The sequence below is a fragment of the Paenibacillus intestini genome (assembly GCF_030803945.1).
Classification (GTDB): domain Bacteria; phylum Bacillota; class Bacilli; order Paenibacillales; family Paenibacillaceae; genus Paenibacillus; species Paenibacillus polysaccharolyticus.
Window position 1 is genome coordinate 288146 of the sequence record NZ_JAURUN010000001.1, and the last position, 57671, is coordinate 345816.

Sequence of the window (57671 nt, forward strand, 5' to 3'; positions counted from 1 at the left end):
GTGATTTGAATCCAATGCTCGATGAAATCGCTCGGCGGCCTAAACCACTCGCTTTGTATTTATTTACTGAAAATGAAGCTTTACAGGAGCAGGTATTAAATCAGGTTTCTTTTGGTGGAGGCTGTATTAATGAGACTCTATCTCACATGACCTCGCATTATTTGCCATTTGGGGGTGTGGGAGAGAGCGGTATGGGTTCTTACCATGGACAACAGAGTTTTGAAGTATTCTCGCATCACAAAAGCATTCTTAAACGCACTAAATAATCTCTTGTTCAGCGCATGCACTTATTAGAGTAGTTGGTTAGTAAATGATATGCCCCAATTATTAGAGTAAAAGAAAGAGGTTGTCCTGTTGATCAGGGCAACCTCTTTCGTATTCTATCGGGTAGAACGTATTAGCAATTTAATAAACCAATATGCATTAATGAATATCGCGGAAAAGACCAATGACCTTGCCTAGAATACTAACGTGTTTCAACCGCAACGGTTCTAATGTAGCATTTTCCGGTTGAAGGCGAATGTGATCCTTTTCCTTATAAAAAGTCTTCACTGTTGCTTCATCGTCCTCAGTCATGGCAACGACAATGTCACCATTATCAGCGGTTTGTTGCTGACGAACGATTACATAGTCTCCATTAACAATACCGGCTTCAATCATACTGTCCCCAACAACGGAAAGCATAAATACTTTCTGTTCTCCTACATAATGTGTAGGAAGTGGGAAGTAGTCTTCAATATTTTCTGTTGCCGTAATCGGCACACCAGCTGTTACTTTACCCACGACCGGAATTCGTGCAACGCTGTGGGCGAACTGATGAGAATGCTCAGACTCTTCCTGGCTTAACAATTCAATCGCTCTTGGTTTGGTTGGGTCACGTCTGATTAACCCTTTCTTCTCCAAACGATCCAAATGTCCATGCACTGTGGAACTGGAAGCCAGTCCAACGGCTTCGCCAATTTCTCTTACGGAAGGAGGATACCCCTTCAAACGGACTTCATTTCGTATAAACTCCAGGATAGCCTGTTGCCTGCTGGATATCTTCGACATACCGTATCAACCCCATTTTAGTAACGTTTGGGAAAATTATAACATAGAACCTCCGTTCGTACAAACATAAGTTCTAAAGAAATCATATTATTTCTACTTTTTTCGATTCAGACTCATTAGTTTTTTTGAAAAGAGAGTTTAATTGTTCACTACGCAAGAATTTCCAATACGAAAGAAGATGTTTTAATGTCGAAAAAAGAGCGAACAATTGTTCTAAAAAAGTCTTGAACAAAACAAATGTTCGTGTTATATTGATTCCAAGAGATAGGAACAAACGTTTGGAGGCGGGGACAAATGAGATATTCTACGTATCAGAGCATTTATAAACCAGTAAATTCAGAAGCTTTAAAGTCTAATATAGGGCAATTCAGAACGTTCATGACACGTCTTAAGTTCTCTAAGGGATTGATTAAGCTGGCAATTGCTTCATTAATTATATTTATTGGATGTAGTACAGTGCTAACTGTCTTTGCTGGTAACGAGAATGATCTACTACCTGGTGGTAAGATTGCTGTATCACAGGGAGAAACATTGTGGAGTATTTCTTTGGAACATAAACCAACGTCGATGGATACGCGTGTATATATAGAAGCAATCAAAAAAGTGAATCAACTTGAATCAGCAACAATCCAGACAGGACAAGTTCTAATTTTACCTCAGTTTGTTAAATAGAGTGCGCATCTATGCAGGTTGGCGCGTACTAACTTGACAAGCCGCCTTTCTCATGTCAAAGTTAATATGACTTTGTATTTTTGGAGGGGACAAGCTTGGATATAGATAGTCTGGTAGCACGTATTAACGAATTGGCTCGCAAGCAGAAATCCACTGGACTATCAGAGGAAGAACTTGCTGAACGTGCCAAATTGAGAGAAATTTACCTAGGTAACATTCGTAGCAACTTCAGACAGCAACTCGATTCAATTGAGATTGTTGACGACGACAAGGGCCAAGGCCACCAAGGCAAACTCAAACATTAATTTACGAAACCTAAACATATCGTTATGATATTTAGGTTTCTTCATGTTAGCTGGGGATGCTTACTATAAGGGGGAACATCGGTTTGCAGTATAATTATGTAAGCCGATACAAGACACATAAGGGGGATTCACATGTCACGGCGTTCGTTCGAGAGAACGGTTCGGAAAAATTCGAAGCAATTGAATCAGCAACGTAAAAAAAGCGGTCAACCAATTACAGGTAATCCAGGTGAGGATGTTTACAAAGGCAGAAGCCTTTTGTTCCCTATCTTTTTAATTGGTTTAGCGTTCTTGTATCTGTTCATGAGTACTTTTTTAGTGAAAGCACCGATGACAACCTGGGATTGGGTCACAATGCTGCTCTATGTATTTTTGGCTGTCATTTTTATGTTGCGCCGTCCTTACGTTAAAATTAGCAGTAATCGGATCATTACAACGAAGGGGAATCGTGAACGATCGATCGGGGTTGACGATATTATCAAATTCCGTTTTGAGCCAGGTACTGTTGTTATTGAACACAACAGTCGTGGAAAAAGATGGGTTTTCACCAAGTTGTTAAATCGTTACGATACAGAAGCGATTACCGAGCGGTTGTTGAAATTTGCAAAAGCACACCAGATTACCGTAGAAACGATTGATAAGTAATTAACGTGTAAAGGGGCAGATGATCGGAATGGCGTTAAAAGCGATTATGTTTGACCTGGATGATACTTTATTATGGGATGAACGGAGTGTACGAGAAGCCTTTCATGAAACTTGTCTAATTGCTGCAGCAGAAACAGGTGTTAATGCTGAGGCACTCGAAGAGGCTGTTCGTAATGAAGCACGTGAACTATATGAATCTTATGAAACGTTCCCTTTTACCAAAATGATTGGAATTAACCCTTTTGAAGGACTTTGGGCGAACTTTACGGGAGGAGAACAGCCGGAATTTCGTCAGCTTGAACAATTGGCTCCAATTTATCGCAAGGAGTCTTGGCGCCGTGGTTTACTAAAGCTGGGTGTCGATCATGATGAGCTTGCAGAGCGCCTGGCCTCTCAGTTTGGTGCAGAACGTAGATCGAGACCTCATGTATATGAAGAAACGATGGAAACGTTGCGCCATTTGCAAGGTAAGTACAGATTGTTGCTTTTGACTAATGGATGTCCTGCTTTACAGCAAGAGAAACTTGATGGTGTTCCAGAGTTATCTCCTTTCTTTGATGAGATTATTATCTCAGGTAGCTTTGGTAAAGGTAAGCCAGATCCATCCATTTTTGAGCATGCGCTAAGTAGACTGGGTGTTCAACCAGAAGAAAGTATGATGGTAGGCGATAAGTTAACAACAGATATTCGTGGTGCGTTGTCTTCAGGTATTCGTGCAGTATGGATTAACCGCGAAAACAAAACAAATAATGAAAGTTATTCACCGAACCACGAGATTAAACATTTGTCTGAATTAGAGGGGCTTATCGCAAATTTTTAAAATCATAGATGACATAAAATCTTCGCCCAAATAGCTATTCATTTAACATTGGTTATGACATGAATGATCGTTTGTTCATGTATCGTAACCAATGTTTTTTTGTTTTAATACATTCCATATAAGAGTGTTTTTAATGCATTGTTAGGGGCGATTATTTAAATTTTTAATGAAAAGTTATTGAAATTAAAAAAAAGCTGCTTTAGAATACAACTAACATACTAGTATGACTAGTTTTTATTTCTACAATATTTCGAGAGCATTCACTGATCAACTACAAGTACATTTTCAGATGCATGAAAAAAGAAAAGGCGAATGATTTAATGGCCATTTTGTAAGCGCTTTATACAATGACTGATTCAATTTAACGACATTCAAGCAATGCATGCTCAGTCAGGTTCACACGTTTGCATATGCTTGAGTGTACATATATCCCAAATTGATACCGTTTACATTTTTGATTTTGTAGTGGAGGTGAATCGAATAGACAGGTATCCTTTGCAACACGAGGGAGAGAAAGACTTGTCAAACAGCGATTAAAGCATTTTTAATCAAGCATGGATCGGAGTGAATGACACATGAAGTCAGAAACATCTAAGGCAACGATACCGATGATATCTTCACGTAAAGAAAGCAAGTTGCGAACAGCTACCATATTGATTCGTAAAGATTGGCAGTTGTACTCGCTACTAGTTCTTCCCATCATTTATCTGATTATTTTCAAATATGGCCCGATGTTAGGCAACATAATCGCCTTTAGGCGATTTGTACCGGGTGGCAGTATTTTTGGAGAAACCTGGGTTGGATTACGATACTTCAAAATGTTCATTGAGGACCCAACGTTCTGGCGAGTTTTTAGTAACACACTTATGCTCGGCGGGCTTGCGTTGTTATTTACGTTTCCCGTGCCGATTATTTTCGCACTGATGCTTAACGAGGTGAAGAGCAAACGATTTAAAAAATTTGTGCAAACAGCGTCGTATCTGCCTCACTTTCTATCGATTGTTATCGTAGCAGGTATGATTCTGCAATTAACGGCAGTGAATGGTTCGATCAACGGTCTGGTTGCATTTTTTACTGGCGATAACATTCCATTCATGCAACGTGCAGAGTGGTTCAGAACCATCTATATCTCTTCTGAAATCTGGCAGGGTATGGGTTGGGGAGCTATTTTATATCTGGCAGCACTAACTACGATTGATGAATCTTTGTATGAAGCAGCACGAATCGATGGAGCGAATCGCTGGAAGCAAACGATACATGTAACCATTCCAGGCATTTTGCCAACGATTGTTACGTTGCTGATTTTAAACATGGGGAACTTCCTGGCTGTAGGCTTTGAAAAAATCTTGCTTTTGTATAATCCGCTTATTTATGAGACTTCCGATGTAATTTCGACTTATTTGTATCGTGTAGGTCTTGAATCGAGCAACTTCAGTTATGCAACGGCCATTGGTTTGTTCGAATCGGTCATTGGACTAACTCTAGTATTCACTGTAAACGCTATCTCACGCAAACTGACACAACGAAGTTTATGGTAAAGGAGGAACACCATGCAGGAATCACGATCATACAAGGTATTTAAGGTATTTAATGTAACATTCTTGTTATTTATTGTTTTTATTACACTATATCCATTCCTGAATGTTGTTGCGCAATCCTTCAGTAGTGAAGCGTACATTAACTCAGGTAAGGTAAGCTTGTTCCCGAGAGGGTTCAATGTGGAAACGTATAAAACCATTTCGAAGGACAACATGTTCTGGTTGAACTATAAAAATACGATCATTTACACTGTGGTGGGGACTTTAATCTCAATGTTTATGACGACGATTTTTGCTTATGCATTGTCCAAAAAAAGATTGATGGGACGTAAATTTCTGACCATGTTTGCCGTGTTTACGATGTTTTTCAGCGGGGGTCTGATTCCTAACTACGTACTCATTAATTCCCTTGGTTTTAATAACACCATGTGGGCACTGGTTGTCCCAGGTGCAATCAGCATATATAACATGCTCATCATGAAATCCTTTTTTGAGAACATGCCAGAAGAGTTAGAGGAAGCAGCCGCCATTGACGGGTTAAACACATACGGTATTTTGCTTCGTATCATTTTGCCTCTCAGTAAAGCGGTCATGGCCACGATGGTGCTGTTCTACGCTGTTGGACATTGGAACTCCTGGTTTCCTGCCTTCTTGTATTTGGACAAAAAAGAGCTGTTTCCGGTCACGATCTATTTGCGTAATATGATTGCCGGGGCAACGAGTGGTGCCACTGCGGGAGCAACCTCTGCGGACAATCTCACTCAGATTGCTGCCAACATCAAATCGGTAACGATGGTGTTAACGATCCTGCCTATTTTAACTATCTATCCATTTGTACAGCGATATTTTGTAACCGGTATCATGTTGGGTTCTGTTAAGCAGTAACCTTTGCACACATAGGTTTGGAAACTAAACAAAAGGGGATGAATGGATTGAAAAGAAAGCCTCGTAAACGGATTGGTAAGATGATTCTGGCAATGACAATGTCGGCTGTACTTGCTGCTTGTAGCAGTGGTGCCGGGACTGGCCCAGATGTTACTGAAGTGGGCACGAAATCAGCCATGGAGAGTTATAAAGTGGGCGAAACATTCAAAGCGACGGAACCATTTAATCTTTCTATTTTGTATAGTGATCATCCAACGTATCCTTATAAAAAAGACTGGCTGTTATTCAAAAAAATATCGGAGATGACAGGAGTTACGTTGGAGCCAACCATCGTGCCGATGAGTGACTATCCACAGAAGCGATCGCTGTTAATCAGTTCTGGCGATGCTCCGCTCGTTATTCCAAAGACTTATCCGGGTGAAGAATCTGCTTTTGTATCTTCTGGAGCGATTCTGCCGATCAGTGATTACATTGATTTGATGCCAAATTTCAAGGACAAAATTGAAAAGTGGAAACTTGAACCTGAACTTGAAGGACTGCGTCAGGAGGACGGCAAATATTATGTTTTACCGGGATTACATGAGGAAGTATGGCCTGATTATACTCTGATCATAAGAACAGATATTTTTAAAGAAAATAATATTGCCATTCCAACAACTTGGGATGAACTCTATACCGCAGCCAAAAAATTAAAAGAAATCTATCCGGACTCCATTCCATTTTCAGACCGTTTCAAATTCAACAGTACACTTGGCATTGCAGCTACGGGTTTTGGGACTAAGGCTGGATGGGGATATGGAAATGGCTTGACCTACAAAGCCGACCAGGATGAATTTGTTGCCACGGCAACGACGCCAGAGTACAAAGAATTACTGACGTTTTTTAACAAAATGGTTGCAGAAGGACTTCTTGATAAGGAAAGCTTCACGCAAGACGATGATCAAGCTACTCAAAAGTTCGTTTCGGGTAAATCATTTATTATTAACGGTAACTCACAGACACTTGTACTGCATCGAAATGATATGAATAAAACGTTGGGTGAAGGGAATTTCTCGATTGCTAAGATCACAGTTCCGGGAGGGCCGAAAGGGCAGCTGATGTCGGGTTCCAGACTCGAAAACGGTGTGATGATTTCCGGGAAGATTAAAGATAGTGACAATTTCAAAGCGATTTTACAATTTATCGACTGGTTGTATTACAGTGATGAAGGACAGGAATTTGCGAAGTGGGGTGTAGAGAACGAGACATACACTAAAGAAGGTGGCAAACGCAAGTTAGTAAATGATATTAATTACAATGGTTTGAACCCTAAGGGTACGAAAGACCTTCGCGTTGACTTCGGATTCTCTGGTGGTGTATTTGCTTACGGTGGAACAACAGACCTGCTTCAATCCATGTTTAGCGAAGAAGAACTTGAGTTCCAGAAAAATATGAAAGAGACAAAGGAAGTGATTCCGGCTGAACCACCTATCCCTTATTCTTCCGAAGATCGTGAACGTGTAACACTGATGAGCACGCCGCTCAAAGACTACACAGACCAGAATACGTTGAAGTTTATTATAGGTGAACGGAAGTTATCCGAGTATGATACATTCCTAAAAGAGCTGGAGAGTCAGGGTTTGTCCAATTATGTGAAGATGGCGAACGACACTTATAAGACGTATAAGGAAAACAAAAAGTAATTTGTAAGATCTGAAGCCGAGCTACCGTTTCGCTAAAGTTATTTAAGTGAATCGGTAGTTTGTGCTAATATGAAAGGAATATGGCTGAGAGAAAGAGGTCAAGGCATGGCATTTAATCAGAAAACAAGAGGCTCTACCAGGGCGTATTCTTATAATTTGCTCAAAGAACGAATTCTTCATCTGGAGCTTGAACCAGGTACCAAAATTTCCGAAAAAGAGATCGCAGATGAATTACAGGTGAGCCGCACACCGGTACGAGAAGCTTTTATGAAGCTTGCCGAAGAAGAACTACTGGATATCATTCCACAGAGTGGCACGATTGTTTCGCATATTAACCTGGAGCATGTGGAAGAAGGCAGGTTTATGCGCGAGAAGATGGAGAAGGAAATTGTCATGTTAGCCTGTACTTCGTTTCCTGAAGAGTACATGTTCAAATTAGAAACCAACATTGCCATGCAGGAAGTGTGTATTGGGAAAAAGAACTTCTATCGACTGTTCGAATTGGATGAGGAATTCCACCAGATTTTGTTTCAGGGCACTGGAAAGCTGCGGACGTGGAAAATGTTGCAACAGTTGAACATGCCGTTTAATCGATTACGATTACTCCGTTTAGCAGAAGACTCGAATCTAGAAGTGATTATCTCTCAACATAAAGAGATTTTGAGGCTGGTTACAGAGCGTCAGACGGAGGAAGCAGCACAGGTCATGGAAGCACATCTTAGGCTTGTAGTATACGAGCAGGAGATTTTAAAGGACAAGTATCCTCACTATTTCATCTAGGTTATCACACTAACCCCCGACTCTTATGAGCAGGGGGTTAGTTAAGCACGTTAACTTTTTAATCAAAGTTAGGCGTTTTTGATAAACGTTGGATCAGGATACGGATCGGCGATCCAGCCATCTTTTTCGATGAACAGGCGCACCGCAATAATTTGTTTGTTCTCCATTAAAGTGAAGAAGTGCGGTGTGTTTTCAGGAACGGAAATAACGTCACCCGGAGACAGTTCTACATTGAAGTAACCTGTTTCATCAGTTGCTTTAATGACAAAGATACCTTTACCCGCAACAATTGCACGGATTTCATCTTCCGCATGCGTATGGATCTCTTCGAACTTGGCCAGTTTCTCTTCGATGTCTGGTGTTTGCTCGGAAAGGGTGATGACATCCCAGATTTGATAACCGCGGCGTGCCGCCAAGTCTTTGATCTCATAATCGAAGGTGTCTAATACTTCTTGCTTCTGATCATCCGTCAAGCCGAAGTTGTTTTGCAGTTCCGTGTTTAATTTGGAAGCGTCCCACTTCTCGTATAATACGTCATATTTGTTCAAGAAATTTCGAACGTTCTCGTCTCCAGTGATTCGTTCGTTCGTATTTCGGATAACAATTTCAGCCATGCGCTTTCCCTCTTTTCCACTTGGATTAATTGATATTATATCGGATTGCTCAAAATTTGTCGATTCACAATTCTGCTTCATTCCTGCAAATCCGCGACCTTTCGGGAGCAAAACCGATCTTTCACATTAAGTGAGTTTCTGTTAAACTAAGATTTAACGTTTTGCGGGGGTGAAGATATTGGATAAGCTTAGTCTACACGATGCAATAAAACAACGAATATTAATCCTCGACGGCGCAATGGGGACAATGATTCAACAAGTGGATCTGACCAGCGAAGATTTCGGCGGTGAAGATCTGGATGGATGTAATGAAATGTTGGTGCTAACCCGTCCAGACTTGATCCAACGTATACATGAGGATTATCTGGAAGCCGGTGCCGATTTAATCGAGACCAATACATTTGGTGCAACTTCAGTGGTTCTCGCTGAATACGATATTCAAGATCGTGCACGTGAAATAAATCTCGAAGCGGCCAGAATTGCAAAAGCAGCTGTTGACCGCTTCTCCACACCGGAGTCGCCACGATATGTGGTTGGAGCGATGGGACCAACAACCAAAACGCTGTCTGTGACTGGCGGGGTGACATTCCAAGAGCTGGTGGACAGTTATTTCGAGCAGGCCCTCGCTTTAATAGAGGGAGGCGTTGATGCGCTACTGCTTGAAACTTCACAGGATACTCTTAATGTCAAAGCAGGTAGCATTGGTATTCAGCAAGCATTTGATCAAAGCGGTATCAAGCTGCCTCTCATGATCTCAGGAACCATAGAACCGATGGGTACGACCTTGGCCGGTCAGAACATCGAATCTTTTTATATATCCTTAGAACACCTTAACCCAATCTCGGTAGGACTAAACTGTGCGACGGGTCCGGAATTCATGCGTGACCATATTCGATCTCTGTCTGGCATGGCATCTGTAGCTGTGAGTTGTTATCCCAATGCAGGTTTGCCTGACGAGAATGGTAACTATCACGAATCACCGGATTCACTTGCGCAGAAGATCGGTGCTTTTGCAGAACAGGGTTGGTTGAACATTGCAGGAGGATGTTGCGGAACAACGCCAGCACATATCCGGGCCATGCGTGATACACTCGCCAAATACCCCCCAAGAGAATTGAACGGAACACACCCGCCTGCATTGTCGGGAATTGAACCGGTATATGTCGAACAGGACAATCGTCCATATATGGTTGGTGAGCGCACCAACGTGCTTGGTTCACGGAAATTCAAACGACTAATTGTCGAGGGCAAGTACGAAGAAGCTTCCGAAATTGCCCGGGCTCAAGTGAAAAACGGTGCACACATCGTTGACGTCTGCGTACAGGACCCTGACCGTGAGGAAACGGAAGATATGATCAAGTTCCTTGAACTTGTGGTCAAAAAAGTAAAGGTTCCGCTGATGATCGACACAACAGATGCCTCAGTTATTGATACAGCGCTTCAATATTCTCAAGGGAAGGCGATTATTAACTCCATTAACCTTGAGGATGGCGAAGAGAAATTTGAGTTGGTAACACCTTTGTTGCATAAATATGGCGGAGCGGTAGTTGTCGGAACGATTGACGAGCGTGGTCAGGCGATCAGCCGCGAGGACAAGCTTGAAGTAGCCAAACGTTCGTATGATTTGCTGGTGAACAAATACGGGTTGAAGCCAGAAGACCTGATTTTTGATACACTGGTCTTTCCGGTAGGAACGGGTGATGAGCAGTACATCGGATCTGCAAAAGAAACGATTGAAGGTATCCGTATCATTAAAGAAGCGTTACCAGAGTGTCATACGATTCTGGGTATTAGTAACATCTCCTTTGGTTTGCCTGAGGCTGGTCGTGAGGTGCTAAACTCCGTGTTCCTGTACGAATGTACTAAAGCAGGGCTGGATTATGCCATCGTGAATACCGAGAAGCTGGAGCGCTACGCGTCCATACCGGAAGAAGAACGCAGACTCTCGGAAGAGCTTTTATATAATACAAACGATGATACTCTGGCTGCCTTCGTAGCGGCATTCCGTAACAAAAAGGTAGAGAAGAAAGAAAAAATCTCGAACCTTTCATTAGAAGAACGTCTCGCATCTTATGTGGTTGAAGGAAGCAAAGAGGGGTTGTTGCCCGATCTGGAGCAAGCTCTAGCCAAATATACAGCGCTTGAAGTCATCAACGGTCCTTTGATGCGCGGCATGGAAGAAGTCGGGCGTCTCTTTAACAACAATGAGTTAATTGTAGCGGAGGTTCTTCAGAGTGCAGAAGTGATGAAGGCTTCCGTCGCATATTTGGAGCAGTTCATGGAGAAGAACGAAACTTCTGTCAAAGGAAAGATCATTCTTGCCACCGTTAAAGGGGATGTACATGATATCGGTAAGAACTTGGTGGAGATCATCTTGTCCAACAACGGTTACCGGATCATTAATTTGGGTATAAAAGTACCACCAGAGCGTATTATTGAGGCGTATAGGGAAGAAAAAGTGGACGCTATTGGCCTCTCGGGTTTGCTCGTTAAGTCTGCTCAGCAGATGATTCTTACCGCTCAGGATCTGCGCACGGCTGGTATTGATGTGCCAATCATGGTAGGTGGAGCGGCATTGACTCGTAAGTTTACCAAAAACCGGATTCGCCCTGAATATAACGGTATGGTAGTCTATGCGAAGGATGCAATGGATGGTCTGGATCTGGCCAATAAGCTGATGAATCCTGTGACACGGGAAGCCATGCAAGCAGAGATGGATGCGGAAAAAGAAGCCGATGCTTCAAATGCGGGAGAGGTTCAAGCACTACCTGAGTTAACCCGGGTAGAACGCTCGGCCATTTCAGCTGATCATCCTGTGCTTGTACCACCTGATTTAGATCGTCATACATTGCGGAATTACCCGTTATCACATATCCTGCCTTACGTGAACATGCAGATGTTACTTGGGCATCATTTGGGACTTCGTGGTTCAGTAGAGCAATTGCTCGCTGCGGGTGATCAGAAGGCAACCGATTTGAAAGCGGTCGTAGATGGCATTATGCAGGAAGCGGTTCGTGACGGAATCATTCAGGCTCATGCGATGTATCGTTTCTTCCCGGCGCAGTCGAGCGGCAATAGCGTCATCATTTATGATCCGCAAGATACGAGCAACATCCTGCATACCTTTACGTTCCCACGCCAGAAGGTGGAGCCGTTCCTGTGTCTGTCCGACTTCCTGAAGCCAGTTGAATCCGGTGAAATGGATTATGTGGGCTTCCTCGTTGTCACTGCGGGACATGGTGTGCGCGAGCTTTCGACGGCATGGAAGGATCAAGGGGATTATCTACGTTCGCATGCGTTGCAGTCTGTAGCACTGGAAGTGGCGGAAGGACTGGCAGAACGTGTGCATCATATGATGAGGGATATCTGGGGCTTCCCAGACCCGGCTGATATGACGATGAAACAACGTCATGGCGCACGTTATCAGGGGATTAGAGTATCTTTTGGATATCCGGCTTGTCCGGATCTGGAGGATCAGGGTCCGTTATTCAAGCTGATGCAGCCTGAAGATATCGGAGTAGAATTGACGGAAGGTTTCATGATGGAACCTGAAGCATCGGTGTCCGCGATGGTATTTAGCCATCCGCAGGCCAAATATTTTAACGTCGAAAAAGCATAAATTGATAAGTTGTTCAGGCAAGCCCTCCGCATGGTCGGAGGTTTTTTGCTGGCAACAGAAAGAGGTGCGATCCAGAATGGAACTATATTTCCTGGGAACTAATGCTGGTGTACCTACACTGCAACGGAATGTAACGTCCATTGGACTACGCATGTTGGATGAGCGCAGAGCGCTGTGGTTGTTTGACTGCGGGGAAGGGACACAGCATCAGATTTTAAGTTCTCCGCTTAAACTAAGCAAATTGGAGAAAATATTTATTACCCATCTGCATGGTGACCATGTGTTTGGATTACCTGGTTTGCTGTCCAGTAGGGCATATCAGGGGGGAACTACTCCGCTCACGGTGTATGGACCACCAGGGACGGAGCGCATGATTGCAACAACGATGGAGATTAGCCAATCTCGTTTGAATTATGATTTGAATATTGTGGAGCATACTGGCGGTGTACTGTTTGAAGATGACAGCTTTATCGTCGAATCGGCCCTGCTCGAACACCGTATTGACAGCTATGGGTATCGGGTTACGGAGAAAGATCGCCCAGGTAGTCTTGATTCGGCTAAATTAGCGGCTTACGGTCTGAAACCAGGCCCGTTGTTCGGACGGTTAAAGCGGGGAGAGACGATTACATTAGACAGTGGTGATACGGTACGTCCTGAGGATGTTTTAGGAGCACCGAAACGTGGAATGGTGATTACGATTCTGGGTGATACCCGTCCTTGCGAAAACGTGAAACCTCTGGCCCAGGATGCAGACGTTCTTGTTCATGAAGCGACGTTTATGCATGATCTGGCTGACACTGCTCATGAGTACTATCATAGTACGTCCAGACAAGCGGCGGAAGCGGCCCTAGCGGCGAATGTGGGTCAACTCATTATGACTCACTTCAGTTCCCGTTATAAAGATGAGGAACAGCTTCAGCCACTACTCGATGAAGCGAAGAGTATCTTTCCGAACACAAGGCTTGCGAACGAGCACCAACTGATTCCTGTGGTTCATGGGAAGCATGATTCTTCGCAATAAAGCAGAGGCCTTGATTCATGACGCAGGCCATATCAACAACCGGCGAGTGAGACGGGACTGAGGGAGAAATATTCCCGAGGTCCCTTTTGCAATCTGTTCAGAAAGCGTGTAGGATGGGCAATATGAGCAGGGAAATTTTCTGAATTATTTTCCGGGAAAGCGCAGGAAATGACAAGCTTGTACAGAAGACGCGCGAGTTAAACCGTCTGTGTTCGATCCGGTTCGACTTGTTATGTGACTCTTTCTATGAGGCTGAATCCTCCTACATGCTTGAATACATAGTATAAAGGTTAGTTTGCATCGCCTGATATTGTTAAGGGGATGAAATGTTAACAGAATGAAGGAATGAAGAGAGGAAGTGCAATGTATGATTAAGGCCTATCTGATCGATCTGGATGGTACATTGTATCATGGCAGGCATCGTATTGATGGAGCCGATGAGCTCATTCGCACGTTGCGAAAGCAGGGAGTACCTTATTTGTTCGTGACCAATAATTCTTCCCGTACACCCCAAGGTGTGGCTGATCATTTGAATGGCATGGGGATAGAAGCGGATGCTTCCGAGGTATGTACCTCTGCGGTTGCCGCGGCTGAATACGTTGCTGCAGATTTTCCGGGGGCGAAGGTAGCATGCATCGGGGAAGGTGGGCTGTTACAGGCCATTGAAGAAGCGGGTTTAATTCTGACGGATGATGAGCCAGATGTTGTGATCCAAGGCATCGACCGTGAATTTACCTATCAAAAATTAACGAAGGCACTCCGCTGGATTAATGGGGGAGCTAAGTTTATTATGACTAACCCTGATCTTCAGCTTCCGGCTGATGATGGATTAACGCCCGGCGCGGGCACCATTGGTGCCGCGATTGAGGCGGCGACCGGCGTTCAGCCAACGGTGATCGGTAAACCCTCAAGCATTATTATGAGATCAGCCATCCGCCGGTTGAACTTGAAGGCGGAAGAAGTGGCTGTTATCGGAGATAATATGCGTACGGATATTGCTGCAGGCGTGGCAGCAGGTTGTGAAACGATACTTGTTCTGACAGGTATTACTACACATGAAAATATGGATGGACATATTCAGGCCGTGAAAGCACGTCCAGATCATGTTTTTGAAGATTTGAATACACTGACTGCATGGTTAGCCCAAAAGGCAGGCCAGGCTTCCAAGAAGGAGTAGATAAAGAATGCCAGAGTTACCGGAAATGGAAAATTACAGGATGTTATTGTCCAAGCATATACTTGATTTACCGATAACAGGGGTAGTTGTGAACCGTGAAAAGACGATCAATACGACTGCTGATGTGTTCATAGATGAGTTAACAGGCAATCGGATTATATTTGTGGAACGGCGCGCTAAACATCTGATCTTTCACCTTGCAAACGGCAAACGTCTTGTGTTGCATCTTATGCTGGGTGGCATGTTGTTCTGGGGGACAGAGAACGATCGTCCTGACCGCACCACACAGGTAGAGATTCAATTCGGAGAACATATTCTGTTCTTCATCGGTTTGCGTCTTGGGTATTTGCATCTGATGACTTCCAAGGAGACAGAAGAAGCGATGTCCGATTTAGGTCCAGAACCTCTGGATCGAAGAATGAATAAGGAACGTTTTGCTGGACTGCTTAAAGGTCGCCGGGGAACACTCAAAACAACCTTGGTAAATCAACATATTATCGCTGGCATCGGCAACTGTTATTCAGATGAAATCGCCTTCGCTGCGGGACTTAGACCAAGCTCAAAAACGCAGAACATTGCAAACTCGACTGAACTGACAGAGCGACTGTATCACTCTATGCAATCGGTGTTACGTGAGGCTGCGCACGAGGGCGGTTATATGGAAATGCCGCTAATGCAGGGTGACAACAAAACAGGAAAGTTTGACGAGCAGTGCCGGGTCTATGACCGGGAGGGTGAAACTTGTCCTCGCTGCGGGGGAACCATTGAACGAGTTGAAATTACGGGCAAAAAGGCATTTTTCTGTCCGCAATGTCAGCATGAGGCCTAAAACCGGCATCGGCGCACATGTAAGCACTAAAGGTGGATTTTTACAGGCGGCTAAGAGAGCATATGAGATGGGAGCGACGGCTTTTCAGTATTTTCCGAAAAATCCGCGCAGTCTTAGCCTGAAAAGTCTTGATCAAAAAGATGCTACATTGTGCAGGGACTGGTGTGAAGAACATGGTATGGCATCCATTGCTCACTCACCTTATCCTACGAATCCGGCACTAGGTATGACCCGTGGAGAGGCGGGGTTTCATGCTATTGTTTCATCGATTCGCAATGATCTTGAGATTTCTAATGCATGTGGTTCGGTTGGAACGGTTGTTCATTTTGGCCATATACAGACGAAAGATCCGCTAGAGGGATATCGTAATTTGATTCACTGTCTGGACACCGCGCTGGAAGGGTGGCAAGGCGAATCCAAAATTTTGCTTGAAAATCAGGCAGGGGATCATGGACCCATGGGGACAACGATGGAGGAAATGATCCAGATTCGCAAGCTGAGTCGATTCCCTGAGCATATTGCATTTTGTTTCGACACATGTCATGCTTTTGCTTCAGGGATGTGGAAGGCTGGAGATGAGAACATTTTGTTGGAAAAAGGCAGGCAGCTGGAATATTGGGATGACCTGGCGGCTGTTCATTTTAATGATTCCAAATATGCATCCGGTCTGAACAAAGACAGACATGCGAGAATTGGTCATGGACATATGGGCTATGAATCAATGAAGAAACTGTTGCAATCACCCCATATTAAGCAGGCGGTAGTTGTAATGGAGACGGAAACAGGAGAAGACGGAACGCACAGTGACGATATACAGCTCATGCGTTCGTGGTTATAAGTGGGGAGGTGCGAGACGATGAATGTTTTTCTGGATGACTATCGTTCTTGTCCAAAAGGGTTTGTTCTGGCTACCAATGCTGAGGAATGCCTCTTGTTATTGCGAGATGGCGAAGTAGACATTCTATCGCTGGACTATGAACTTGGGCCGGATTCGATGAATGGCGGTGAAGTAGCTGCAGCGATTGTACGGGAAGGGCTCTATCCGCGTGAGATCTATTTACATACGTCGAGTATGTACGGAAAACGCCAGATGTACGAGAGGTTGTATAGCAACAAACCTGATTCCGTTATAATTCATAACGGTCCGATGACAGGTGAAGTCATGTTGCGAGTGGCTGCGGAGGCTGAAAAGTTATGAAGCCGATTACGTCTAAAATGGTAATGCGCGGTGTATGGGAAGGGTTGCCTCAAGCGGTATTTATCTATACTCCGTTATGCGGAACGTGTGCAGCGGCACGTCGTATGCTGGAGGTCGCTGAGCATATGTTGCCAGAGGGTGTTTTATATGAGATGAATATTCATGATATTCCGGAGCTTGTGCAGCAGTTTCAGATTTCGAGTGTACCGGCTTTAATGTTGTTTGATGGTGAGCAAGATGTACCCAGGATGGTCTATCGGATGAACTCGGTTGAGCATCTGCTCAATGAGATTCGGAAGGCGGTGCTAAAATGAGTGTTGTAGTGATGGAGAACATTTCGCTTCGTCGCGAAGAAAATCAGATACTTGATGACGTTCATTTACGCATTGAACCAGGCGAACATTGGGTCATCCTGGGGCGTAATGGATCAGGTAAAACTACACTGCTGGAAATGATGAATGGATATATGTTTCCTAGTTCGGGACGCATTGAAGTGCTCGGTAATGTGTACGGGCAATGCGATGTCCGGGAGGTTCGCAAAGAGATCGGTTATATCAGCCAAACATTGATTGAAAAATTGACCTTACGTGATCCGGTATGGGAGGTTGTCGCTACAGGAGCCTATGCCTTTTTACGCTTTTATCAGACGATTCCAGATGAAATGAAAACAAAGGCGATGCAGCTGCTGGAGGAGATGGGTTTCGCAAAACTGGCAAATCAACCGCTGGGAACGTTATCCCAGGGAGAACGCAAAAAAGTCATGTTGGCACGTTCGTTAATGGCTGAACCAAAGCTGCTTATTATGGACGAGCCTTGTGCTGGCCTTGATCTGTATGAACGTGAGAAGATGCTGATTGAGATTGATCGTCTGCGCCAGCGGAATATGACGGTGGTGTACGTCACCCATCATGTGGAAGAGATCGTGCCGTTGTTTACTCATGTCGCATTGATCCGTGATGGACGCATTGCTGCGGCGGGGCCAAAACATGAGATTTTAACAGAAGATACAATTAAGCATACGTATGATATTCCGGTGGAAGTTCAGTGGCATGAGGATCGTCCATGGATACACGTACGTTCTGGAGGGTAACACAAGTTGAGTACACAATCGCTTTCGGGAGAAACAGACTTTTCCCGTTTTATATGCACGGCCAATCACGGCTTTGCACCTTATGCGCAGGAGGAGCTGCGCCGTACTTTTGGAGCAGTGAAGAGCACGGTGCTGGTTCCAGGTGAGATTCTACTGGCTGGTTTACCAGTTGCAGAGGAAGAAGTCTCGATTAGACTTCTGCAAGAGTCTCCGACGTTTTTACGTCACATCCAGCCTGTTCAATTTCAAGAGAATACAGAGGATACGGAGCAGTCTCTGGAGAAATTGATTGCATTTATCCTGAACCATAAGGAATTGTCTGGGGCAAAAGTAGTCATGCAAACTCGCAAAACGGAGAGTTCTTTTTGGGGCGAAAACGCAGCTTCATTGAAACAAATGCTGACGGAAAAACTGGGTGATCTGGGCTGTGAATGGGTTATTCGGGATGCGGAATATGTCATTTCGGTATTTGCTGCTAAAGATATGTTATATGCAGGTGTATCCAGACCCGAACAGAATCTGTCCGACTGGAGTGGTGGAGCGATCCGTTTTCAGAAGGAAGAAGGACAAATCTCTCGAGCCAAGTTTAAGTTGCTTGAAGCGGAGCAAACGTTTGGTATTGATTTTACTTCGTTTCACAAGGCACTTGATATTGGCGCAGCACCTGGGGGATGGACATCATTTCTGCTTGAGCGCGGGCTTGAGGTAACAGCAGTAGACCCGGCAAAGATGGATGCAACCTTGCTCGCTTCGCCTAAATTGACGTTTTTGAAAAAAAATGCAGGCGATGTGCGTTTCCGCGAAGGTGAATTCGATCTGCTTGTATGTGATATGAGCTGGAGTCCGAAGCTGATGAGCAGACTGGTATCTGACCTTCTGTATAGTCTCCAATCCGGTGGGACAGCCATTGTTACGGTGAAATTGCTTCACAAGAAACCACTTGCGCTTATAAAAGAAGTGATCGATACGTTTGAGCGTTCACGGATGCAGATTCAGCGTTCAAAGCAGCTGTTTCATAATCGTGAAGAGATCACATTATATATGATTAAATACTAAGTCATTTAACTTATAAAATATTCTGCTTTACAACGGTTGATTATGTGTACTATAATGATACCAATATTAACCATAAAAACAATAAATTTGAGGGAAAGCATCCCGAAGTGAGCATGACTGGAATTCCAGTGTGCTCATTATCGGTGAAGCTTTCCCTTTTTATGTTGTTTGGAAGGAGGTAGACCTATGAGACATCCGGCGAGGCTGGAACGCGGGAGCCTGCTGGGAGGAAGATATCGTATCCTATCGATTCTTGGTTCAGGAGGAATGAGCCATGTGTATGAGGCAGAGGATTTGAAGCTGCCAGGGAAGATCTGGGCTGTGAAGGAAAGTGTCACGAAGCTGCCCTATGAAGGCAGTATGGAGAGAGAAGCGGCTCTGTTGACATCACTTCGGCATCCGAGACTTCCGCAGATTGTTGATTTTTTTGCTCCCGACGATGACGGTTATACGTACCTTGTCATGGAATATATTGAAGGGTTAACGCTGAGCGACTACTTCAAACAGTGCCGGGGTAAAATTCCGGTGGAACAGTTGATGGAATTTGTACTTCAATTACTGGATGTTCTAAGTTATTTGCATAACTTGGATCCTCCTGTCATTTACCGAGACCTGAAGCCGTCCAACATTATGATTACACCAGAGCATGAAGTGCGCTTGATTGATTTTGGCATTGCCCGCAGTTATAAGACGCATCTTGCTGAAGATACGGTTAAACTCGGGACTGCCGGATTTGCGGCACCAGAACAATATGGTTCCGGACAAACGGATGCCCGTTCAGATCTATATAGTCTTGGAGCCCTGATGCTGTATCTAATGACGAGTGGAGCTTACACTGAATGGATTCAAGGCGTAGAAAGTTCTATACGGAGTGATGTCCCGCGAACATACGCCCCTGTTGTCAGACGATTGCTACGATATGACGTGAATGAAAGGTTTCAAACGGCGAATGAGGTGAGGAAGGAGCTGCTTCGAATACCGGGAATGATGTCCTCGCCTGTAGATCAACAGCCAATGCTTGGCGGGGGCACGAGAGTGATTGCTCTTACCGGGGTTTCAGCTGGTGCTGGTGTTACTCATACAGCGATAGCGATCAGCCATTATCTGGAGAGGCAGAATTTTAAGGTCGCGGTGATCGAAATGTCACCTCGCTCTCAATCATTTACACGTATCCAGCACATTGCGTTAGGTGGTAAACCTGTAGCATCAAGCAGGCAGTTTGCGGTGGATGGCGTGCATTATTGGAAGCAGTCTGGCCGGGCCGATATTTTATCCCTGCTGGGCGGCAGCTATCAATTTATTGTGATGGATCTAGGAAGCGGACAGGATCAGAATCGATTAGAGGAGCTTTTGCGTGCAGATCTGCCTATCATTATTGGTTCTGGTGCAGAATGGAAACAAGCGGAGATTGGAGCTTTTGTACGCACGCATTATCGCTTTCCCCGGGAGAAATGGATATACTGCCTTCCGCTCGCCGCAACAGACGCAGTGGAGCGTGTACGTGAAACACTGGATACATCCCACGTATACGGTTTACCACTGCAGCTGGACCCATTTGACAAGGATGTTCATATGGATAAGGTATTCTCACAAATTCTAGGGCATTTAATGGTACGGCAGCCCCCAAAACGTTCATTTTTTTCACTTAAAAAGTACATGAGTAGAGGAGATTAGGAAAGGAGAGCCTCTTTTGTCCAAATTAAGAAAACAAAGTCGTCAACTGATTTATGCAGGACTGATTGGAGCAGGAGCTGTCGGTATGATTTTTGGAAGTTATGTGGTATATCAGCTGAGCACCAAAGAGGATGTCAGATCAGCTATGGAGGCCCGTTATCTGTCAGCATATGAGGAGAAAGAAGCGGAATTGTTGCAGCAGTGGAATTCTGGTGCCCGAGGGTGGGTAACCATCAGGGATATCGAAGCGGGAGAACTTATCTCACCAGAGGATCTGAAACTGATTGCGATACCGGACGCTCAGGCTCCACGCAATCTATGGTCTAGTTCGCAGAAGCTGGAAGGGCATTCAGCTAAAATTGAGCTTAAAAAAGGAACGGCGATTACAACGGAGATGGTATATGAGGGGACACCTGCATCAGCTGATTTAAGAAATCGCGAGTTGCAAGTGGTATTGCTACCATCTTCGCTAGCCAAAGGAGACATGATCGACGTACGTATTCAGTTTCCTACAGGTCAAGACTACATTCTCTTGTCCAAGAAAAAGGTGGAACGGTTAAACGCAGCAACACTATGGATTACGATGACAGAAGAAGAAATTTTGTCGTTGTCCAGTGCAATCGTGGATGCCTATTTACATAAAGCTTCAATCTACGCTCTAACCTATGTAGAACCACAATTTCAGACAGCAGCTATTCCGACATATCCAGCCAATTCCGAAGTGTTAAAGCTACTGGAGAGTGATCCCAACATCGTTCGTCATGCCGAGCAGGAATTAACGAGACAAGTTCGAAGTTCACTCGAAAGTTCGCTCGCTGCCTCCATGTCAGCCCCATCTAACGGTGTCGAACAAGATGTGGCACAATCTTCTGTTACGTATAATAAAAGGCCAACAGTTCAAGATTCATCTGAGCATCAAGGAACGATCTGGAACGACGGATCAGGCAATAGGGGAACAGATCACACGGGAGAGGCACCGGACGTTATTGAATCTTCAACTTTGAACGAGCAACAGCAATTGCTGACGGGAAATGAGTAATTTGCATTAAATCATTAATTCTTATAACAATATTAAATTGAGATTGAGGGGCGCTGATCAGTGCACATTTGGATTTTTGCAGGTTTATGTGAGAAAAATGATCTGATGTTATATCTGAGTAAAATACTTGCTTCAACAGGTAAGCGAGTTCTCTTAGTGGACGGTACGTTGCAACAAAAATATGGATACAGTGTTGGAGATCATCAGCAATTATTACGAGTTGTGGAATTTGAGGGATTTGATATTGCATGTCATTTTGTTACTTCAATGGCGGTAGAACAGCATTTGCAGATCAACGGTGAGAGCCTGGATGGTTATGATTATGTGTTATATGACATCGAGACCTTGCACTTTGCTTCACGTCATTTATGGCTTACCGCAGAAGTTCGCGTCTGGGTGAGCGATTATGAACGATATAATCTGGAACGAGGGAAAGGGTGGCTGGAAAAGTTATTCAACGAGCATGAGCTTCCTGAAGAACTGGCTTTCCAACGAATGCTGATTAATGGAGTGGATTGTAGACTTGAAGCCCATTATCTGTGGGCCTACCTTGAGGGTGGCCCCTTTCGTTGGACTGGAGAGTCCCTGATCCTTCCGTGGGATGAATTGAGTGCTGCGGTCAAGCTTGAAAATGAACATTATCACCGTGTGAATCTCGGCCCACTGTCCAGAAATTACAAAAAATCCTTATGTCGTGTTGTGGAACAACTGACCGGGTGGGAGAGCGTTCGCAGCCGCCGTGCGATCAAAGAAGCGGGGAGGATGAGGGCATGAGTACGATTGCTTTTTGGAGTCCATTTGCTGAAACGGGATGTTCCTCAAGTGCATTAATGAGTGCCTATGCGACAGCATTCCAGTATAGAGCCAGAGTATTGCTTGTCAACACAGGTCCAGCAAATTATGGTGTAGAATCAGGCATATTTCAGGATGAGAAGAGTTCAGCCGATGTCTCGTATTCTTTTGAAGAAAATGGTTGGGATGCTGTCGAACGTCTGTTTATTAGTGGTAGCCTTAACAAGCACAACCTGAAAGATTACACCAAACCGCTGTTGAAAGAGCAGCTTGATCTACTGACTGGGAGCGTGTATAGAAATGAGCGCTCTGTGAGTGAAAAAGGGGAGTTGTTAAAAAAACTGCTGGAGACTGCTAATCAATGTTATGATCTTGTGCTTCTGGATGCAGGGCAATCTAATGTTGATTCACAGCTTATCGTGCAGCAGGCTGATTATGTTGTCGTTGTTCTGAATCAGAATATGAGGCATCTGGAACACTTTTTCGAAGAGATCCTGCCTGAACAAATAACGGAACGGAAGCTACATGTACTTATCAATAAATATGATTCACACTCTCGTGCTACACTCTCCAATATAAAGCGTGGTTTTAGATACAAGGGAAGTCTTTCCGCAGTCCCATATACGACCGGGTATCTGGATGCGATCAACCGCAGAGATGTCGCCAGATACTTGCAACTTGAGAGTCTGACTGAGAAAAAACAAGTTCAAAAAGGGAGTTTTGCCTTAGCTATGGCTGAACTCGCTCGCCTGATTATGGATGGTACGGGCATGCGTACTGTGCTGAAGAGGCTGGAAAGGGGAGCCTGAATCTCTAGTGGTCTGGAATGCGATATTCATCACAATGATTCTAATTACAGGTATGTGGTATGTATGGTTCAAGTATCGAGCCTATATGCGGGAAAAAAATGAACGTATACCTGAGCAGGAGTACTTTACGTTTGAGACATTGATTGAACAAGTAAAAAATTCATTGCATGAAATAAGCCATAGCCAACTTGCCGATGCCGGTTTACATGAAGAAGAGTATCGCCGTAGAATCAATCAACGAGCTGAGATGAGAAAGGCGCTCAAAAGCTGTGTATCAGGAAGCATCAGTGACAAGACGTATGTCAAAAACCTGATTAGTGACTTGTTGACACGAAGTATTGGTTTGAATAAATCCAACGTCGACGAAGTGATGATGTTTGCTGAACCAGAACGATTAAGCGTGCAAGACCGCTTCGAGATCATCTTTTATTTATACCGTGAGCAATTTGGGGTAGATGCTCTTTCCAGAATGATTGATACCTATGATTTAGGTAAACTTAGGCAGGAACATGGCTCAGAAGATGGCGGAAGTTACTATATTTCCGATCAAGATATCCAGCATGTTTTTGATTGTGAATACCGGGAATTGGGATTTAGAGAAAAGGTAGAAATTATCGTGCAGCGTATATATCAAAATTATAAAGGATTCTCGGTAGTAGATGAAATCAGGGATCAACGGATCGATGGTGTCAGCGGAGGGGTAAGCGGGGCTCTTGAAATACTGCCACATAAGGGAAATCATGTACCCGCTTCATGGAATGATCTTTTGGAACATGCTTTTGAGGATGAGCATAACGAGGAACCGCTAAGCGGGATGGAGAGTGTATGGATTTTTTATAAAGGGAAGTCTATTCATTTGTCTTTCTTAAGCTTTGGCAGTATCTGGGAGTTGAAACGAGTGTGTCAGAACATATATAAATACAATTATCCTGGTCAATTATCGGAATCAAGTGGTTATAAAGTGAATGAGATGAAAGACGGCTCACGTGTTGTCGTTGTGCGTCCTCCTTTTGCGGAATCCTGGGCATTCTTTGTTCGGAAGTTTGATATTCCCAACGCCTCCCTTGAACAATTGATTACAGGTAACAACGCACAATTACCAATAGAACTGTTGCAATATTTGATGAAAGGTAGTCGGATCACGGCAGTAACCGGTGCACAGGGCTCTGGTAAAACAACATTGCTTATGGCGATGGTGAAACATATCTATGCTTCCTATACTTTGCGTGTACAGGAGATGGCATTTGAGTTGCAATTAAGACGGATATACAGTCGCCGTAACATTCTGAGTTTTCGGGAAACGGAACATATATCGGGTCAGCAAGGACTGGATTTACAGAAAAAAACAGATGGGACAGTAAACATTCTCGGTGAGGTTGCGAGTGATGAGGTGGCTGCCTGGATGATTCAGATGTCACAGGTGGCGAGTTTGTTTACCCTGTTTACACATCACGCCAAGACATTCCGTGATCTGGTGTTTTCACTCCGGAATTCATTACTTAAAACAGGTATGTTTCAGCATGAACATATTGCCGAAGAACAGGTTGTCAGTGTCATTAACTTTGATGTTCATATGAAAAAAGATGCAGAGGGCCGCAGATATATTGAGCGGATTACTGAATGTATTCCCCACTCCCTTGAAGCAGAAAATATGAAAGAAAGTGCTGGGTTCACATTTAGAAATGTCGTAGAGTATCGCCAAGGGAAATATGTGGCTACTGCTCCGATCTCGGCTTCTAGCATCGAAGACATGCAGGAGCAGATGACGCTACCAGATGCCGAGAAGTTTGGGCGGTTTATTGGACAACACTGGGGTGAAACCTATGAGCATTAAATGGCTATTGTTGGTTGTAGTCAGTTTTTGTGTAGTTGGTTTAGTCATCACGCTGATCATTCTTCGTATGCTGAGGCAGAGAGAGTCAACCTCGATGTACGCTGCGGGGAAAATCGTGAATTTTCAAGGCAAGAAGTATAGAGATTGGGGAAGTTTCCTGTTGCAGACATATCAAGTCGGTATGAAGATACCCTTGCTTTCCTCGTATATTTTGCAAGTGCAAAAAAGAATCTCATATCGTTATGCCAGTGATGAACCAGCGCTTCGCAGAGTCACGATGACTGTTGTTCTGATTATTATGGGCGGGTACGGAAGTGTAAGTACAGTGTTGTTTTGGTTACAGCCAGGTATCGCCTTTATTCTTCTGGCTACGCTGTGTGCTATCGTGCTGAATAGTCTTGTGTTAGATATGTGCCTGAGTCGTATGGAGAAAAAACTGCTGGTGCAAATGCTAGATTTGTTCGCCGATGTAAGACATCGGTATCATCAGCATGGCATGGTTGAGGAAGCGCTCTATGAAGCGTCCGAAGCAGGTACAGGAGAAGCTGCCGAGCAGGTGAGGCTAATCTATGAAGCGTTGACTTCTCCCGACCCCAATGAAGCACTTGAACGATATTATGAAGTGGCACCCAACCGTTTTCTCAAAGGTTTTGCCGGTGTATCTTATATGGTGATGGAGTTCGGAGATAAGGATAAGGAGCAGGGCTCCATCTATCTGAAAGGTATAGGTAATCTTACTCAGGAGATACACCTGGAGATATTAAGGCGTGACAGGCTTGATTATCTGCTACAAGGGTTAAACGTGATTGCTCTTGTACCTGTACTCTTTACAGGGCCAATTGAGCGTTGGGCTCGGGTCAGTTTCCCGACGATGGATGATTTTTATCGTAGCAAACTTGGTTTTATCACTAAAATATCCATATACATTATCATCATTGTTGCTTACTTGCTATTACAGCGTCTTCAGCAATATGATGAAACCCGCTACCGTTCCGGGAAGAAACAATGCAGACTGGATCGTTTTTTGTATAAGCATATTTTTTTGCGGAGGCTGGCGATGCTTTTTGCAGCCAAACCCGGAACAACTCCTTACAATCAGATGATCAGGTTAATGAGAGAGAGCAGTACCGAGCTGAAATATGAATGGTTAGCTATTCGCAGATTATTGCTATTCGCTAGTTGTCTGGTTCTGACTGTAAGCTTGATTCTTTTGCTACATCAAGTCGAGCGTAATCACATATTGCACGATCCAATCAGGGATGACCGCATGTTTGGTGCAATGTCAGAGGCAGATTTGAAAGTTGCCCGAGAGAAGACCGCACTGGATGGAAAGGTTATGGCGTATGTTGAGATGAAGCGGGCGGCCACATACGAAGATATTTCCATCGCGCTGTTGCAGCTTACACCAGCCCAGCTTGATCATGATGCTCAGACGGCAACAATTCAGCGGATTATAGACAAGATCGAAGCATATAACAACCAATATATGCGATGGTGGGAGATTGTTTTGGCACTGCTTATAGGTATAGGGGGATATAATCTGCCCATCTGGCTTATGTTGTTCCAGCGTAAAATGCGAAGGTTGGATATGAGACATGAAATTTATCAATTTCAGACAGTCATTTCAATTTTACGAGAGATGGATCGAATGTCTGTAGAGGAGATTGTAGAATGGCTTAATCGATTCGCTGTCATTTTCAAAAGGCCACTACAAAAGTGTTTGTTGCACTTCGAACATGGGCCTGAACAAGCGCTTGAACAATTAAAAGAGGAGGTGGGTTTGCCTGAATTTCAACGTTTGATTGATAAACTGCAACTGGCTCTAGGTAAAATATCCATTCGAGAAGCTTTTGATGATTTAGAAAGCATGATGGCCTTTTATTTTGAACAGCGCAAACAGGAGTACAGCAAAATCATTGATATCAAGGCTGGATGGGGGAGGACGATCGGTTTTACACCCATGTACGCTCTGATCTTCATGTATCTTGTTATTCCGCTGGTAGGCATGAGTTTTGTACAGATGAGCATGTATTATGAACAAATCCAGAAACTGTAGTGTTTCGCTTGTACGAAGAACTGAAAAATAATCATTCATAACACTTTAGGAGGTATTTAGTATGAATAATGCATCAAGTGCTTTAAAGGTGGCAGCGGGGATATTTTTGACGATTGCTTTGATTACGATTGTAGTGTTGTTATTTATTTCGGCTCAGGAGGCAACGAAAACAGCCCAGAATAACTTTGCAGATATTCAAACCGAGCTTTCTCAGGCAGCATTTACGGTGTATGACGGAACAACCATCAGTGGATCACAAGTGACCAATGCATTACGGAAATACGCGGACAAGGACCAGTTTGGTATTCAGGTTATTACAGGTAAAAACAAAGGCGGACAGTGGTACGGTAATCAGCTCAACATCTCTCAGGACGTTAATAATGCGGACTATGGTTCTGTCATTGCACCTGATGACAAGGTAGGCAGCATTAATCAGACGATGAGTGAAAAGGACAATCAATACGTTAATCCAAGCGGTAAATTTAAAGCCATTATCGTTAAAGACCGATCCAATGTGGTTAGAGGTCTGATATTCCAGCAATCCTGACTGGAGCTGGTTGAATATGACCCGGAACACACAGCATATGATGCTGTTCTGTACGGCGGTTGTCCTTTTTGTGACAGCCTGCCTGTACGGGCAGTGGAATATCCATATTTTAAACGAAGCCTTGAATGACAGGGTGAAAACAAATGCGGCTATGGAAGGAAGAGTTCATACGACACTTCTTACAGGTGGTTTTGTCGGATACACCGGAGCTGAGGTTCTGCATACGGTGCGGCAAATGACAGGTACAGGGGTTCATGTTGAGTTAGACGGTCATGAGTATGTGATTGATCCACTTGAACATCGATCAGCTATGGTTCCGGTTGAGCTGGATGGGAATTATCGAGCTGAATATAACCGAAGTGCATCCGGTGAATTGTTAAAGCTTTCTTTTTGGAAGGAGGTACAGGGACCGTGATCAATGCAGTATCCAAATTGTTTGCGGTAATGCTTGCCGTTCTACTGCTCTATGTGTATCCTGCAGCCGAGACTGCTGAACGTCAGGATGATATTGCACGCTTGACAGCGACTCAGAGTGTCATACGATTTGTGGATGCTGTCCGCACCAAGGGATATATCTCACCTCGAATGCTCGCGGAGTTTCAAGAACAGTTAGCCCAAACGGGCAATAACTATGACATATCCATGGAACATTTACACAAAAAATATGTCCCCCAGTATTCAGATCCGATGATTCAGAGTAGCTTCACGGGTACATACGAGGTTGTTCATGATGCATACTACTTGTCACAGATTCAGGAGCGGTTATATCCGTTGTCTAGCGCATTGTCCGTCGATGATCCCGGGCGCAGATATACGCTCAATATGGGTGACTTCTTCACCGTGAGTCTTAAAAGTACCAACCGCACACCTTCCATGATGATACGAGAATGGTTACAAGGTACAGTTCAGGCTTCTGCGGTTTTTGCTTCTTATGGAGGTATGGTACTGAATGAAGATTACTGAGCTTTCTATCGTGTTTATTCTCATTTTCTTTCCGTTATTTTATATCCTCTCGTTTCATACGCAAGATGCGCAAGAGGCCAATGAACTGGCTTATCGCTACAAAACAGCGTTACAAACCGCAGTTATGGATGCTGGTGCGGTCATGCACCAGAATGAAAAACAACATGCTGAAGCAGGTTATGATTCTGCCAAGTTTGTTAAAGCGGATAAGGAACTGGCGTTGACCACCTTTACCCAAACGATGGCATTAAACATGGGCATACAGGATGACAAGGAAGCTATTCAACATATGTTTGATTATATTCCAGCGGTTGTAGTTCTGGATTATGATGGTTATTACATTTTTGCCAAGGAAACCGAGATGACTGGGGAGATGGAAAAGTCTCATAGACATGTGTGGAGTCCCAAAAAACCTTATACATATTCAGATTCAGACGGAAATAGCATTAATTTCACACTTGACGGTTATGTGTATGCTTATGATGCTGGTGCAGGGAAATGGATCGAAGGATTTCAGCAGGAGCTGGCCTCGAATTCCACGATTCCATTGTTTCAGGACTCTACAACTTTTGAACAGGTGCGGCGTAGCCGGATCGTGACCCGAATACAGGAAGAGCTTGCAGACGTAATCAATCGACATAATGAATTTGCCAGGAGAAATGGTGTCGCTTATCTATTCACGATGCCTTTAGTCTCGCAGGAAGATTGGTACAATTCGATCAATGATACGGGTATTATGGCTTTTATACAGGGGATCGCTGTAGGGGGTCAGAAGATTAACAATTATGCCATTGGTGGAGGCCGGCTAGTCAAAAAAACAGCGATCATTGGCGGGATTGATCCCGAAACAGGCATAAAATATCATTATCCTGCCACCTGTAACCCCGGTTTTCGTGCTGAAGAGGTGTTTACAACTGCAAGACAGGCAGCGGCCAGAGGTTATTTCGAATATGATTGCTTCGCGCAAGTGTCATTACTTTCAGAAAAGACTGAACCTGTGCTAGAATAGGGTTTTGGAACGTGAACTAAAAGTAATGTATATAGATAGGAGCAGTCTCATCTTATGAGTTTATTGTCAGTAGAGAACGTCAGTCACAATTTTGGAGACCGTACGTTATTTAAAAATGTTTCGTTTCGTCTGCTTGCTGGAGAACGAGTGGGTCTGGTTGGGGCTAATGGTGCCGGAAAATCAACCCTAATGAATATTCTCACCGGAAAATTGCTTAAGGATAGCGGTAAAGTGGAATGGACGCCAAAAGTTCGATATGGCTATTTGGATCAACATACGAAGTTAACACCAGGCAAGACCATTCGTGATGTGCTTAAAGATGCTTTTTTGCCGCTACTGGAACTGGAGAAGCAAATGATGGCCATTACGGATCAGATGGCTGATGCCGATCCAGACAAACTTGAGCAGTTGCTTGAAGAAATGGGAGATATTCAGGAACAGCTTGAACAGGGCGATTTTTATCTGATTGATGTGAAAGTGGAAGAAATGGCAAACGGTTTGGGATTAAATGCAATTGGCCTTGATCGGGATGTTGCAGCTCTCAGTGGTGGACAACGTACGAAAGTCCTGCTTGCAAAATTGTTGTTGGAGAAACCCACTGCCCTTTTGTTGGATGAGCCGACAAACTATCTGGATGTAGAGCATATTGAGTGGCTAACTAGATATTTGAAAGACTACCCATATGCTTTTCTATTGATTTCCCATGATACAGAGTTCATGAATGAAGTGGTTAATGTCATTTATCATCTGGAATTTGCAAAATTGACGCGTTATGCGGCCAACTATGAGAAATTTCTTGAAATGGCGGATATGCAGAAAGCACAGCATATTGATGCCTATGAGAAGCAACAGGAATACATCAAAAAGCAGGAAGATTTCATTCAACGAAACAAAGCTCGAGCTTCGACCTCTGGTCGAGCGAAAAGCCGGGAAAAACAACTTGGAAAGGTCGAGCGAATTGATCGACCAGACGAAGCAGCAAAACCAACATTTAAGTTCAAGGATGCCCGCGCAAGCAGCAAAACCGTTTTTGAAGGTATTGATTTTGAGATCGGTTATACGTATCCATTACTACCTAAGATGACCATGACGATTGAACGTGGTGAAAAGATCGCGATTGTGGGGTGTAACGGGGTAGGTAAATCAACACTGCTTAAAACAATCTTGGGTAAAATAGCGCCAATAAGCGGAAAAACGTTTCTTGGAGATTATTTGGAGACGGCATACTTTGAACAGGAAGTGCGAGCCGGGAATATTACACCGATCGATGATGTATGGAACGAGTTTTCACATCTAACGCAGAACGAGGTGCGAGGACATCTTGCACGTTGCGGGCTCAAAAATGAGCATATTACGCGTCCGCTTAACATGCTGAGCGGGGGGGAGCAAGCCAAAGTCCGTTTGTGCAAACTATTGATGCGTGAGAGCAACTGGGTCTTGTTTGATGAGCCGACAAACCATCTGGATGTAACGGCGAAGGCTGAGCTACAGCGGGCGCTGAAGGAATATAAAGGAACCGTTTTACTTGTATCGCACGAACCGGATTTTTATGAAGGCTGGGTCACCAAAACGTGGGATGTAGAAGAGTGGTCCGAAAAAGCACGATGACAAAAAAAACCGGTTGTGGTAATATAGGCTACAACTTCATATGAACACTGGGGGGGCCGCACGATGCGGCTGAGATGGAAGAATGCGATTCCGGACCCTTTGCACCTGATCTGGATCATACCAGCGTAGGGAAGTGGCGCGTTTCAGCGAAAACGATAGTAATGATTCTTAACGTAAGAACAGGATTTTATTACATCGTGATGCCAAGCGGTTCAATATCAAATAAACAGTTATAGATTTGACTATCAAACTGTTTAACAGGTATTTGTCAGACGCTTGTGATTGAACTGAACCTTTGTTTATACGCAGCCACTCCCCTACGGGAGTGGCTTTTTTGGTTTTATATTTGTCATTACTACTTCTCCAAGCCTGTAGCTGAAAGGAGCGAGAACGAGATTGCATACCTTGATGTTTGATTATGATGCTCATGAATCAGGTAAAACTTCAACAGACCAGTGGTACAAGCGGACAGATAAATCTGTACCAACCTGTGGACTAGAGCAAGACTTTTTTGAGTTACATGTGATATCTACGAATAAAGCGGAACAGTCAGTCATGTTGAAGGCAGCCAAAGATATTTGGCCTTATGTGCATTACATTCATATCCGGGAAAAGCAACTCTCGCAACAGGAATGTTTTAACTGGGCCAAATTGATGGCAGAAGCGGGTGTTCCAGCTTCCCGCATTGTAATCAACGGTGCGAACCTATATTCGTCAGGCTATTTTTATCAAGGGGTACATTGGAGCCAAGATATGCTGGAAAGGGCAAAAGTAATGGTAAAGCCGGAGAACAAGCATGATTTGAGGCTCCGGTTGGGGATATCGGTGCATTCGTTGCATGAAGCGAGAATTGCCGAAGAGTATGGCGCGGATTACCTTTTTTTCGGGCATGTGTACGCAAGTTCAAGCAAACCGGATTCTGTAGCGAGGGGATTAGATGCGTTATCGGAAGTGTGCTCCAGTGTCAAGGTGCCTGTTATTGCAATTGGGGGGATTCAGCCAGGTAACATTCGGGCCGTCAGGTCTGCGGGAGCCAGGGGTGCTGCTGTGATCTCAAGTGTGTTAAAACATGCAAACCCTGCTCATGCTGCTGCGCTTCTTAAACAGGCTGTGGAAGCGGTGAAGTGAATGTTTCTCGATCAAAAAGTTGGAAATGACGCCAACCTAATAAGATCGGAATGTTGTTCAAACAAGGAGATGACAAAATGGTACAGAGAGGACCGAGTCAACCCGAGGAAGTGATCGACTCATCGTGTGAACAAGATAAGTTTAAGCGGCTACCGCTATCCGAAACTTCAACTAAGAAACCAGAAACCTTTCATGCAGAAACAATCATTGTGGGCGGTGGAGTCATAGGCTGTGCGATTGCTTTTGAACTGGCATCCCGAGGTCAGGAAGTACTGCTTGTTGAGCAGTCGGAGATTGCTAGCGGAGCTTCATGTGCAGCTGCCGGCATGCTGGCAGCAGATAGTGAGGATTTTGCTCATCCACTCATGGCACAAGCCGCATATGACAGTAGGGAATTACTTCATAAGCACAAAGAGCAAATATCCGCTTTAACAGGTATGGATCTTGGCTTACGGCGCAACGGATTTATCACACCGTTTCGTTCATACGGTGATCTAAGTAAATACAAGGATAGACGAAATACCACTTCCGGAGTGCAGCAACTTTGGTGGGATCGAAGCACAGTGCAACGAGAAGCGTTGTGGTTGAATCGGGATACGTACGGCGCTTATTACCGATCATTGGAGAGCGAAGTGTTGCCCGTGTCATTGACAAGAGCTTATGCGAGGTCAGCTGAAATGATGGGTGCCCGCATTTTGGAAGGAGTTCAAGATGTTCAGCTGATCGTAGATAAGCATGGTGTTCAAGGGATTAAAACGGCTAAGGGAGAGATGTGTTGCAAACATATTATCATAGCTGCTGGTTTACACGGGGAGCAACTCATGCATCAAGTGGGGATCGTTTTGCCTTCAAGTCCGGTGAAAGGTGAAATTATGGCCGTTCGGTTTACTACAGATCAGGCTGGAGGCAGACCCGATCGCACGGTATATGCAGAAGATGTCTATATTGTTCCGAAAGCAAACGGAGAGGTATGGATCGGAGCAACCAGTTTGCCAGGAAGAAAAGATCACAGCGTATCGGCAAATAGTATGCAACGATTGATTGGAGCGGCAAGTTATTGGGTTCCGGGAATCAAGGAGGCGGACTTTGTGCGGGCATGGGCAGGTATAAGACCTTCCACCCCTGATGGGCTGCCGTATATAGGCAAATGTGAAGGGATTTCGGGCTTGTATGCAGCGTATGGACATTTTCGTAATGGGATATTGCTTAGTGCAATAACAGGTCGCTGGATCGCAGACATGGTAGAGGGCAAGAGTGCCGAAGAGATCGGGATCGAAGCATTTTCGCCTGAACGATTGAACAGAAAGGGGGTTATGTCGTGAACATTATCGTGAACGGGCAAAAGATGGAGGTTGACGACGGGTTAAATCGTGTCGACAAATTACTGCAATCATTTAACTTACAAGTGAAAACCGTGGTGGTTGAGTTGAATCGCAATATTTTGACCAAAGATCACCATGGAACAACAACACTAAGAGAAGGAGATCGGATTGAGATTGTTCATTTCGTCGGAGGCGGCTAAGCAAAGTGATTCACAGGCGTGGTTGAATCTTGTTGATGGAGTAGTTGGTAGTTGAAACTTGCTAAAACCTAGGAGGTTGAATGATGTTAACGATTGGTAAATATTCGTTTGAGTCAAGGTTGTTGCTTGGAACAGGCAAGTTCAGCGATATGGAAGTACAGAGTCAGGCTGTGGAAGCTTCAGGTACCCAGGTGCTGACCTTTGCTGTACGTCGTCTGAATCTGGAGGAGGCGGGCAAGCAACACTTTCTGGATACGCTGGATCTGAGCAAATACACATTGCTACCCAATACGGCGGGTGCTTCGACTGCGGAAGAAGCCGTAAGGATCGCTGAGCTTGCGCGAGCTTCGGGGCTTTGTGATATGATAAAAGTCGAAGTCATCGGAGACGGAGTAACGTTACTCCCTGATCCGCTTGAAACGTACAAGGCCTGTAGCATTTTGCTCGAAAAAGGATTCACCGTGTTGCCCTATATTTCGGACGACGTTATTTTAGCTAAACGGCTTCAATTGCTTGGTGTACATGCAGTCATGCCTGGAGCTTCGCCAATTGGAGCAGGTAGAGGGATCATTAACCCTTATAATCTCGAAATCATCATAGAGCAAGCGGCAGTGCCTGTTATTGTAGATGCAGGGTTACGCTCTCCCAAAGATGCCGCTTATGCCATGGAACTTGGGGCGGATGGTGTATTGCTTAACACAGCCGTATCTGGATCAGATGATCCGGTTGCCATGGCAAAAGCGATGCGGCTCGGGGTCGAAGCGGGCAGACTGGCGTATACGGCAGGCATGATTCCGGTGAAACGTTATGCAGCAGCTAGCAGTCCGGTGGAAGGAATGGTTCATACATGACAGATCAGTTACATCATGCGGAGCAGAGCGATCGTTATTCCAGACAGGAACGATATGCTCCGCTCGGCAAAGAAGGTCAAGCGAGGTTAAAAGACAGCAAAGTTTTAATTATCGGAGCCGGCGCACTTGGAACAGGTATTGCAGAAACGCTAGTGCGTTCCGGTGTCGGGCAAATTACCATTGTAGATCGGGACTATGTGGAGTGGAGCAACCTCCAGCGGCAACAACTTTATGTTGAACAGGATGCGATTGAGCGCATGCCCAAAGCGATGGCGGCTGTCAAACGTTTAACAGAAATCAATTCAAGCGTTCGCATCGAAGCCAAAGTGATGGATGTGCGCGTGGATGAACTTGAAGAGCTAGTGGAGCATACCGATTTAATCATGGATGCAACGGATAATTTTGATACAAGATTACTGATTAATGATATGGCACAGAAACACAATATACCTTGGATATACGGAGGATGTGTGGGTAGCTATGGCATTACGTATACGTTTTTGCCTGGCGAAACACCTTGCTTAAACTGCCTCTTAGGAGAAGTACCACTTGGTGGGGATACTTGTGATACGTCGGGCATCATTCCTCAAGCGGTGCAGATGGTGACAGCCAATCAGACAGCGGAAGCGATGAAGTTGCTAAGTGGTAACACAGCTACTCTTCGGCGTAAATTGTTGTCATTTGATGTGTGGAGGAACGAGTACATATCCATTAATGTAGATGGGGCAAAAAAGCAAGAATGTGCATCATGTAGCCCAGCAGCTACGTACCCGTTTCTTTCTGCATCCAATCTGGAGAAAACCGATGTGTTATGTGGTAGGGATACTGTTCAGATTCGTCCTGCGCGCCGCATACAACTGGACCTTCCGCAGACAGCAGATCGATTGGAACGGCTTGGTGAAGGAAAAGTGGAAATGAATCCTTTTCTGGTGTCATTCACAACAGGTCAACATCGGTTGGTCATTTTTCAGGATGGTCGTGTCCTTGTTCATGGCACAAAAGATACGTCTGAAGCGCGTACGCTGGTTCATCGATATTTTGGATAAACCACATCAATTACTTGTAATATCAAAACTCATGCATTGACAAAGTCTGTTCCCCGCGGGGATGGACTTTTTCTTTTTATGGCATCCTAACGGTACAATCCATGCCAAGTAGCAACGGAAACCAGACGGGCCGGGTGAGAAATGATGAAAACAGCTATCATATTAGTGGGTACTGGGGATTTAGTGGGCCGTATAGAGCGTATCATGCAAGACGAGGGTTATGAGGTGAAGCATGTAGAATGGTATGAGTTGAACGACATAGAGGACTTTAGGGCTGTTCGTCCGCATTTGATTATTTTGGTGGATCGAGAGTCTGAGGATATGCATCAGAGTGAACAGGATAAAATTGCATTGAAGCGGTGGATGAATCCTAGTGTATCCACGCCTCTAATCGTAATTATTCCTGAAGTTTCGCCGCAACGGGTCATTGATTGGCTTGATTTTGGAGCGAATGATGTAATGGAGGAGCCTCTTCATTGGAAGGTTATGCTTGCGAGAATTCGTAGCCTGCTCCGGTTGTTTGCCAGTGCTTCCCATGAAGGTGAGGAAATGATTATAGTTCAAGACCTCAGAATTAATCTGCGTTCGCGTAGAGTGAGTCGTGGAGGGCAATATTTGAACCTGACCCCGAAAGAATATGAATTATTGGAGTTTTTAGCCTTGCATTTGAATGAAGCCTGCACACGGGGAGATATTTTGCGCGATGTGTGGGGATATGAGTTTGCCATGGATACGAACGTTGTTGATGTTTACATTAAACACCTACGGGTGAAAGTGGATAAAGGCAGAGAGGTGAAGTTAATCCAGACGGTTCGAGGGATAGGTTATATGTTGGTGGATAGCTGATTTTTAAATATTCCACCATTCTCCAGTTTGAAACAAGGATTAATCCGGGTATTTAAAGGATAGGATGATATGAAAAAACCGGATCAATTGATCCGGTCGTCAGTTTAAATTATAAAGGCAGATGGACTAAAGGACGCGGCGAGCTGTAATGTAAGTTCTTTTCCACGTACCGGAGTTCAGATCAGACAGGGTTACACCTGGAGAGCCGTACGTGTGAAGAATTTTACCGTTTCCAGCATACACACCAACGTGAGTAATGTTAGAACCCGTAGAGCGGCTGCCGCTCGAGAAGAACACCATGTCACCAACACGAAGGTTGGCTTTAGAGACGAATTTACCTTCTTTGGATTGTTGTACGGAAGTGCGCGGAAGATCTACACCATATTTTTTGAAAATGTACTTCATAAAAGAAGAACAGTCAAAGTATCTGGTTGTCGTTGTTGAAGCACCAAATTTATATGGAGTTCCAGTGAATTTTTTACCATAGTTTACAATTTGCTGTCCTGTTGATACGGATGCCGTTGCGGCTTGTGCAACAGGTGCATTTGTCATTAATACAGCTCCAAAACCTAGTGTAGCGCACAACCCGACGGTTACGGCCTTTTGGATGAAGAAGTTTGTTTTCATGTAGTTAGTACCTCCAAAATTCGTTTTCGTTAAGTTGCTAGAGCGAGTATAACAGGTTTGTAACACCCTAGAAATTGGATACATAAGCAAAAAGGTTGATAGGACAGTACTTTAGATGTAATTATTAAAATACGATTAAAAATGTCAAAAAATTAATCATTGACGAATCCAGAAATAACTATAAAACAAAAATCCCCTTGATAATCAAGGGGATTTCTTCATTTAATTTGATTTAGGAAACAAAATAACAGGTTACAAAAACGTAATAATTAAGCGTTGAGCTTTAGGTTTTGACTCGTATTAACTTAAAAATGCCTTACTAATATAGTATTTAGTGTTCAGTCTTTGCTTTGAATAATAAGTAACAGGCCGCTATCAATCGTAACTGTGCCTGACTTGTCCAATAGCTTGTTACTGATCCCTAAGGATTGTCCCATACGTATAGTAGCGTGATCCAAAGGGTACATGAATCCTTCCAGGCATATCCCTGTGACCTCATGTGTTAATGGAAGCAAAGAGACATAGGTAAAACCGCGTTGTTCGACAACAGCACTTGAAGTGGTTAACGTCATATAATTGTGCTCATCCTGAAGCGCACAAGAGATATGATGTTGCATAGCACGAACCATGATATGAACATTGGCGAGAGTGTGATCCATTCGTGTGCCCGTTGCGCCAAAGATGAGAATATGAGTAGGTTCATGATCCAGAGCTGTTTCAAATGCCATTTCGGTATCTGTCAAATCTTTATGGATCGGATCACAAGCAATGAATTCTACACTGTTACTGTTTACGATCTCTCGTTCTTCTTCCGTTATAGAATCGAAGTCGCCCACTGCGATGTGCGGTTGGATACCATGTTCGATTAAATACAAGGCTCCGCGGTCTGCCGCAATAATAACGTCATCGGGCTGAATCTCCTGAAGGAATTCCTGCGTGAGTTGACCACCTGTGAAGATGACAATACGTTTATAATCCATTCTATTTCATCCTTCCTTATTTATAGAGGGACACCATTTGATTTTCTAATTGAAGCTAAATCCTGCGCTAAGCTATAAAACTATACACCAAACCAGTATAATCGACAAAATGTGGTTGCACAATTTCCGTACTCGCGGATACAATGGGGAGAGCGACATGGAGATGACTTGAAAAGTGAGGTTTGAACAGGTTGGACTTACACATTTTTGAAGTATTCAGCATTATAGGTACGATCGCATTTGCAATGTCCGGTGCATTTGTAGCTATGGAAGAGGAATATGATATTTTGGGTGTATTGGTACTTGGGCTTGTGACAGCATTCGGAGGCGGAGTGATCCGGAATGTGCTTATTGGCGTGCCTGTAACAACATTATGGAGTCAGGGCTCGTTAATCATGCTTGCGCTGGTTTCTGTAGCTGTTGCTTTTGTATTGCCCTTGAAGTGGATTAGTCACTGGAAACGGACTGAAGCTTTGTTTGATGCAATTGGACTGGCTGCTTTTGCAATTCAGGGCGGATTGTATGCGGCTAATATGGGTCATCCCATCAGTGCTGTAATCGTTGCAGCTGTACTGACGGGAATTGGCGGAGGAATCATTCGGGATCTTCTTGCCGGACGTAAACCGCTTGTTCTTCGTGATGAGATCTATGCGGTATGGGCAATGGCAGCGGGGTTTGCCATCGGAATGGGCTGGTTTACAACAAACATTGGTTTGCTGATCTGTTTTGCAACAGTTGTCTTTTTCCGGATGTGTTCTGTACACTACAAATGGAAGCTGCCGCGCCGCTCGTTGACGCCTAACGAAACCGTCGTTTTGAAGCCGGAGAAACTTATTCCGCAACATGCACCATCCGTAATTCAAGGTACTTTGAGCAAGGGGGAGTAACTTATCATGATTAACGTTGTATTTGTATGTCTCGGTAACATTTGCAGATCCCCTATGGCGGAAGCAGTAATGCGTCATAAAGTGATGGAGAAGGGGCTTGGCGAACAGATTCGGATTGATTCGGCTGGTACAGGCAACTGGCATGTGGGCAAACCTCCGCATGAGGGTACCCGTAAGTTGCTTGATGGTTATCAAATCTCTTATGCCAACATGACAGCAAGACAATTTGTGAGTGCAGACTTCACTGAATTTGATTACATTATATGTATGGATAATTCCAATGCAGAGAATGTACGTAGCCTGCCAGGTGGAGAAGAGGCAGAGATTATCAAGTTCATGGATTTGCTACCGAACGAAAAGCTGAGAGAAGTGCCTGATCCGTATTATACAGGGAACTTTGAAGAAGTGTACGAGCTGGTGAACGCAGGTTGCGATGTCTTGCTGAACAGAATCCAAGAAGAGCATCCTTTAACCTGATTTTAATTAGATAAAATACAAGCCAAGCTTGAGTAGCTCATTATTATTGGTGAAATGGCAAAGAAGCAGGAACGGAACGAATTAGAACTCCTGCTTCTTTTTCAGGGCATGAATGTAAGCGGTAACAACGTATTGTCCAAAAAATCGTAAAAAGAAAAGCGGCTATGCAGCCGCCTGTTCAACGAAATATTTAATTGTAGCTAGAACCTTTTAGCCATTCCTGCATTAACTTTTTGAGACAATCTTCTATTAACCTTCTTGTAAAAAGTAAAGCAAGGCATCAGGCAGTTCCTTTTGCCAGAAGCCCCATTGGTGATTCCCGTCTTTTTCCTGATAGGAGACGAGAGCACCACGTTTTTCCAGCAAATCACGAGTATCCCGGCTCAGCTGTACAAAATCATACGTTCCGGTATCGGCTTCAAAGGCCGTCTCCTGCAAACCAACAATCATCCAGATCGACAACCAGGACAAGTCTTCGGCTGCAGCATAGATTTCCTGAGAAGCGGAGTAGAAGGCGCCAGACATGCTGATAACGCGGGTGAACAACTCAGGATATTTCAGTGCAAGATGCAATGAAACACTGCCTCCCAATGAATCACCAGCAAGAACACGTTCCTGCGGAGAGCGCCTTACAGGATATTTCTCTTCGACATAGGGAATAATCTCTTCTGCAAAGCACTTCGTATAAGCTTCAAACCGACTGCCAAAGGGAGCGTACTCCTGCGTCCTTACAGAGACGTCCACTTGAACCCCTACAATAATGAAAGGTTCGGCGCCTTCATCCAAAATGATGCGGTTAGCTGTGGTAGCGATTCGGCCAAAGTTGAAAAACTCTTCGCCATCCTGACAGTAAACGACAGGGTAGCTAAGCAGTTCGTTATAGCCTGGGGGGAGATAAATACGTAAGGTTCGTTTCTCGCCGAGATAACGGCTTTCAATCTCTTCCTTAACAATTGTACGTTTCAAATAGCGGGAATCCGTCATAAAACGTCACCTTTCCGGGTTATTTTTGCATTCACCCGCGCAATACGGTAAGATTAACCTGGTGCGGGGATGGGTCAAACACGCAATCATGTATTATGCTGTTATACCAATATTAAACCCCTGTTATACATACAATCCAAAAGGAAACATAAAAATATTACGGATTTCTTTGACGTATGCAGTGAAACAGGTGTATAATAATAATATAACAGCGGAACTTGATATTCAAATTTTTTGTTGAGGTGAAGAAAAAAATGAGCAAGGTTCCTTATGAAGTATACACGGAGGATGTAGAAGCTCTGTCCGTGCTGTCTCCTGACGGCGAAATTGTTAACAAAGACATGATGCCTAAGCTTTCCGACGATCAATTAAAAGAAATTATGTATCGCATGGTATTTACCCGTACTTGGGATGACCGTGCAGTAAACCTTGGCCGTCAAGGTCGTCTTGGTTTCTATGCTCCAGTATCTGGTCAAGAAGCTACAATGGTTGGTAGTGAATTTGCAATTGAAAAAGAAGACTTTGTATGTCCTGGCTATCGTGACATTCCGCAACTCGTATGGCATGGACTTCCTCTTTATCAAGCATTCTTGTACTCCCGTGGACACCAACATGGTGGACAAATTCCGGACGGCGTTAACGTTTTGATGCCGCAAATCATCATTGGAGCTCAAATTCTGCACGCAATGGGTATTGCTATGGGTTACAAATTGAAGAAACAAAAACAAGTGGTTATCACTTACACAGGTGATGGCGGATCTTCCGAAGGTGACTTCTATGAAGGTCTGAACTACGCTGGTGTTTACAAACTGCCAGTTATCTTCTTTGTACAAAACAATGGTTATGCCATCACAACTCCTTTTGCTAAACAAACAGCAGCTCTGTCCATCGCTCATAAAGCGGTAGCAGCAGGGATCAAAGGTGTTAAAGTTGACGGTATGGACATCTTCGCTGTTATCAAAGCGGTTCAGGAAGCTGCTGAACGCGGACGTAACGGAGAAGGCGCTACTTTGATCGAAGCGGTAACTTATCGTTTCCGTCCACACTCCCTTTCTGATGATGCTTCCAAGTATCGTACGAAAGAAGAAGAGGCTGAGTGGAGCGAAAAAGATCCAATCGCACGTTTCGCTAAATATCTGGAGAAAAAAGGTCTGTGGACTGAAGAAGATACAGCACGTGTGAAAGAAGAAGCAAAAGCAAAAGTGAACGAAGAGATCAAAAAAGCGGAAAAAACCGAGAAAATGACGATTTCAGGCTTGATCGACAGCATGTTCGAACAAACGCCTAAGCACTTGGAAGAGCAAAAAGCTGATTTCCAATAAGTTTTTTCCGATAAAGCATAAACATCCGGCGCCGGTACTGGTGTCTCGGTATACATGTATGAATTCAAATGTGAACTGTCAATGTTTAAGGAGGAAATGAAGCAAATGGCACAATTGAACATGAAAGAAGCAATTCGTGATGCGCTTCGCGTAGAGTTGAAACGTGATCCTAACGTTCTGCTTTTCGGTGAAGACGTAGGTAATGTAGGCGGCGTTTTCCGTGTAACGGAAGGCTTGCAAAAAGAGTTTGGCGAAGAGCGTGTATTTGATACACCACTGGCTGAATCCGCAATCGGCGGTCTGGCTGTAGGTTTGGGTATTCAAGGCTTCCGTCCGGTAGCTGAGATTCAATTCGTAGGTTTTATCTTCGAAGCCCTTGACCAAATGGTAGTTCAAGCTGCTCGTATGCGTTTCCGCTCTGGCGGCAAATACAATTCTCCGATCGTATTCCGTACACCATTCGGTGGCGGCGTAAAAGCGGCAGAATTGCACACAGACTCTCTGGAAGGTTTGCTCACGCAAACTCCGGGTATTAAAGTGGTAGTTCCTTCTAACCCTTACGATGCAAAAGGTCTGATGATCGCTTCCATCCGTGACAACGATCCAGTATTCTTCATGGAGCACTTGAACCTGTACCATGCTTTCCGTGCAGAAGTTCCTGAAGAAGACTATGTTGTTGAACTGGGTAAAGCGAACGTTGTTCGTGAAGGTTCCGATGTTACTATCGTTACTTACGGTATGATGGTTCATACTTCTGTAAAAGCTGCAGAAGAGCTTGAAAAACAAGGGATCAAAGTTGAAGTGATCGACCTTCGTACGATCAGCCCGATCGATATCGATACCGTTGTTGCTTCCGTTAAGAAAACAAGCCGTGCAATCGTTGTACAAGAAGCTCAAAAGAGCGCAGGTGTTGCAGCTGAAGTCATTGCACAAATCAATGAAAAAGCAATCCTGCACTTGGAAGCACCGGTTCTGCGTGTAGCTGGCCCGGATACGGTATATCCTTTTGCACAAATCGAAGATACATGGTTGCCTAACCCGGCGCGTATCGTTGCTGCGGTTAACAAAGTCATGAACTTCTAATTCAATCATCTGACATGCCGCAAGGCGCAGTATGGTGATTCACATCGTAGCGCAAGCTGCACTGTAAACAGCCATTAGTCCCTTGATTGACAGTTATTTGCGCTCGCAGTAACAGTTGGTTTTTGGAGCTAAGGGTTGTTTTCAGGATGGAGCAAATAATCAAGGAGGTTTTTCAGTTGGCTAAATTTGAATATAAATTCCCTGAACTGGGCGAAGGCCTTCACGAAGGCGAAATCATCAAGATGCACATCAAAGTCGGGGACAAAGTAACTGACGACGATATCATCATGGAAGTACAGAACGACAAAGCGGTTGTTGAAGTTCCTTGTCCGGTTAACGGAACAGTAACTGAAGTTTTCGCTAAAGACGGTCAAGTCTGCCACGTTGGTGAAGTTGTAGCGGTTATCGATGCAGAAGGCGAACTGCCTGAACAAGACGACGCTCCTGCTGAAGACCAAGGTGCACAAGAGAAAGAAGCAGCACAAGGTGGAGCTGATACTAGCGGTTCTTCTGCGGCAGCTTCAAGCTCCAATGCAGCTCAAGAAGGCGGCAACAACAGCGTTCCTGCAGTTCCTGCAAAAGACGTTTTGGCTACGCCAAGCGTTCGCAAATTTGCTCGTGAGCAAGGTGTAGACATCGCTCAGGTTAACGGCACTGGCAACAACGGTAAAGTAACCAAAGAAGATGTGGAATCCTTCAAAAACGGTGGCGGATCTTCCGCAGCGGCAACTTCTTCCGAAGCTCCAGCTCAAGAAGAGAAAAAATCTGCAGCACCTGCAGCTGCAGCGGCTGATCAACGCCTTGAAGAAGAGCGCGTACCTTTCAAAGGTATCCGTAAAGCGATCTCCAATGCAATGGTTAAATCGGCTTACACTGCACCTCACGTTACAATCATGGACGAAGTGGACGTAACTGAACTGGTTGCATTCCGTACTCGCATGAAACCAATCGCAGAGAAAAAAGGCACTAAAGTGACTTACTTGCCATTCATCGTTAAAGCATTGGTTGCAGCTTCCCGTCAATTCCCAGCGTTGAACGCAATGATTGATGAAGAAGCAAATGAAATTGTGTACAAAAAATATTACAATATCGGTATCGCTACAGATACAGACAACGGCCTGATCGTTCCTGTAATCAAAGATGCTGATCGTAAATCCATCTGGATGATCGCTGATTCCATTCGTGATCTGGCAGCTCGCGGACGCGATGGCAAACTGAGCGCGAATGAAATGAGAGGAAGCACAATCTCCATCAGTAACATCGGTTCTGCTGGCGGTATGTTCTTCACTCCAATCATCAACTTCCCAGAAGTTGCTATCTTGGGTACAGGACGCATCAGCGAAAAAGCTGTTATCAAAAACGGCGAAGTTGTTGCAGCACCTGTAATGGCATTGTCCTTGAGTTTCGACCACCGTATCATCGATGGCGCAACAGCACAAAACTTTATGAATTACATTAAACAGCTGCTCGCTAACCCTGAGTTGCTTGTTATGGAGGTGTAAGATATGGTAGTAGGCGACGCTTCTCTCAATATCGACACATTAGTAATTGGTGCAGGACCTGGCGGCTATGTAGCTGCCATCCGCGCTGCACAACTGGGCCAAAGCGTATTGATCGTAGACAAATCCGAGCTGGGCGGCGTATGTTTGAACCGTGGATGTATCCCATCCAAAGCTCTGATCTCTGCTGCACATCAATATGAGTCTGCTCTTCACGGCGAAGCTTTCGGTATCTCCGCCGAGAACGTAAAAGTAGATTTTGCTAAAACTCAAGAATTCAAAAACGGCGTTGTTAAGAAAATGACTGGCGGCGTAGCTGGTTTGCTCAAAGGCAACAAAGTTGAAGTTTTCAACGGTGAGTGCATGTTCATCAACGAAAACGAAGCTCGTGTATTCAACGATCACGAGTCACCACGTTACAAATTCAAAAATGCAATCATTGCAACAGGTTCCCGTCCAATCGAACTTAAACCTTTCCCGTTTGGCGGACGCATCTTGTCTTCGACAGAAGCATTGAACTTGCCTGAAGTACCAAAAAGCATGATCGTAATCGGTGGCGGTTATATCGGCGCTGAGCTTGGTCAAATGTACTCCAAATTCGGTGCTAAAGTAACAATCATCGAAGGTTTGGATACGGTACTGCCAGGTTTCGATAAAGACATGACTAGCCTTGTAGCTAAAAACATGAAGAAAACAGGCATCGAAATCGTAACGGGTGCAAAAGCGGAAAGCGCTGAGCAAACGGATAAAGATGTAACTGTTAAATATTCTGTAAATGGTGAATCCAAAGAAGTAACTGCAGATTACCTGCTCGTTACTGTAGGACGTCGTCCTAATACAGACGGAGAACTCGGTCTTGATATGATCGGTGTTGACGTTGATGAGCGCGGATTCGTTAAAGTTGACCACCAAGGTCGCACTAGCATCCCGCACATCTTCGCAATTGGTGATATCGTATCTGGTCTTGCTTTGGCACACAAAGCTTCTTATGAAGGTAAAGTGGCTGCAGAAGCAATCGCTGGACAACCATCTGTAGTTGACTACAAATGTATGCCAGCTGTTGTATTCACAGATCCTGAGTGCTCCAGCGTAGGTTACACGGAGAAAGAAGCAAAAGAAAAAGGTTACAAAGTAAAAGCAGGTAAATTCCCTTACGCGGGTAATGGCCGTGCAGTATCTTTGAACCATGCTGAAGGCTTCGTGAAAATCGTTGCTGACGAAGAAAGTGGCCTTGTATTGGGTTGCCAAATCGTTGGTCTGGAAGCTTCCAACTTGATTGCTGAGCTTGGTCTTGCAATCGAGATGGGCGCAACGTTGGAAGATCTGGCGCTTACTATTCACGCTCACCCAACTTTGGGCGAAATCGTGATGGAAGCAGCGGAATTGGTAATGGGTCACCCGATCCACATCATCTCCCGCTAAGATCATCGAAGTATCGGATTCGTCCGGCATTATATGTAGATTCGAAAGAGACGAGTGGCGCTAATTGCGTTGCTTGTCTCTTTTTTTTGAGTTGTAATTGAGAAGATCAAGATATCGGTGTCCATAGAATGATAGAAGCATACACGCCTCAACTTGTTTAGCGAATTCATTTCTTCCTAGTACTCAATTGTGGTACACTTTAGTAATGAACAGACCTCTCGAAGTCTGTGGCCCAGATGGGTATGAGTGCGAAACATATATAGAGATGCGAGGAGATACCAACATGAAAAACTATCTCGATTTATTACAAGATATATTGGATAATGGGGTCCACAAAGGAGATCGTACCGGAACGGGCACACAATCCGTGTTTGGCCGACAGCTTCGTTATGATTTATCGAAAGGTTTTCCGCTTGTAACAACCAAACGAATTCACCTCAAATCCGTTATTCATGAGTTGCTATGGTTTTTGAGTGGGGATACGAATATTTCTTATCTGAAAGAAAATGGTGTGAAGATCTGGGATGACTGGGCAGACGAAAATGGCGATCTTGGACCGGTTTACGGCTCACAATGGCGGACATGGGAAGCGCCGAACGGGGAGAAAATAGATCAGATCGCTGCTGTAGTGGATTCAATCAAAAATAATCCCGATTCCCGCCGTCATCTGGTGAGTGCGTGGAATGTAGCCGAAATTAACAACATGAAATTACCGCCTTGTCATTTTGCGTTTCAGTTTTATGTGGCGGAGGGTAAACTATCTTGTATGCTGACGATGCGCTCCGTGGATACCTTCCTTGGTTTACCGTTTAATATAGCCAGTTATGCACTTCTGACACATATGATTGCACAGCAATGTGATCTGGAAGTGGGCGACTTCATCTGGTCTGGTGGTGATGTGCACATCTATTCCAATCATGTGGAGCAGGTGAAAACGCAACTAGAGCGCGAGCCTTTTGCTTTGCCTAAGCTGGTGATCAAACGTAAGCCTGATTCGATTTTTGATTACAAATTTGAAGATTTTGAATTTGAAAATTATGAACATCATCCAGGTATCAAAGCACCGATTGCAGTATAAACACAATAACGTATTCGATGAAAGGGATGTGCAGCCTTTGAGTATTGAATTGGTATGGGCAATGGGAGAGAATGGTGTGATTGGACATCATAATTCTCTTCCTTGGCGATTGCCAAAAGATATGGCTTTTTTCAAGCAACAAACGATAAACAAAACGATTATTATGGGACGTAATACGTGGGAGTCATTCGGCGGCAAGCCACTCCCTCACCGTCGTAATATTGTTGTGACTCGAGACTTGAATTATAGAGCGGATCAAGCAGAGATCGTACATACGATTGAAGAAGGTCTGAAGGCTGCTCAAGGTGAAGAACTTTGCGTAATTGGAGGTTCTCAGGTATATCGGGAGTTTCTACCGTTTGCGGATCGGCTTGTCGTCACCAAGATTCATGAGCAATTTGAGGGAGATACGTTTTTCCCGGAAGTGGACTGGAGCGAGTGGGAGTTAAAGAAGCAGATCGAAGGCGAGCAGGATGAGAAAAACGTATATCCTTTTACATTCGAGTTTTACGAGCGTAAACGTTAGAAAAACATGTAAAGACACTGAACACAGGAATTTTCCGTGAACAGTGTCTTTTTTAATATAATGTTTTGTATTGATTGTGAACAATCATGTCAAATCTTATTCCATTACATCAATATGACACATTGACTGGTGAATTTTGCATAATATACATTGGATCAACATTCGTTTATGGTCGAATAGTCTAAAAACTGTAGGGATTCAACGTTGTAAAGCTTTAAATTGAGCTTTATTTTCGTAAATGAGTATAAACTTCACTAAAAAGCTTAATTTTAATGACAATTTATCTTACATTTATATGACGTTATCGCTTTTTTTATTCTCAACTTTCGCTTGTAAAAAAACATTATACTCTGGTTTAAGACCAAATTTAAGCTATTGACCATACGTTCAGTTGAACGCTATGATGTATAAAATACAAATAATTATGCGGATAATCCATTTAATATTCAATGTCGTAAGTGCTACTATAATTGAAATATCTTTGAGTAGATTTTGTGATACAATAGACAAAAACTCAAGTAAAAGAGTAATCCATTTCATATAGAGCCATACGCATGAAGGGATTAAGACAAGAACGGATGGGGGAAACGTAAGATGTCTACACCTACTGGATTTATGGAATACAAACGGCAGCTCCCTGCCGATCGAGAGCCAGCGGAGCGCATCAAGGATTGGGAAGAGTTTCATAAACATATGGCTGAAGAAGAGCTCAGAACACAAGGTGCAAGGTGCATGGATTGTGGTACCCCTTATTGTCATACAGGTATAGATATGACTGGCGGTACGTCAGGCTGCCCGGTTCATAACCTGATTCCAGAATGGAATAATCTCGTTTATCGCGGTTTGTGGAAGGAAGCGCTGGAGCGTCTTCACAAAACGAACAATTTTCCGGAGTTTACAGGCCGTATCTGCCCAGCCCCTTGTGAAGGATCATGTACAGTGGGCCTGATTGGTCAGCCTGTAACGATCAAAACGATTGAAGAAGCCATTATTGAAAAAGGCTTCGAAGAAGGTTGGGTTGTACCACAGCCACCGGAGAAACGCACAGGTAAGCGTGTAGCTGTAGTCGGTTCAGGTCCGGCGGGACTTGCAACAGCGGCTCAATTAAACAAGGCTGGACATACGGTAACGGTATATGAACGTTCAGACCGTGTCGGCGGATTGTTGATGTACGGAATCCCTACGATGAAGCTGGATAAAAAAGTGGTACAACGCCGTGTAGATTTGCTGGCAGCTGAAGGAATTGAGTTTATTACGAATACAGAGATCGGAAAAGATATTCCGGCTGAGCAACTTGTTAATGATTATGATGCTGTTGTTCTGTGCGGCGGTGCAACCAAACCTCGTGAGTTCAACATTGAAGGTGCTGATCTTAAAGGAGTTCATTATGCAATGGATTTCCTGAATGGTAGCATCAAAAGCTTCCTGGACTCTAACCTGGAGGATGGCAACTACATCTCTGCAAAGGATAAAGATGTTATTGTAATCGGGGGCGGAGATACAGGCTCTGACTGTGTAGCTACATCGCTGCGTCACGGATGTCGCACGATCACACAATTCGGTACGCATACTCAGGCGCCGATGGAGCGTGATCCAATTAACAATCCTTGGCCACAATTTCCGAACGTATACACACTGGATTATGCACAAGAAGAAGCCAAAGCGTTGTTTGGTCAAGATCCACGTGAATTCTCCATCATGACTACCAAATTTGTGGGTGATGAAGAGGGCAATCTCAAAGAACTGCACACGATTCAAATCGAACGTATTGTCGATGAGACAGGCCGCAAGATTTATCAGCCAGTTCCAGGTACAGAGCGTGTATTCCCTGCGCAGATGGCAATGATTGCGATCGGTTTTGACGGACCGGAGCAAACGCTTGTTGAGCAGTTGGGACTTGAAACGGATCGCCGTACGAACGTGAAGGCGCGTTATGGCAAATACAACACGAACGTAGATAAAGTATTTGCAGCAGGTGACATGCGCCGTGGTCAAAGTCTAGTAGTATGGGCTATCAATGAAGGCCGTGAAGCCGCTCGTGAAGTGGATAAATATTTGATGGGCGCAACAGTACTGGTATAAACCAGTACCATTGTTCGATCTTTCTGTCTTCTTAATTTACATCATAAAGTATTTACATTATCAACAAAGCGATGAATACCCCTCGTATATGCGAGGGGTATTTGCTATATATTCTGATCAATAAACTTTCTTTAAATTTTTCCATTTCTGATGACAATGTGAATAAGAGCATTGCATTTTCTAAGATAAAGACTTATTATTAGATTATAATTATTATAAATAAGGTTGAAGTCGAATTCAATCATAATGGGAAATAGAATTTTAACTTTGACGATGCTGTCTTATAAAGATGACATTGAATTGAGTACATGATTGCAGATACGTTTAAGTAAAGATAGGTAACATAACATATAACGGAGGTGCACCCGTATGGCAAGTAATCGGGACAAGTCCATTTCAGAGCAAATTGATCAAATCAAAAGCCAATTGGTTGATAAAGGATATAAGTTAACTCAGCAACGTGAAGTGACGGTACGTGTGTTGTTGGAACATGAGAAAGATCATTTTAGCGCAGAAGAAGTATTTCTCCTGGTAAAAGAAAAGTTTCCGGAGATTGGACTCGCAACCGTTTATCGTACGCTAGAGCTACTCAGTGACTTGCAGGTTGTAGAGAAAATTAACTTCGGTGATGGAGCTGCACGTTTTGATTTGCGTAGCACAGACGGCTCTCACCATCATCATCACTTGATCTGTACGGAATGTGGAAGTGTGGAAGAAATTATGGAAGATGGATTGCTTCGATTGGAGCAACAGGTTTTGCGTCAGTATGGTTTTGCTGTGACCGATCATCGACTTGATTTTCAAGGTGTGTGTAAAGAATGCAGACAAAAACATGAGCTTGATGAGCCAGCGGCTGGTTAATTCATCCCGAATAGGTGCTCTTGAATCCAAAATCTGATATAATAAGTTTCAGAAGCAGGGGCTTCCGTCGGCGGAAGGCCCCTTTTTGCCGTCATAGTGACGGTTTAGGAGGAGAGATGGACGGATGAAGACACTGGTTATTGCGGAGAAACCCGATATGGGGAGAACCATTGCCGCCGTCATAGAACCAAAAGCCAAAAATAATCGCACGTATCTGGAAGGTGAACAGTACATTATCACCTGGGCGATTGGGCATTTGCTTGGACTGGCTGAACCGGATGCCTATGATTCGAAATACAAACGCTGGAATATTGCGGACTTGCCGATCATTCCGGATCAATTCAAAATTGTACCGAATCCGCGGACAAAGGATCAGCTCAAAATCATCGGAGAACTCGCAAAGCGTGCTTCAGCGATCGTTAACGCTTGTGATGCAGGGCGGGAAGGACAATATATTTTTGCGCTGATTCAGCAGCAATTAAAGTTGCGCCAGCCTGTAAAACGTCTGTGGATATCGGATTTGACAGCTGAAAGTATTCGGCGTGGATTTGATGGATTGAAAGATGCCGCAGAATTCGAAAATCTGACTTATGCTGCCCGTGCACGCAGTGAAGCGGACTGGCTGATTGGCATGAATGCCTCACGGGCGTTTACAACAAGGCATAATGCACTACTGTCTGTTGGACGAGTGCAAACACCTGTATTGGCTCTCATCTATGATCGTGAGATGGAGATTGAAGCGTTTCAGTCACAGACGTTCTATGAAGTGGCGGCCTGGTTTCGGCAGGAAGGTGTTGAATACCGGGGTGTACGTCAAGGAGATAAACTTACGGATGCAGCAACAGCAGAGGCTATTGCAAACAGTGTAAAGGGCAAGACAGGTCAGATTATTAAATATGAAGCCAAACAAACCAAGGAGTATCCATACCGGTTGTATGACTTGACTCTTTTACAGCGTGAAGCGAATGCGAAATTTGGCTACGGCGCGAAAAAAACACTGGATATTGCACAGGCCCTGTACGAAAAACATAAAGTGATCTCGTACCCGCGTACCAATTCCAACTATGTTACGGAGCAGAACATTGAAGGCATGCACAAAACATTGAATTTGCTCAAAAACGGAACGTACAGTGAGCTCGCTTTGGGCGCAAAGCCGGAATTGGTGCATAAAAATAATAAAGGGGTCTGCAATCCGAGCCGGGTGGAAGACCACCATGCGATTTTGCCAACACTGAAACGACCAGGGACATTGTCCAAGGAAGAACAAAATATATATGACTTAATTGTGAGACGTTTCCTGTCTCATTTCTATCCCCCCGCCGAGTATAAACAGCATACGGTACTTACGGAGGTTGAGAAACATCAGTTCAAAACGTCTGTGAAAGAACTATTATCCATCGGTTGGAAAGTAGTGCTTGGTTCTGGCGATCAGGAACAAGGTGCTTCTGGTAGGAAAAAAGCGAAGAAAAATAGCAATGAAGAAGAGGAAGCAGAGGAATGGACGGACAAAGCTTTCGCTGTACAGCCTGACTTGCCTATTCAATGTACGAAGAGCGAGTTCAAGGAGAAAGCTACTCAACCGCCCAAAAGTTATACTGAGGGCACACTGCTCAAAGCAATGGAGAGTGCAGGTAAACAGATCGAGAACGAAGAACTTCGTGATGCGATGAAGGATAGCGGTCTGGGAACCCCGGCTACACGGGCGGCTACGATCGAGCGTCTCAAAAACGTAGGTTACATTACGATGCAAGGGAAAAAGATGCAACTGACGCTGAAGGGACGAACAGCGATTGAATTAATTCGTCGTGCCGGTGTAGATTTGCTGACTTCGCCTGAGATGACGGGGCAATGGGAGCGTCGGTTACATCAGATCTCTAAAGGTGAAGCTGGACAGGACAAGTTCATGGAAAATGTCAAGAAATTCACATTATCAATCATTGAAAAAGTGCGTGTACAGGCTCCCGCTGCTGCTAATGCCTTTGGTGAAGATGCGAGAGGCAAAGGTAAGGGGAAAGCGAGAGGATCTGGCAACAAAACAGGTAACAAGGTAACGAGTAGTAGCAAAGCGACCAGGACTTCAACAGCAAACGCAGCTTCAAGTACAGGCACAACTGTGCAATCGGGTACCGCAAGTTCTGGTGTACGTGAAGTGCTTGCTTCATGTCCTTCACCTGGTTGTTCCGGGCATATTATTGAGGGCAAGAAGGGGTATGGCTGTTCCCGTTTCAAAGAAGGATGTACATTTGTCGTCTGGAAAGAATACGCTGGCAAAAAAATAACAAGCACAATGCTGAAGTCATTGGTAGAGAAGGGCAGTACGCAAGTTCTCTCATTCAAACGCAAGGATGGAAGCACGGTGAAGGCACGTATTATTTTAAAAGATGTGGTCACGGGTCAATTATCCGGTGAAAAACAGGAAGCATGATCATAGGCCGCTGTAGATTTTATAGTTGAAAGTAAAAAAAGAACCCTTTAGCCAAGGGTTCTTTTTTGTTGTTTCTGCTCTATATCTTCATGAATGACTTTCGGGACCTCTTCCAGTGCTGTGATGGTATACATGGAAGTTTCCGGATTCGGTTGCAGTTCAACAATGTTATATTGCCATTCATTGGGCTGTTTGATATAGATGCTATGAATTCCGGCATTTACGGCAGGCATAATATCTGTGCGAAGTGAATTGCCAATCATCCATGTTGCTCGCCGGTCAAAAGGACCTTTGGACAGAATGCCTTCCAATGCTTCAATATTTTTGTGCTGACGAATATAGATTCGATCATCGAAATAGATGGAGAGTTTCATCTGGTCAATCTTTCTTTGTTGAATGACGGTCTCACCGCCTGTGTACAAATAAAGAGAGTGCCCTGCAGACTTCAGTTCTTCCAACGTTTCTACCATATGCGGATAAGGCTCAACTTCCTGGGTGTAGACACTCATGCCCAGTTTGCTCAAATACGTTTCTTCTTTAGTTGATGTTACACGTGCATATTTTTTGGAAAAATATCGATACGTATCAATCAAAGACTGTGGAAAATGGTGACTTGCAAACCCGACTTTGTTCACTCCCGTCACATCTATTTCGAGTTGCTTCTCCCGAATCTGCTGTGTGGTCAGGGCATGTCCGTCGAACCATTGTTGCATGTTCTCAAAGAATTCTCCCAGAACAAGATTGAAATATTTGTTGCAATATACGAGTGTATCATCAAGGTCAAACAAGATATGTTGTTTTAATAAGGTCAATGCTAGTTCACTCCTTGCCTGCGCTTGCCTGCGGATCATTCATTATCCTATAAAATAAAATAACGAGTTAGATGCGAATGTAGGATTCTAAAAACATATTCAATTCAGATACTCCGTCAGGTCTGATGCTATATTTTTCTTTACGATTGCTTCCTAGTAAATGTGTACGCAGTAGACCTGCAATGCGAAGAGCTGTAACCTGATCTTTGACAGGATCTTGATCTTTGCCAAGCTCCTCACACATCTCCGAGAGTGACTTCGGTTCGTCCGAGACATATCTTAACAGGCGAAGTCTTTCCGGGTCTGCCAATGCATGTGTGAACCTGAGCAAACACGTTGGCGGCTCATCTTCACTCTCCTCAGGTATATCTACGGGATACTGAATAATCATCATGCCTTCATAGAAGCAGTACATGTTAATAGGACGGTTATGCACCGTTGGGAACAGAATCACTTCGTTTAATCCAGCGATGGGTTCCACAATAACACCTGCGGTAGCATATTCTATTAACAGTTCAGGGCCCATTTTTTCGAGCAAAATGCGTTTTTCTTCAGCATCCTCTTCAAGCCATACACGATGATCTTCGCTAATGTTCCGGCAATAGTGCTGATCCCATAGTCGCAGTAATGGGACGTAGCTGTTTCGAATACGCGTCGATTCTTCTATCGTAAGCGAAGGCATTAATGAAGACACGCGCGCAAATAATTCGTCAGCCGAAAGCTCTGTGAGCATGTCCAGAAAGTCTTGATTTTCTAAAGTGGTATTCTTATATGCTGCCCAGGCGAACAGGACATCAAAATCGTCAAAAGGCCACGTAGCAGCGGGTGCAAGCGCTGCACGTACGTTGGAACTTAGCTTGCGCTCAACGTCCAGAATCCATTCAGGACCAATGTCCAGATGCTGAATCCACTTTTTCGTGACATAAACTAAAAAGCTGTTGAGCATCTCATATATCGGTGAAACATCAATTTTAACGTGATAAGCCATAATGATGCAGAATCCTCCCGTCACATCTAGGTATTCACAGCGACTTATGTACTATTATGGCTTGTTTTACCGGGCGTTGTCCACTATAATGTTCAAGTTCGGGGCTTAGACCTGATTTATAAAGATAGTATATACCCATATAAATAACAGCCTAGAGATCGTCAGCAATGGCGATTTTTCTTTGTTTGCGCTTGCAGGAGGAATGAAATGTCGTGGCATTGATGTTCAAATCTAAAATATCACCCTCAACTTTTAATTATTTGATTTTAATTACCGTGATCGTTGCAGCAGGGATCAGTCAGGGATTGTTGCTACCTGTCTTATCCATTTTTCTGGAACAGCAAGGGGTTTCTCCCGGGTTAAACGGGTTAAATGCCGCTGCGCTCTACATTGGCTCATTCGCAATGACACTGGCAGCCGAACGTTTACTGGGGGTACTGGGATTCAAAAGACTGATTGTTGGCGGCTTGATTCTGGTTATGCTTCCCTTGATCCTGTTCCCGTATTTTCCTGATATTAAAATTTGGTTTGTGCTACGCCTGATTGTCGGCATCGGAGACAGTGCTTTACATTATGCAGCCCAGCTATGGGTGCTGTTAGTCACTGCGCCAGAGAAGCGAGGACGTTATATATCCCTTTACGGTATGTCTTACGGACTGGGTTTCAGTATCGGGCCATTAGGAATCAAGTTGCTCGGGTATGGTGATGCTGTGCCATTTTTGGTGCTGTTTGTTGGCATGGCCGCTGTACTCATTCTGGTGCTGATGAAGCTACCGGATACCAAGCCGGAAAAAGCAGAACATGCTCATTTTCCAGAAAGACGCTTTCGCCGTAGTTTCGCTTGGGCATGGTATGCGCTGTTGCCAGCTCTTTTATACGGTTATATGGAAGCAGGCATGAACAGCAACTTTCCCGTTTACGGACTTCGTGTGGGATATGATACCGATCAGATAGCCTCTTTGCTTCCTTTTATAGGGATTGGTGGACTATTCCTGCAGCTTCCGCTCGGAATATTAAGTGACCGATATGGTCGAAAAGTAATTCTTATGATAGCCGGAATGGGTGGCGGTTTAGCATTTATGCTAGTTCCTTTAGCGGGTACGAATTTCTGGCTGACACTTGTACTGTTGCTTATCGCCGGAGGACTCGTAGGTTCATTTTTCTCGCTGGGACTCGCTTATGCCGCAGATATTTTACCTAAAGTTTTGTTACCTGCAGCCAATGTGGTAGCGTCCTTTCACTTTACGATCGGAAGTATCGTGGCACCGAATCTGGGAGGTCAGTTGATCAACTGGGTTTCACCTGGCAGTATGTTTACGATGCTTGGTTGCTTGTATTTCATTTTTGGTGTTACAGGACTATTATTTCGGCGTAAACGCGAAGCGGAATTTGTGTTAAAATAGAAGCTGGTGTTCGCATGGAAATTGATGTCCATTTCCGAGTACACTAGTAGTAGGGAAAAACATGGACAAGAGGAGACATCGCGATGATCAGAGTGGAGAACTTGAGTAAATCCGTTGGAGCGGATCGTATTCCGATTCTACGTGATATTCGTTTTGATATGCAACAAGGGGAAATGATTGCGGTAGTCGGCTCCAGCGGGAGCGGCAAAAGCATGTTGCTGAAATGTTTGGCGATGAAGGAGACGTGGGATTCAGGACGTTTTACTGTTGACGGCATGGATATTCTGAAAGAAGGATGGAGCGGTAAACAGAAAATTCGGCGGGAATGGGCATACTTGGAACAGAACCCACAGTTATATCCCAGAAAAACGGCGCTGAAGAATGTACTTATCGGGCGTTTTGGTCAAACTCCATTATGGAGGATGGCAACGGGCATGGTGCGTTCGGATGACTACATGGGAGCGATGGACCACCTCGAAGGTTTAGGTTTACTGGATAAAGCGCATCAGCTTGCTGAAAAAATGAGCGGCGGCGAGAAGCAGCGTGTTGCTATTGCAAGGGCGCTTGCGCATGGTGCCAAGGTTGTGCTGGCGGATGAACCTGTCATTGGACTTGATCCTCATACGGCTGATGCGGTGCTGGAAACGTTACGCAAATTGTGTGAAGAGGAACGAGCTACGGTCATTGCCGTGTTACCGATTGAACTAGCAGAGAAACATGCTTCGCGAATCTGGGGAATCGCAGAAGGCCGGATCGCTTTTGATATACGAGGACGGAGATTAACACAGCAGGAGAAAAATCAGATTTAAAATGAGTGCTTAATGAAAAGAGTGATGAAATTGCTTAATTCGCGATGGGGACGCTGCATGGCAGCAGGTACAATGGCTGTTTTGCTCGGAACCGTGCTAAGTGGCTGTACAGTGATCAGTGACCCCAAGCTTCTAATGAAGCCGCCGATGATGTCGACGGACAAAGAGAAACTGTATAATATTGTGCAGAAGGAAACACCGCCTGAAAGTAAGTTGATTCGGCCCAAAGATATGAGCAATACCAGCATGATTCGTGTGGAAGATCTGAACGGTGACGGTATTCGCGAGGCCATTGTTTTTTACGAGACGCCTAATGAGAATGTACGTATCCACGGTATGATTTTGGAAGAGCAGGGGGGAACCTGGGTCAAAAAACTGACGTTTGATGTACCGGGCAATGAGTTGGAATCATTCAAAGTAATGGATATTACGAATGATGGGAACCCGGACATTATCGTAGGTGTCAGCTTGCAGGATCAGAAAGCCTTAACGGCATATTCATATAAAGGCGGAGTCTTGGAACAAGTGCTGGGCGGCGTGCCTTACAATCAGGTCATTATCGATGATATGCAGGGTAACGCGCTGGATTTAAGTGGAGATGGCAAGAGTGATTTTGTTGTTGTTTCGCTAAACGCCAGTGGTTTTTCCAGCATAGCCTTGTATCAGTATCAGGATGACAGCTTTAAGGAAATGGATCGTGT

General features: G+C 44.3%; 56 protein-coding genes and 1 riboswitch (2 of these 57 running past the window's edge). Of the genes, 49 read left to right on the top strand and 7 right to left on the bottom strand.

What is annotated here, in order from left to right:
• Window positions 1-266, top strand: the 3' end of a protein-coding gene (locus tag J2T16_RS01245; RefSeq protein WP_336120164.1) for an aldehyde dehydrogenase. It extends 1039 nt beyond the left edge of the window; the window shows 266 of its 1305 coding nt (coding positions 1040-1305); its start codon lies beyond the left edge, outside the window; it ends in the stop codon at window positions 264-266.
• 157 nt (window positions 267-423) lie between these two features.
• Here the strand turns inward: J2T16_RS01245 and lexA are convergent, their stop codons facing one another.
• The gene (gene lexA / locus J2T16_RS01250; protein ID WP_090916776.1) at window positions 424-1050 is read right to left on the bottom strand and encodes a transcriptional repressor LexA; all 627 of its coding nucleotides are present in this window, start codon (window positions 1048-1050) and stop codon (window positions 424-426) included.
• A 294-nt stretch (window positions 1051-1344) separates the two neighbouring features.
• On the opposite strand from lexA, the gene J2T16_RS01255 reads away from it, so the two are divergent.
• From J2T16_RS01255 to J2T16_RS01290, 8 genes are all read left to right on the top strand, one after another.
• On the top strand, window positions 1345-1722 hold the full coding sequence (locus J2T16_RS01255) for a LysM peptidoglycan-binding domain-containing protein (protein ID WP_221789381.1): 378 nt from the start codon (window positions 1345-1347) through the stop codon (window positions 1720-1722).
• 95 nt (window positions 1723-1817) lie between these two features.
• Window positions 1818-2027 carry a DUF896 domain-containing protein gene (locus J2T16_RS01260; RefSeq protein ID WP_123065749.1) on the top strand — a complete coding sequence of 70 codons (210 nt, stop codon included), beginning with the start codon at window positions 1818-1820 and terminating at the stop codon, window positions 2025-2027.
• 132 nt (window positions 2028-2159) lie between these two features.
• Window positions 2160-2672 carry a hypothetical protein gene (locus tag J2T16_RS01265; protein WP_221789382.1) on the top strand — a complete coding sequence of 171 codons (513 nt, stop codon included), beginning with the start codon at window positions 2160-2162 and terminating at the stop codon, window positions 2670-2672.
• Window positions 2673-2700: 28 nt separating this feature from the next.
• On the top strand, window positions 2701-3492 hold the full coding sequence (locus tag J2T16_RS01270; RefSeq protein WP_090916768.1) for an HAD family hydrolase: 792 nt from the start codon (window positions 2701-2703) through the stop codon (window positions 3490-3492).
• 608 nt (window positions 3493-4100) lie between these two features.
• The gene (locus tag J2T16_RS01275) at window positions 4101-5030 is read left to right on the top strand and encodes an ABC transporter permease (protein ID WP_253500072.1); all 930 of its coding nucleotides are present in this window, start codon (window positions 4101-4103) and stop codon (window positions 5028-5030) included.
• Window positions 5031-5042: 12 nt separating this feature from the next.
• Entirely contained in the window at window positions 5043-5915 is an 873-nt protein-coding gene (locus tag J2T16_RS01280) for a carbohydrate ABC transporter permease (RefSeq protein WP_090916763.1), read from the top strand.
• Between the two features lie 47 nt (window positions 5916-5962).
• Window positions 5963-7597 (top strand): ABC transporter substrate-binding protein, encoded by a 1635-nt coding sequence (locus J2T16_RS01285; RefSeq protein ID WP_336120163.1) that lies wholly within the window; start codon window positions 5963-5965, stop codon window positions 7595-7597.
• Window positions 7598-7702: 105 nt separating this feature from the next.
• Complete coding sequence (locus tag J2T16_RS01290; RefSeq protein ID WP_090916761.1) at window positions 7703-8377, top strand: GntR family transcriptional regulator; 675 nt, start codon at window positions 7703-7705, stop codon at window positions 8375-8377.
• Window positions 8378-8445: 68 nt separating this feature from the next.
• On the opposite strand, the gene J2T16_RS01295 is transcribed toward J2T16_RS01290, so the two are convergent.
• A complete protein-coding gene (locus tag J2T16_RS01295) occupies window positions 8446-8991 on the bottom strand; it encodes a cupin domain-containing protein (RefSeq protein WP_499017554.1) in 546 nt (181 codons plus the stop codon).
• Window positions 8992-9229: 238 nt separating this feature from the next.
• Here J2T16_RS01295 and metH point away from each other — a divergent pair, with 238 nt between their 5' ends.
• The 26 genes from metH (at window position 9230) to J2T16_RS01425 (ending at window position 36705) form a co-directional block, all read left to right on the top strand.
• A complete protein-coding gene (gene metH / locus J2T16_RS01300; RefSeq protein ID WP_499017888.1) occupies window positions 9230-12610 on the top strand; it encodes a methionine synthase in 3381 nt (1126 codons plus the stop codon).
• 76 nt (window positions 12611-12686) lie between these two features.
• Window positions 12687-13631, top strand: a complete 945-nt coding sequence (rnz, locus tag J2T16_RS01305; RefSeq protein WP_499017556.1) for a ribonuclease Z — start codon at window positions 12687-12689, stop codon at window positions 13629-13631.
• Between the two features lie 367 nt (window positions 13632-13998).
• Complete coding sequence (locus tag J2T16_RS01310; protein ID WP_499017558.1) at window positions 13999-14808, top strand: TIGR01457 family HAD-type hydrolase; 810 nt, start codon at window positions 13999-14001, stop codon at window positions 14806-14808.
• A 7-nt stretch (window positions 14809-14815) separates the two neighbouring features.
• Complete coding sequence (locus tag J2T16_RS01315; RefSeq protein ID WP_499017560.1) at window positions 14816-15637, top strand: Fpg/Nei family DNA glycosylase; 822 nt, start codon at window positions 14816-14818, stop codon at window positions 15635-15637.
• Window positions 15627-16475 carry a deoxyribonuclease IV gene (locus tag J2T16_RS01320; RefSeq protein ID WP_221789394.1) on the top strand — a complete coding sequence of 283 codons (849 nt, stop codon included), beginning with the start codon at window positions 15627-15629 and terminating at the stop codon, window positions 16473-16475. Before J2T16_RS01315 ends, J2T16_RS01320 begins: the two co-directional genes overlap by 11 nt.
• An 18-nt stretch (window positions 16476-16493) precedes the next feature.
• Window positions 16494-16835, top strand: coding sequence for a cyclic-phosphate processing receiver domain-containing protein (locus J2T16_RS01325; protein ID WP_221789395.1), 342 nt, complete (start codon window positions 16494-16496; stop codon window positions 16833-16835).
• Window positions 16832-17149 (top strand): thioredoxin family protein, encoded by a 318-nt coding sequence (locus tag J2T16_RS01330; RefSeq protein WP_145331543.1) that lies wholly within the window; start codon window positions 16832-16834, stop codon window positions 17147-17149. Before J2T16_RS01325 ends, J2T16_RS01330 begins: the two co-directional genes overlap by 4 nt.
• The gene (locus J2T16_RS01335; protein WP_221789396.1) at window positions 17146-17925 is read left to right on the top strand and encodes an ABC transporter ATP-binding protein; all 780 of its coding nucleotides are present in this window, start codon (window positions 17146-17148) and stop codon (window positions 17923-17925) included. Before J2T16_RS01330 ends, J2T16_RS01335 begins: the two co-directional genes overlap by 4 nt.
• A 6-nt stretch (window positions 17926-17931) precedes the next feature.
• Window positions 17932-18981, top strand: a complete 1050-nt coding sequence (locus tag J2T16_RS01340; RefSeq protein WP_221789397.1) for an SAM-dependent methyltransferase — start codon at window positions 17932-17934, stop codon at window positions 18979-18981.
• A gap of 186 nt (window positions 18982-19167) precedes the next feature.
• A complete protein-coding gene (locus J2T16_RS01345) occupies window positions 19168-20655 on the top strand; it encodes a serine/threonine protein kinase (RefSeq protein ID WP_308721660.1) in 1488 nt (495 codons plus the stop codon).
• 16 nt (window positions 20656-20671) lie between these two features.
• The gene (locus tag J2T16_RS01350) at window positions 20672-21694 is read left to right on the top strand and encodes an SAF domain-containing protein (protein ID WP_308721661.1); all 1023 of its coding nucleotides are present in this window, start codon (window positions 20672-20674) and stop codon (window positions 21692-21694) included.
• A 60-nt stretch (window positions 21695-21754) separates the two neighbouring features.
• Complete coding sequence (locus J2T16_RS01355; RefSeq protein ID WP_308721662.1) at window positions 21755-22468, top strand: hypothetical protein; 714 nt, start codon at window positions 21755-21757, stop codon at window positions 22466-22468.
• Window positions 22465-23295, top strand: a complete 831-nt coding sequence (locus J2T16_RS01360) for a CpaE/TadZ family protein (protein ID WP_308721663.1) — start codon at window positions 22465-22467, stop codon at window positions 23293-23295. Before J2T16_RS01355 ends, J2T16_RS01360 begins: the two co-directional genes overlap by 4 nt.
• Window positions 23296-23347: 52 nt before the next feature.
• Entirely contained in the window at window positions 23348-25129 is a 1782-nt protein-coding gene (locus J2T16_RS01365) for a pilus assembly protein CpaF (protein WP_499017566.1), read from the top strand.
• Window positions 25119-27185: a hypothetical protein gene (locus tag J2T16_RS01370; protein ID WP_308721665.1), complete on the top strand. Its 2067-nt coding sequence runs from the start codon at window positions 25119-25121 to the stop codon at window positions 27183-27185. The genes J2T16_RS01365 and J2T16_RS01370 overlap by 11 nt, the downstream gene beginning before the upstream one ends.
• 61 nt (window positions 27186-27246) lie before the next feature.
• Complete coding sequence (locus tag J2T16_RS01375) at window positions 27247-27732, top strand: ABC transporter permease (protein WP_090916729.1); 486 nt, start codon at window positions 27247-27249, stop codon at window positions 27730-27732.
• Between the two features lie 16 nt (window positions 27733-27748).
• Window positions 27749-28147, top strand: coding sequence for a hypothetical protein (locus J2T16_RS01380; RefSeq protein ID WP_499017569.1), 399 nt, complete (start codon window positions 27749-27751; stop codon window positions 28145-28147).
• Window positions 28144-28695: a hypothetical protein gene (locus J2T16_RS01385; protein WP_308721666.1), complete on the top strand. Its 552-nt coding sequence runs from the start codon at window positions 28144-28146 to the stop codon at window positions 28693-28695. The genes J2T16_RS01380 and J2T16_RS01385 overlap by 4 nt, the downstream gene beginning before the upstream one ends.
• On the top strand, window positions 28682-29704 hold the full coding sequence (locus tag J2T16_RS01390) for a hypothetical protein (protein WP_308721667.1): 1023 nt from the start codon (window positions 28682-28684) through the stop codon (window positions 29702-29704). Before J2T16_RS01385 ends, J2T16_RS01390 begins: the two co-directional genes overlap by 14 nt.
• A gap of 54 nt (window positions 29705-29758) precedes the next feature.
• Entirely contained in the window at window positions 29759-31312 is a 1554-nt protein-coding gene (locus tag J2T16_RS01395) for an ABC-F family ATP-binding cassette domain-containing protein (protein WP_090916720.1), read from the top strand.
• Between the two features lie 39 nt (window positions 31313-31351).
• Window positions 31352-31461: riboswitch (TPP riboswitch) on the top strand.
• A 259-nt stretch (window positions 31462-31720) separates the two neighbouring features.
• Window positions 31721-32440 carry a thiamine phosphate synthase gene (locus J2T16_RS01400; RefSeq protein ID WP_499017572.1) on the top strand — a complete coding sequence of 240 codons (720 nt, stop codon included), beginning with the start codon at window positions 31721-31723 and terminating at the stop codon, window positions 32438-32440.
• A 77-nt stretch (window positions 32441-32517) separates the two neighbouring features.
• Complete coding sequence (thiO, locus tag J2T16_RS01405; RefSeq protein ID WP_221789407.1) at window positions 32518-33762, top strand: glycine oxidase ThiO; 1245 nt, start codon at window positions 32518-32520, stop codon at window positions 33760-33762.
• Complete coding sequence (thiS, locus tag J2T16_RS01410; protein ID WP_145331528.1) at window positions 33759-33962, top strand: sulfur carrier protein ThiS; 204 nt, start codon at window positions 33759-33761, stop codon at window positions 33960-33962. Before thiO ends, thiS begins: the two co-directional genes overlap by 4 nt.
• 83 nt (window positions 33963-34045) lie before the next feature.
• Complete coding sequence (locus J2T16_RS01415; RefSeq protein ID WP_253500075.1) at window positions 34046-34813, top strand: thiazole synthase; 768 nt, start codon at window positions 34046-34048, stop codon at window positions 34811-34813.
• Window positions 34810-35859 (top strand): ThiF family adenylyltransferase, encoded by a 1050-nt coding sequence (locus tag J2T16_RS01420; RefSeq protein WP_336120149.1) that lies wholly within the window; start codon window positions 34810-34812, stop codon window positions 35857-35859. The genes J2T16_RS01415 and J2T16_RS01420 overlap by 4 nt, the downstream gene beginning before the upstream one ends.
• A gap of 144 nt (window positions 35860-36003) precedes the next feature.
• Entirely contained in the window at window positions 36004-36705 is a 702-nt protein-coding gene (locus tag J2T16_RS01425) for a winged helix-turn-helix domain-containing protein (protein WP_499017577.1), read from the top strand.
• Between the two features lie 126 nt (window positions 36706-36831).
• On the opposite strand, the gene J2T16_RS01430 is transcribed toward J2T16_RS01425, so the two are convergent.
• Both J2T16_RS01430 and J2T16_RS01435 read right to left on the bottom strand, forming a co-directional pair.
• Window positions 36832-37332, bottom strand: a complete 501-nt coding sequence (locus J2T16_RS01430; RefSeq protein WP_090916703.1) for a C40 family peptidase — start codon at window positions 37330-37332, stop codon at window positions 36832-36834.
• A 338-nt stretch (window positions 37333-37670) separates the two neighbouring features.
• Window positions 37671-38312 carry a thiamine diphosphokinase gene (locus tag J2T16_RS01435; RefSeq protein ID WP_090916701.1) on the bottom strand — a complete coding sequence of 214 codons (642 nt, stop codon included), beginning with the start codon at window positions 38310-38312 and terminating at the stop codon, window positions 37671-37673.
• A 191-nt stretch (window positions 38313-38503) separates the two neighbouring features.
• Here J2T16_RS01435 and J2T16_RS01440 point away from each other — a divergent pair, with 191 nt between their 5' ends.
• Both J2T16_RS01440 and J2T16_RS01445 read left to right on the top strand, forming a co-directional pair.
• Complete coding sequence (locus tag J2T16_RS01440) at window positions 38504-39199, top strand: trimeric intracellular cation channel family protein (RefSeq protein ID WP_090916699.1); 696 nt, start codon at window positions 38504-38506, stop codon at window positions 39197-39199.
• A 6-nt stretch (window positions 39200-39205) separates the two neighbouring features.
• Window positions 39206-39676: a low molecular weight protein-tyrosine-phosphatase gene (locus tag J2T16_RS01445; protein ID WP_154890441.1), complete on the top strand. Its 471-nt coding sequence runs from the start codon at window positions 39206-39208 to the stop codon at window positions 39674-39676.
• Between the two features lie 249 nt (window positions 39677-39925).
• On the opposite strand, the gene J2T16_RS01450 is transcribed toward J2T16_RS01445, so the two are convergent.
• Window positions 39926-40660 (bottom strand): alpha/beta hydrolase, encoded by a 735-nt coding sequence (locus J2T16_RS01450; RefSeq protein WP_154957386.1) that lies wholly within the window; start codon window positions 40658-40660, stop codon window positions 39926-39928.
• Window positions 40661-40914: 254 nt separating this feature from the next.
• Between J2T16_RS01450 and pdhA the strand changes: the two genes are divergently transcribed.
• From pdhA to J2T16_RS01495, 9 genes are all read left to right on the top strand, one after another.
• Window positions 40915-41982 carry a pyruvate dehydrogenase (acetyl-transferring) E1 component subunit alpha gene (gene pdhA, locus J2T16_RS01455; protein WP_090916691.1) on the top strand — a complete coding sequence of 356 codons (1068 nt, stop codon included), beginning with the start codon at window positions 40915-40917 and terminating at the stop codon, window positions 41980-41982.
• 105 nt (window positions 41983-42087) lie between these two features.
• Window positions 42088-43065, top strand: coding sequence for an alpha-ketoacid dehydrogenase subunit beta (locus tag J2T16_RS01460; RefSeq protein WP_499017580.1), 978 nt, complete (start codon window positions 42088-42090; stop codon window positions 43063-43065).
• A gap of 176 nt (window positions 43066-43241) precedes the next feature.
• On the top strand, window positions 43242-44567 hold the full coding sequence (locus tag J2T16_RS01465; RefSeq protein WP_308721672.1) for a dihydrolipoamide acetyltransferase family protein: 1326 nt from the start codon (window positions 43242-43244) through the stop codon (window positions 44565-44567).
• A gap of 3 nt (window positions 44568-44570) precedes the next feature.
• Entirely contained in the window at window positions 44571-45986 is a 1416-nt protein-coding gene (gene lpdA / locus J2T16_RS01470) for a dihydrolipoyl dehydrogenase (protein ID WP_123065714.1), read from the top strand.
• A 283-nt stretch (window positions 45987-46269) separates the two neighbouring features.
• Complete coding sequence (thyA, locus tag J2T16_RS01475) at window positions 46270-47064, top strand: thymidylate synthase (RefSeq protein ID WP_090916685.1); 795 nt, start codon at window positions 46270-46272, stop codon at window positions 47062-47064.
• A gap of 37 nt (window positions 47065-47101) precedes the next feature.
• Complete coding sequence (locus J2T16_RS01480) at window positions 47102-47590, top strand: dihydrofolate reductase (RefSeq protein WP_090917302.1); 489 nt, start codon at window positions 47102-47104, stop codon at window positions 47588-47590.
• A 594-nt stretch (window positions 47591-48184) separates the two neighbouring features.
• On the top strand, window positions 48185-49672 hold the full coding sequence (locus tag J2T16_RS01485; RefSeq protein WP_154983531.1) for a glutamate synthase subunit beta: 1488 nt from the start codon (window positions 48185-48187) through the stop codon (window positions 49670-49672).
• Between the two features lie 369 nt (window positions 49673-50041).
• Complete coding sequence (fur, locus tag J2T16_RS01490; protein WP_090916681.1) at window positions 50042-50533, top strand: ferric iron uptake transcriptional regulator; 492 nt, start codon at window positions 50042-50044, stop codon at window positions 50531-50533.
• 124 nt (window positions 50534-50657) lie between these two features.
• Window positions 50658-52958: a type IA DNA topoisomerase gene (locus J2T16_RS01495; protein WP_308721673.1), complete on the top strand. Its 2301-nt coding sequence runs from the start codon at window positions 50658-50660 to the stop codon at window positions 52956-52958.
• Between the two features lie 47 nt (window positions 52959-53005).
• Here the strand turns inward: J2T16_RS01495 and J2T16_RS01500 are convergent, their stop codons facing one another.
• Complete coding sequence (locus J2T16_RS01500; protein ID WP_090916676.1) at window positions 53006-53770, bottom strand: HAD family hydrolase; 765 nt, start codon at window positions 53768-53770, stop codon at window positions 53006-53008.
• A 67-nt stretch (window positions 53771-53837) separates the two neighbouring features.
• The gene (locus J2T16_RS01505) at window positions 53838-54758 is read right to left on the bottom strand and encodes an ArsR/SmtB family transcription factor (RefSeq protein WP_499017586.1); all 921 of its coding nucleotides are present in this window, start codon (window positions 54756-54758) and stop codon (window positions 53838-53840) included.
• 221 nt (window positions 54759-54979) lie between these two features.
• Between J2T16_RS01505 and J2T16_RS01510 the strand changes: the two genes are divergently transcribed.
• The 3 genes from J2T16_RS01510 to J2T16_RS01520 all read left to right on the top strand — a co-directional run.
• Window positions 54980-56161 carry an MFS transporter gene (locus tag J2T16_RS01510; RefSeq protein WP_154890648.1) on the top strand — a complete coding sequence of 394 codons (1182 nt, stop codon included), beginning with the start codon at window positions 54980-54982 and terminating at the stop codon, window positions 56159-56161.
• An 83-nt stretch (window positions 56162-56244) separates the two neighbouring features.
• The gene (locus tag J2T16_RS01515) at window positions 56245-56970 is read left to right on the top strand and encodes a phosphonate ABC transporter ATP-binding protein (protein WP_154890435.1); all 726 of its coding nucleotides are present in this window, start codon (window positions 56245-56247) and stop codon (window positions 56968-56970) included.
• Window positions 56971-56982: 12 nt separating this feature from the next.
• Window positions 56983-57671, top strand: the 5' portion of a protein-coding gene (locus J2T16_RS01520) for an FG-GAP repeat domain-containing protein (protein WP_499017589.1). 628 nt of this gene lie beyond the right edge of the window; 689 of the gene's 1317 nt are visible here — the first part of the coding sequence; the start codon lies at window positions 56983-56985; its stop codon lies off the right edge, out of view.

Bases quoted from the DNA above. Each gene is read 5' to 3' on its own strand.
- lexA (WP_090916776.1), bottom strand. From the start codon at position 1,050: ATGTCGAAGATATCCAGCAGGCAACAGGCTATCCTGGAGTTTATACGA.
- J2T16_RS01255 (WP_221789381.1), top strand. From the start codon at position 1,345: ATGAGATATTCTACGTATCAGAGCATTTATAAACCAGTAAATTCAGAA.
- J2T16_RS01265 (WP_221789382.1), top strand. From the start codon at position 2,160: ATGTCACGGCGTTCGTTCGAGAGAACGGTTCGGAAAAATTCGAAGCAA.
- J2T16_RS01270 (WP_090916768.1), top strand. From the start codon at position 2,701: ATGGCGTTAAAAGCGATTATGTTTGACCTGGATGATACTTTATTATGG.
- J2T16_RS01275 (WP_253500072.1), top strand. From the start codon at position 4,101: ATGATATCTTCACGTAAAGAAAGCAAGTTGCGAACAGCTACCATATTG.
- J2T16_RS01280 (WP_090916763.1), top strand. From the start codon at position 5,043: ATGCAGGAATCACGATCATACAAGGTATTTAAGGTATTTAATGTAACA.
- J2T16_RS01290 (WP_090916761.1), top strand. From the start codon at position 7,703: ATGGCATTTAATCAGAAAACAAGAGGCTCTACCAGGGCGTATTCTTAT.
- J2T16_RS01295 (WP_499017554.1), bottom strand. From the start codon at position 8,991: ATGGCTGAAATTGTTATCCGAAATACGAACGAACGAATCACTGGAGAC.
- metH (WP_499017888.1), top strand. From the start codon at position 9,230: ATGGGGACAATGATTCAACAAGTGGATCTGACCAGCGAAGATTTCGGC.
- rnz (WP_499017556.1), top strand. From the start codon at position 12,687: ATGGAACTATATTTCCTGGGAACTAATGCTGGTGTACCTACACTGCAA.
- J2T16_RS01310 (WP_499017558.1), top strand. From the start codon at position 13,999: ATGATTAAGGCCTATCTGATCGATCTGGATGGTACATTGTATCATGGC.
- J2T16_RS01315 (WP_499017560.1), top strand. From the start codon at position 14,816: ATGCCAGAGTTACCGGAAATGGAAAATTACAGGATGTTATTGTCCAAG.
- J2T16_RS01320 (WP_221789394.1), top strand. From the start codon at position 15,627: ATGAGGCCTAAAACCGGCATCGGCGCACATGTAAGCACTAAAGGTGGA.
- J2T16_RS01325 (WP_221789395.1), top strand. From the start codon at position 16,494: ATGAATGTTTTTCTGGATGACTATCGTTCTTGTCCAAAAGGGTTTGTT.
- J2T16_RS01330 (WP_145331543.1), top strand. From the start codon at position 16,832: ATGAAGCCGATTACGTCTAAAATGGTAATGCGCGGTGTATGGGAAGGG.
- J2T16_RS01335 (WP_221789396.1), top strand. From the start codon at position 17,146: ATGAGTGTTGTAGTGATGGAGAACATTTCGCTTCGTCGCGAAGAAAAT.
- J2T16_RS01345 (WP_308721660.1), top strand. From the start codon at position 19,168: ATGAGACATCCGGCGAGGCTGGAACGCGGGAGCCTGCTGGGAGGAAGA.
- J2T16_RS01360 (WP_308721663.1), top strand. From the start codon at position 22,465: ATGAGTACGATTGCTTTTTGGAGTCCATTTGCTGAAACGGGATGTTCC.
- J2T16_RS01365 (WP_499017566.1), top strand. From the start codon at position 23,348: ATGTGGTATGTATGGTTCAAGTATCGAGCCTATATGCGGGAAAAAAAT.
- J2T16_RS01370 (WP_308721665.1), top strand. From the start codon at position 25,119: ATGAGCATTAAATGGCTATTGTTGGTTGTAGTCAGTTTTTGTGTAGTT.
- J2T16_RS01375 (WP_090916729.1), top strand. From the start codon at position 27,247: ATGAATAATGCATCAAGTGCTTTAAAGGTGGCAGCGGGGATATTTTTG.
- J2T16_RS01380 (WP_499017569.1), top strand. From the start codon at position 27,749: ATGACCCGGAACACACAGCATATGATGCTGTTCTGTACGGCGGTTGTC.
- J2T16_RS01390 (WP_308721667.1), top strand. From the start codon at position 28,682: ATGAAGATTACTGAGCTTTCTATCGTGTTTATTCTCATTTTCTTTCCG.
- J2T16_RS01395 (WP_090916720.1), top strand. From the start codon at position 29,759: ATGAGTTTATTGTCAGTAGAGAACGTCAGTCACAATTTTGGAGACCGT.
- J2T16_RS01400 (WP_499017572.1), top strand. From the start codon at position 31,721: ATGTTTGATTATGATGCTCATGAATCAGGTAAAACTTCAACAGACCAG.
- thiO (WP_221789407.1), top strand. From the start codon at position 32,518: ATGGTACAGAGAGGACCGAGTCAACCCGAGGAAGTGATCGACTCATCG.
- J2T16_RS01415 (WP_253500075.1), top strand. From the start codon at position 34,046: ATGTTAACGATTGGTAAATATTCGTTTGAGTCAAGGTTGTTGCTTGGA.
- J2T16_RS01420 (WP_336120149.1), top strand. From the start codon at position 34,810: ATGACAGATCAGTTACATCATGCGGAGCAGAGCGATCGTTATTCCAGA.
- J2T16_RS01425 (WP_499017577.1), top strand. From the start codon at position 36,004: ATGAAAACAGCTATCATATTAGTGGGTACTGGGGATTTAGTGGGCCGT.
- J2T16_RS01430 (WP_090916703.1), bottom strand. From the start codon at position 37,332: ATGAAAACAAACTTCTTCATCCAAAAGGCCGTAACCGTCGGGTTGTGC.
- J2T16_RS01435 (WP_090916701.1), bottom strand. From the start codon at position 38,312: ATGGATTATAAACGTATTGTCATCTTCACAGGTGGTCAACTCACGCAG.
- J2T16_RS01445 (WP_154890441.1), top strand. From the start codon at position 39,206: ATGATTAACGTTGTATTTGTATGTCTCGGTAACATTTGCAGATCCCCT.
- J2T16_RS01450 (WP_154957386.1), bottom strand. From the start codon at position 40,660: ATGACGGATTCCCGCTATTTGAAACGTACAATTGTTAAGGAAGAGATT.
- pdhA (WP_090916691.1), top strand. From the start codon at position 40,915: ATGAGCAAGGTTCCTTATGAAGTATACACGGAGGATGTAGAAGCTCTG.
- J2T16_RS01460 (WP_499017580.1), top strand. From the start codon at position 42,088: ATGGCACAATTGAACATGAAAGAAGCAATTCGTGATGCGCTTCGCGTA.
- lpdA (WP_123065714.1), top strand. From the start codon at position 44,571: ATGGTAGTAGGCGACGCTTCTCTCAATATCGACACATTAGTAATTGGT.
- thyA (WP_090916685.1), top strand. From the start codon at position 46,270: ATGAAAAACTATCTCGATTTATTACAAGATATATTGGATAATGGGGTC.
- J2T16_RS01485 (WP_154983531.1), top strand. From the start codon at position 48,185: ATGTCTACACCTACTGGATTTATGGAATACAAACGGCAGCTCCCTGCC.
- fur (WP_090916681.1), top strand. From the start codon at position 50,042: ATGGCAAGTAATCGGGACAAGTCCATTTCAGAGCAAATTGATCAAATC.
- J2T16_RS01495 (WP_308721673.1), top strand. From the start codon at position 50,658: ATGAAGACACTGGTTATTGCGGAGAAACCCGATATGGGGAGAACCATT.
- J2T16_RS01505 (WP_499017586.1), bottom strand. From the start codon at position 54,758: ATGGCTTATCACGTTAAAATTGATGTTTCACCGATATATGAGATGCTC.
- J2T16_RS01510 (WP_154890648.1), top strand. From the start codon at position 54,980: ATGTTCAAATCTAAAATATCACCCTCAACTTTTAATTATTTGATTTTA.
- J2T16_RS01515 (WP_154890435.1), top strand. From the start codon at position 56,245: ATGATCAGAGTGGAGAACTTGAGTAAATCCGTTGGAGCGGATCGTATT.